General features: G+C 69.2%; 49 protein-coding genes and 9 pseudogenes. 24 read left to right on the forward strand and 34 right to left on the reverse strand.

What is annotated here, in order from left to right:
* From ADL29_RS22095 to ADL29_RS22105, 3 genes are all read left to right on the forward strand, one after another.
* The coding region (locus tag ADL29_RS22095) for an APC family permease (RefSeq protein WP_483855166.1) at nt 1–991 on the forward strand (991 nt) is incomplete at its 5' end.
* Nucleotides 992–1,194: 203 nt separating this feature from the next.
* Complete coding sequence (locus tag ADL29_RS22100) at nt 1,195–1,647, forward strand: hypothetical protein (RefSeq protein WP_342671175.1); 453 nt, start codon at nt 1,195–1,197, stop codon at nt 1,645–1,647.
* A 568-nt stretch (nt 1,648–2,215) separates the two neighbouring features.
* The gene (locus ADL29_RS22105) at nt 2,216–3,784 is read left to right on the forward strand and encodes a Na+/H+ antiporter (RefSeq protein ID WP_053925349.1); all 1,569 of its coding nucleotides are present in this window, start codon (nt 2,216–2,218) and stop codon (nt 3,782–3,784) included.
* A gap of 36 nt (nt 3,785–3,820) precedes the next feature.
* On the opposite strand, the gene ADL29_RS42790 is transcribed toward ADL29_RS22105, so the two are convergent.
* Nucleotides 3,821–3,940, reverse strand: coding sequence for a K(+)-transporting ATPase subunit F (locus ADL29_RS42790; RefSeq protein ID WP_211274365.1), 120 nt, complete (start codon nt 3,938–3,940; stop codon nt 3,821–3,823).
* Nucleotides 3,941–4,461: 521 nt separating this feature from the next.
* Here ADL29_RS42790 and ADL29_RS22115 point away from each other — a divergent pair.
* Entirely contained in the window at nt 4,462–5,301 is an 840-nt protein-coding gene (locus ADL29_RS22115; protein ID WP_053925351.1) for an NAD(P)H-binding protein, read from the forward strand.
* Nucleotides 5,302–5,324: 23 nt separating this feature from the next.
* Here ADL29_RS22115 and ADL29_RS41330 read toward each other — a convergent pair.
* From ADL29_RS41330 to ADL29_RS22140, 6 genes and pseudogenes are all read right to left on the reverse strand, one after another.
* A pseudogene (locus ADL29_RS41330) lies at nt 5,325–5,878 on the reverse strand (transposase).
* A gap of 291 nt (nt 5,879–6,169) precedes the next feature.
* On the reverse strand, nt 6,170–8,089 hold the full coding sequence (locus ADL29_RS22120) for an NAD-binding protein (RefSeq protein ID WP_245689578.1): 1,920 nt from the start codon (nt 8,087–8,089) through the stop codon (nt 6,170–6,172).
* 495 nt (nt 8,090–8,584) lie between these two features.
* The gene (locus ADL29_RS22125) at nt 8,585–9,949 is read right to left on the reverse strand and encodes a hypothetical protein (protein WP_157878545.1); all 1,365 of its coding nucleotides are present in this window, start codon (nt 9,947–9,949) and stop codon (nt 8,585–8,587) included.
* A complete protein-coding gene (locus ADL29_RS22130; protein ID WP_053925353.1) occupies nt 9,946–11,034 on the reverse strand; it encodes a WXG100 family type VII secretion target in 1,089 nt (362 codons plus the stop codon). The genes ADL29_RS22125 and ADL29_RS22130 overlap by 4 nt, the downstream gene beginning before the upstream one ends.
* On the reverse strand, nt 11,031–11,360 hold the full coding sequence (locus tag ADL29_RS22135) for a hypothetical protein (RefSeq protein ID WP_053925354.1): 330 nt from the start codon (nt 11,358–11,360) through the stop codon (nt 11,031–11,033). The genes ADL29_RS22130 and ADL29_RS22135 overlap by 4 nt, the downstream gene beginning before the upstream one ends.
* 667 nt (nt 11,361–12,027) lie before the next feature.
* Complete coding sequence (locus ADL29_RS22140; RefSeq protein ID WP_245689580.1) at nt 12,028–12,711, reverse strand: SMI1/KNR4 family protein; 684 nt, start codon at nt 12,709–12,711, stop codon at nt 12,028–12,030.
* A gap of 44 nt (nt 12,712–12,755) precedes the next feature.
* Here ADL29_RS22140 and ADL29_RS22145 point away from each other — a divergent pair, with 44 nt between their 5' ends.
* The gene (locus ADL29_RS22145; RefSeq protein ID WP_053925355.1) at nt 12,756–13,085 is read left to right on the forward strand and encodes a hypothetical protein; all 330 of its coding nucleotides are present in this window, start codon (nt 12,756–12,758) and stop codon (nt 13,083–13,085) included.
* A 56-nt stretch (nt 13,086–13,141) separates the two neighbouring features.
* Here the strand turns inward: ADL29_RS22145 and ADL29_RS22150 are convergent, their stop codons facing one another.
* Complete coding sequence (locus ADL29_RS22150) at nt 13,142–13,522, reverse strand: winged helix-turn-helix transcriptional regulator (RefSeq protein WP_053925356.1); 381 nt, start codon at nt 13,520–13,522, stop codon at nt 13,142–13,144.
* 141 nt (nt 13,523–13,663) lie between these two features.
* Here ADL29_RS22150 and ADL29_RS22155 point away from each other — a divergent pair, with 141 nt between their 5' ends.
* Nucleotides 13,664–14,071 carry a RidA family protein gene (locus ADL29_RS22155; protein ID WP_053925357.1) on the forward strand — a complete coding sequence of 136 codons (408 nt, stop codon included), beginning with the start codon at nt 13,664–13,666 and terminating at the stop codon, nt 14,069–14,071.
* Nucleotides 14,072–14,344: 273 nt separating this feature from the next.
* Here the strand turns inward: ADL29_RS22155 and ADL29_RS22160 are convergent, their stop codons facing one another.
* Nucleotides 14,345–14,845, reverse strand: coding sequence for a hypothetical protein (locus tag ADL29_RS22160; protein ID WP_053925358.1), 501 nt, complete (start codon nt 14,843–14,845; stop codon nt 14,345–14,347).
* Nucleotides 14,846–15,441: 596 nt separating this feature from the next.
* Here ADL29_RS22160 and ADL29_RS22165 point away from each other — a divergent pair.
* The 5 genes from ADL29_RS22165 to ADL29_RS22185 all read left to right on the forward strand — a co-directional run bounded on the left by ADL29_RS22165 (nt 15,442) and on the right by ADL29_RS22185 (nt 23,379).
* The gene (locus tag ADL29_RS22165; RefSeq protein WP_053925359.1) at nt 15,442–16,173 is read left to right on the forward strand and encodes an SDR family oxidoreductase; all 732 of its coding nucleotides are present in this window, start codon (nt 15,442–15,444) and stop codon (nt 16,171–16,173) included.
* A gap of 278 nt (nt 16,174–16,451) precedes the next feature.
* Entirely contained in the window at nt 16,452–19,193 is a 2,742-nt protein-coding gene (gene lanKC / locus ADL29_RS22170; RefSeq protein ID WP_053925360.1) for a class III lanthionine synthetase LanKC, read from the forward strand.
* Nucleotides 19,194–19,255: 62 nt separating this feature from the next.
* Nucleotides 19,256–19,384 (forward strand): SapB/AmfS family lanthipeptide, encoded by a 129-nt coding sequence (locus tag ADL29_RS22175; RefSeq protein WP_053925361.1) that lies wholly within the window; start codon nt 19,256–19,258, stop codon nt 19,382–19,384.
* A 201-nt stretch (nt 19,385–19,585) separates the two neighbouring features.
* Complete coding sequence (locus ADL29_RS22180; RefSeq protein ID WP_078971191.1) at nt 19,586–21,394, forward strand: ABC transporter ATP-binding protein; 1,809 nt, start codon at nt 19,586–19,588, stop codon at nt 21,392–21,394.
* Nucleotides 21,391–23,379, forward strand: coding sequence for an ATP-binding cassette domain-containing protein (locus ADL29_RS22185; protein ID WP_053925362.1), 1,989 nt, complete (start codon nt 21,391–21,393; stop codon nt 23,377–23,379). The genes ADL29_RS22180 and ADL29_RS22185 overlap by 4 nt, the downstream gene beginning before the upstream one ends.
* A gap of 4 nt (nt 23,380–23,383) precedes the next feature.
* On the opposite strand, the gene ADL29_RS22190 is transcribed toward ADL29_RS22185, so the two are convergent.
* A complete protein-coding gene (locus ADL29_RS22190) occupies nt 23,384–23,971 on the reverse strand; it encodes a response regulator transcription factor (RefSeq protein ID WP_053925363.1) in 588 nt (195 codons plus the stop codon).
* A gap of 478 nt (nt 23,972–24,449) precedes the next feature.
* Nucleotides 24,450–24,563: pseudogene (locus ADL29_RS45410) on the reverse strand (IS630 family transposase); the annotation flags it as partial.
* Nucleotides 24,564–24,822: 259 nt separating this feature from the next.
* Here ADL29_RS45410 and ADL29_RS22195 point away from each other — a divergent pair.
* Nucleotides 24,823–26,088 carry a cation:proton antiporter gene (locus ADL29_RS22195; protein WP_053925364.1) on the forward strand — a complete coding sequence of 422 codons (1,266 nt, stop codon included), beginning with the start codon at nt 24,823–24,825 and terminating at the stop codon, nt 26,086–26,088.
* 258 nt (nt 26,089–26,346) lie between these two features.
* On the opposite strand, the gene ADL29_RS22200 is transcribed toward ADL29_RS22195, so the two are convergent.
* Nucleotides 26,347–26,916 carry an Imm21 family immunity protein gene (locus ADL29_RS22200; protein ID WP_053925365.1) on the reverse strand — a complete coding sequence of 190 codons (570 nt, stop codon included), beginning with the start codon at nt 26,914–26,916 and terminating at the stop codon, nt 26,347–26,349.
* Nucleotides 26,917–27,114: 198 nt separating this feature from the next.
* Here ADL29_RS22200 and ADL29_RS46645 point away from each other — a divergent pair.
* Nucleotides 27,115–27,198, forward strand: a pseudogene (locus tag ADL29_RS46645) (ATPase); the annotation flags it as partial.
* An 82-nt stretch (nt 27,199–27,280) separates the two neighbouring features.
* Here the strand turns inward: ADL29_RS46645 and ADL29_RS22205 are convergent.
* Nucleotides 27,281–27,577 carry an ArsR/SmtB family transcription factor gene (locus ADL29_RS22205; protein WP_053925366.1) on the reverse strand — a complete coding sequence of 99 codons (297 nt, stop codon included), beginning with the start codon at nt 27,575–27,577 and terminating at the stop codon, nt 27,281–27,283.
* An 83-nt stretch (nt 27,578–27,660) separates the two neighbouring features.
* Here ADL29_RS22205 and ADL29_RS22210 point away from each other — a divergent pair, with 83 nt between their 5' ends.
* Nucleotides 27,661–28,038, forward strand: coding sequence for a VOC family protein (locus ADL29_RS22210; RefSeq protein WP_245689582.1), 378 nt, complete (start codon nt 27,661–27,663; stop codon nt 28,036–28,038).
* 242 nt (nt 28,039–28,280) lie between these two features.
* Here the strand turns inward: ADL29_RS22210 and ADL29_RS22215 are convergent, their stop codons facing one another.
* The 5 genes and pseudogenes from ADL29_RS22215 to ADL29_RS22230 all read right to left on the reverse strand — a co-directional run bounded on the left by ADL29_RS22215 (nt 28,281) and on the right by ADL29_RS22230 (nt 34,629).
* The gene (locus ADL29_RS22215) at nt 28,281–29,255 is read right to left on the reverse strand and encodes an antibiotic biosynthesis monooxygenase (protein ID WP_053925367.1); all 975 of its coding nucleotides are present in this window, start codon (nt 29,253–29,255) and stop codon (nt 28,281–28,283) included.
* 6 nt (nt 29,256–29,261) lie between these two features.
* Nucleotides 29,262–31,979 (reverse strand): molybdopterin-dependent oxidoreductase, encoded by a 2,718-nt coding sequence (locus ADL29_RS22220; RefSeq protein WP_053925368.1) that lies wholly within the window; start codon nt 31,977–31,979, stop codon nt 29,262–29,264.
* On the reverse strand, nt 31,976–32,803 hold the full coding sequence (locus ADL29_RS22225; RefSeq protein ID WP_053925369.1) for an FAD binding domain-containing protein: 828 nt from the start codon (nt 32,801–32,803) through the stop codon (nt 31,976–31,978). The genes ADL29_RS22220 and ADL29_RS22225 overlap by 4 nt, the downstream gene beginning before the upstream one ends.
* A 297-nt stretch (nt 32,804–33,100) precedes the next feature.
* Nucleotides 33,101–33,360: pseudogene (locus ADL29_RS43590) on the reverse strand (IS1380 family transposase); the annotation flags it as partial.
* Nucleotides 33,361–33,636: 276 nt separating this feature from the next.
* Nucleotides 33,637–34,629 (reverse strand): Acg family FMN-binding oxidoreductase, encoded by a 993-nt coding sequence (locus ADL29_RS22230; RefSeq protein WP_053925370.1) that lies wholly within the window; start codon nt 34,627–34,629, stop codon nt 33,637–33,639.
* Nucleotides 34,630–34,876: 247 nt separating this feature from the next.
* On the opposite strand from ADL29_RS22230, the gene ADL29_RS22235 reads away from it, so the two are divergent.
* Complete coding sequence (locus ADL29_RS22235) at nt 34,877–35,539, forward strand: CBS domain-containing protein (RefSeq protein ID WP_053925371.1); 663 nt, start codon at nt 34,877–34,879, stop codon at nt 35,537–35,539.
* 340 nt (nt 35,540–35,879) lie between these two features.
* Here the strand turns inward: ADL29_RS22235 and ADL29_RS22240 are convergent, their stop codons facing one another.
* The 5 genes from ADL29_RS22240 to ADL29_RS46650 form a co-directional block, all read right to left on the reverse strand.
* Complete coding sequence (locus ADL29_RS22240) at nt 35,880–36,755, reverse strand: universal stress protein (RefSeq protein WP_211274366.1); 876 nt, start codon at nt 36,753–36,755, stop codon at nt 35,880–35,882.
* A gap of 179 nt (nt 36,756–36,934) precedes the next feature.
* Nucleotides 36,935–37,396 (reverse strand): Crp/Fnr family transcriptional regulator, encoded by a 462-nt coding sequence (locus ADL29_RS22245; protein WP_053925373.1) that lies wholly within the window; start codon nt 37,394–37,396, stop codon nt 36,935–36,937.
* A 146-nt stretch (nt 37,397–37,542) separates the two neighbouring features.
* Entirely contained in the window at nt 37,543–37,659 is a 117-nt protein-coding gene (locus ADL29_RS46830) for a P-type ATPase actuator domain-containing protein (protein ID WP_470621711.1), read from the reverse strand.
* Nucleotides 37,626–38,015, reverse strand: coding sequence for a cation-transporting P-type ATPase (locus tag ADL29_RS41335; protein WP_342671176.1), 390 nt, complete (start codon nt 38,013–38,015; stop codon nt 37,626–37,628). The genes ADL29_RS46830 and ADL29_RS41335 overlap by 34 nt, the downstream gene beginning before the upstream one ends.
* Before the next feature lie 93 nt (nt 38,016–38,108).
* Nucleotides 38,109–38,357, reverse strand: coding sequence for a universal stress protein (locus ADL29_RS46650; protein ID WP_053925375.1), 249 nt, complete (start codon nt 38,355–38,357; stop codon nt 38,109–38,111).
* Between ADL29_RS46650 and ADL29_RS45420 the strand changes: the two are divergent.
* A pseudogene (locus tag ADL29_RS45420) lies at nt 38,280–38,516 on the forward strand (DUF1918 domain-containing protein); the annotation flags it as partial. The gene ADL29_RS46650 and the pseudogene ADL29_RS45420 overlap by 78 nt on opposite strands.
* A 529-nt stretch (nt 38,517–39,045) precedes the next feature.
* A complete protein-coding gene (locus ADL29_RS22260; protein ID WP_053925376.1) occupies nt 39,046–39,900 on the forward strand; it encodes a universal stress protein in 855 nt (284 codons plus the stop codon).
* A gap of 122 nt (nt 39,901–40,022) precedes the next feature.
* Here ADL29_RS22260 and ADL29_RS22265 read toward each other — a convergent pair whose 3' ends face one another.
* A complete protein-coding gene (locus tag ADL29_RS22265) occupies nt 40,023–40,904 on the reverse strand; it encodes a universal stress protein (protein WP_053925377.1) in 882 nt (293 codons plus the stop codon).
* Nucleotides 40,905–41,209: 305 nt separating this feature from the next.
* Here ADL29_RS22265 and ADL29_RS22270 point away from each other — a divergent pair, with 305 nt between their 5' ends.
* Nucleotides 41,210–42,925 carry a sensor histidine kinase gene (locus ADL29_RS22270; RefSeq protein ID WP_053925423.1) on the forward strand — a complete coding sequence of 572 codons (1,716 nt, stop codon included), beginning with the start codon at nt 41,210–41,212 and terminating at the stop codon, nt 42,923–42,925.
* 21 nt (nt 42,926–42,946) lie between these two features.
* On the opposite strand, the gene ADL29_RS22275 is transcribed toward ADL29_RS22270, so the two are convergent.
* The 6 genes from ADL29_RS22275 to ADL29_RS22300 form a co-directional block, all read right to left on the reverse strand.
* Entirely contained in the window at nt 42,947–43,654 is a 708-nt protein-coding gene (locus tag ADL29_RS22275; RefSeq protein WP_053925378.1) for a response regulator, read from the reverse strand.
* 177 nt (nt 43,655–43,831) lie between these two features.
* The gene (locus ADL29_RS22280; protein WP_342671177.1) at nt 43,832–44,422 is read right to left on the reverse strand and encodes a CBS domain-containing protein; all 591 of its coding nucleotides are present in this window, start codon (nt 44,420–44,422) and stop codon (nt 43,832–43,834) included.
* Nucleotides 44,423–44,480: 58 nt separating this feature from the next.
* On the reverse strand, nt 44,481–45,197 hold the full coding sequence (locus ADL29_RS22285; protein WP_053925380.1) for a GNAT family N-acetyltransferase: 717 nt from the start codon (nt 45,195–45,197) through the stop codon (nt 44,481–44,483).
* Between the two features lie 178 nt (nt 45,198–45,375).
* Entirely contained in the window at nt 45,376–46,059 is a 684-nt protein-coding gene (locus ADL29_RS22290; protein ID WP_053925381.1) for a CBS domain-containing protein, read from the reverse strand.
* A gap of 301 nt (nt 46,060–46,360) precedes the next feature.
* On the reverse strand, nt 46,361–47,044 hold the full coding sequence (locus tag ADL29_RS22295; RefSeq protein WP_053925382.1) for a CBS domain-containing protein: 684 nt from the start codon (nt 47,042–47,044) through the stop codon (nt 46,361–46,363).
* Nucleotides 47,045–47,440: 396 nt separating this feature from the next.
* Nucleotides 47,441–48,289, reverse strand: coding sequence for a patatin-like phospholipase family protein (locus tag ADL29_RS22300; protein WP_211274367.1), 849 nt, complete (start codon nt 48,287–48,289; stop codon nt 47,441–47,443).
* 85 nt (nt 48,290–48,374) lie between these two features.
* Between ADL29_RS22300 and ADL29_RS22305 the strand changes: the two genes are divergently transcribed.
* Complete coding sequence (locus tag ADL29_RS22305) at nt 48,375–48,935, forward strand: TetR family transcriptional regulator (RefSeq protein WP_053925384.1); 561 nt, start codon at nt 48,375–48,377, stop codon at nt 48,933–48,935.
* Nucleotides 48,936–49,088: 153 nt separating this feature from the next.
* Here the strand turns inward: ADL29_RS22305 and ADL29_RS41345 are convergent.
* Nucleotides 49,089–49,262: pseudogene (locus ADL29_RS41345) on the reverse strand (IS5/IS1182 family transposase); the annotation flags it as partial.
* Between ADL29_RS41345 and ADL29_RS45425 the strand changes: the two are divergent.
* Nucleotides 49,247–49,486 (forward strand): annotated as a pseudogene (locus ADL29_RS45425) (IS5/IS1182 family transposase); the annotation flags it as partial. The pseudogenes ADL29_RS41345 and ADL29_RS45425 overlap by 16 nt on opposite strands.
* A 73-nt stretch (nt 49,487–49,559) precedes the next feature.
* Nucleotides 49,560–50,858, forward strand: a complete 1,299-nt coding sequence (locus ADL29_RS22310) for an erythromycin esterase family protein (protein ID WP_063788511.1) — start codon at nt 49,560–49,562, stop codon at nt 50,856–50,858.
* Here ADL29_RS22310 and ADL29_RS45430 read toward each other — a convergent pair.
* Nucleotides 50,836–51,172: pseudogene (locus tag ADL29_RS45430) on the reverse strand (hypothetical protein); the annotation flags it as partial. The gene ADL29_RS22310 and the pseudogene ADL29_RS45430 overlap by 23 nt on opposite strands.
* 307 nt (nt 51,173–51,479) lie before the next feature.
* Here ADL29_RS45430 and ADL29_RS22315 point away from each other — a divergent pair.
* A complete protein-coding gene (locus ADL29_RS22315) occupies nt 51,480–52,154 on the forward strand; it encodes a class I SAM-dependent methyltransferase (protein ID WP_053925386.1) in 675 nt (224 codons plus the stop codon).
* Here the strand turns inward: ADL29_RS22315 and ADL29_RS41355 are convergent.
* Both ADL29_RS41355 and ADL29_RS22320 read right to left on the reverse strand, forming a co-directional pair.
* A pseudogene (locus ADL29_RS41355) lies at nt 52,122–52,310 on the reverse strand (hypothetical protein); the annotation flags it as partial. The gene ADL29_RS22315 and the pseudogene ADL29_RS41355 overlap by 33 nt on opposite strands.
* A 360-nt stretch (nt 52,311–52,670) precedes the next feature.
* Complete coding sequence (locus ADL29_RS22320; protein WP_157878548.1) at nt 52,671–55,823, reverse strand: hypothetical protein; 3,153 nt, start codon at nt 55,821–55,823, stop codon at nt 52,671–52,673.
* A gap of 163 nt (nt 55,824–55,986) precedes the next feature.
* Here ADL29_RS22320 and ADL29_RS46080 point away from each other — a divergent pair, with 163 nt between their 5' ends.
* Entirely contained in the window at nt 55,987–56,109 is a 123-nt protein-coding gene (locus ADL29_RS46080; RefSeq protein ID WP_281181920.1) for a hypothetical protein, read from the forward strand.
* A 163-nt stretch (nt 56,110–56,272) separates the two neighbouring features.
* A complete protein-coding gene (locus ADL29_RS22325; protein ID WP_053925388.1) occupies nt 56,273–56,569 on the forward strand; it encodes a hypothetical protein in 297 nt (98 codons plus the stop codon).
* Nucleotides 56,570–56,660: the final 91 nt, after the last annotated feature.

Consider the following 56,660-nt stretch of genomic DNA (forward strand, 5'->3'; position numbering starts at 1 on the left):
CGCGCTGGCCTACCTGTCCCATGAGTACCTCGGCAACGCCTTCGGCACCGTCTACGACATCTCCACCATCGCCATCCTCTGGTTCGCCGGCGCCTCCGCCATGGCCGGCCTGCTGAACCTGATGCCGCAGTACCTGCCGCGCTACGGCATGGCCCCCCACTGGGCACGCGCGGTCCGCCCCATGGTGCTGGTCTTCACCCTCGTCGCCTTCCTCGTCACCTGGATCTTCGACGCCGATGTCGACGCCCAGGGCGGTGCCTACGCCACCGGTGTGCTCGTCCTGATGAGCTCGGCCGCGATCGCCGTGACCATCGCCGCCCGCCGCGCCCGCCAGCGCGGCTGGACCCTCGGCTTCGCCATCATCTCCCTGATCTTCCTCTACGTCACCGTCGCCAACGCCATCGAACGTCCCGACGGTGTGAAGATCGGTGCCTGCTTCATCGCCGGCATCATCCTCGTCTCGTTCCTCTCCCGCCTCGCCCGCGCCTTCGAGCTGCGGGTGACCAGCGTCGTGCTCGACGACATGGCCGAGCGCTTCATCCGCGACATCTCCCACCGCAAGATCCGCTTCATCGCGAACGAGCCCGACCAGCGGGACGTGGCCGAATACCGCGACAAGATTCAGCAGATCCGTACCGACAACGACGTCCCCGCCGCCGACGACGTCATCTTCGTCGAGGTCACCGTCGGCGACCCCTCCGAGTTCGAGAGCGAGCTGCGGGTCCGCGGCGAGGTCCTGCACGGCCGCTACCGCGTCCTGTGCCTGGAGAGCTCCACCATCTCCAACGCCCTCGCCGCCTTCCTGCTGCACGTACGCGATACGACGGGACAGCGGCCGCACATCTACTTCGAATGGACCGAAGGCAACCCCTTCGCCCAGTTCCTCCGCTTCTTCCTCTTCGGCCAGGGTGAAGTCGCCCCCGTCACCCGCGAGGTCCTCCGCGAGGCCGAACCCGATCCCACCCGCCGCCCCCGCGTCCACGTCGGCTGACGGCGCACACAGCGCCGTCACGTCAAGAAAGCGTTAAAGATGGCGGGCCCTGTGTCAGGGAAATGACAGGAGAGGCGGCGCCCTCGCGCCTCCTGCCTAGTGTCGGCGGCATGGGACGGCGAACCGCTCCCGCCGCGGCATCGCACGCCGGACGGCCGGACACAGCCGTCGACCGCCACTGGCGCGCGGATGTGCGACGCGCCGTGCACTACACCCTGGCGTTCGTCGGCCTGCTCATGATGCTCGACTGGGGCGAGGGCAGCCTCACGCTGCCCCGCGCCGCGCTCTGGGCCGTTCTCGGCGTCGGCGTCCTCGCTGTCTTCCTGCCGTCACGCGTGACCGCGGGCGACGGGTGGCTGGCGGTACGCGGCCTCGTGCGCGAACGCCGGGTGCGTATCGACGCGCTGGTCTCCGTGCGGCGGTCCGGCGGAATCGCCGCGCACCTCGTGCTGCGGGATACGCACGGGCGCTGGCTGGAACTGGATCCTCGTGTCCTGGAAGCCAATCCGCTGATCTGGCACCTGCTCGATGCCGGCGCCCGTCGCTCGCTGGCGAGCGGAACGTTGCGCCACGGCACGCAGGTGCTACAGGAGTTGACGGACCGGATCGACGGGCAGGAAGCGCGGGCGGTGCTCACAGCTTCCGGTCTGTTGTGAGCGCTAGGGTGCGCGCACGAGGCGGGCAGGCAGGTGCGGCACACGGGGGACAGGGACATGTGGCGGCACACCAGAACCACGGCTGCCGGGGAAGTGTCGCCGAGCTGCATGCGCTCTGCGATCGGCGCACTCCTCGCACTCGGCGTCACCGCCCTGGCGGGCCTGCCGCTGCGCATGCCGCTGAACGACTTGAGCTACACGACCACAGATCCCTCGCCTTCCCCACACAGGCACTCATCCTCGAAAACCTGCAGCAGATCGACGGTAGCCGTGCCTGGCCCGCATGCCGCGGCACGCACCAGCATCCGATGAGCCTTGCATCGGATGGCGAAGGGGGCTGGCCGTACTGGCGCTGCCCCCCGACCCGTCCTGCCGACGGCCGGTCGGGCAGCATCCCGGGCCGGGGTGACAGACACGTGCGGGGAGCCGGCGCCCAGGTCGGAGTCCGTCACAAGGCGTTAAGACTGTGGCAGTAACCCGACAACACCCCGTAGATTTCCTTGCGGAGTGCCGGGAAGTCTGGTCGGCGGCGGTTCAGGTATAGCCGAAGCCATCGAGAGACGAGTACGTGACCGACCTTACTGCCCTCCTTCTTCTCGTCGTGTTCGCCACTTTGGTGGCCACGGGCGCCCGTCACTGGCGCATTCCCGCCCCCTCGCTCCTGGTCGTCGGCGGCCTGCTCATCGGGCTGCTGCCGTGGGCTCCGGATGTCCAGGTGACGCCCGAAATCATCAGCGTGGTCGTGCTGCCGCCGCTGCTGTACGCATCCGCCGAGGAGATCCCGTGGCGCGAACTGCGCGTGGTGTGGCGGCCCGTGACCGTCCTCGCCTTCGGCCTCGTACTGGCCACCGCAGCAGCCGTCGGCGCCGTGGCCTCCGCAGTCACCCCCCTCAACACCACCATGGCCTTCGTCCTGGGCGCGGTGCTGGCCAGCACCGATCCGGTGGCAGTCACCGCCTTGGGACGCAAGATCGCGCTGCCGCCACGCATCCAGGTGCTCGTGCAGTCCGAAAGCCTCTTCAACGACGCCACCAGCCTTGTACTCTTCAAGGTCGCGGCGGGCACCGCGGTAGCGGCGCATGCGGTGACGTTGCCCGCGGCCGGCGGTCAGTTCCTGGTGCTGGGCGGCGGCGGAGCGCTGATCGGCGGCGGCGTCGCGGGTGCGGTGGCGCTGATCCGGCGGCGGACCGAGGACCCGATACTGGAGACGGTGATCGCCCTGGTCACGCCGTACGCCGCCTACATACTGGCCGAGGACCTGCACACCTCCGGCGTCACCGCGGTCGTGGTCGCGGGCGTGGTGCTCGGCAGCACCGGCCACAAGCTCACCAACGCCACCAACCGGCTCCAGGTGCACGCCGTCTACGGCACCGTGGTCTTCCTGCTGGAGAGCGTCGTCTTCGCCCTCATAGGACTCGAACTACCGGCACTTGTACGGCAGTTGGCCTCCGACGAGCACGGCTGGCCGCTCGGTGTGCTCGCGGTGGCCGCCACCGTGATCTCCGTACGGCTCCTCGGAGTCGTCCCCCTCTCCGCCGTCATGCAGCGCCGTCGCGGCAACGGCGCGGTCACCTGGCGCATCCCCGCGGTGGTCTCCTGGGCCGGCACCCGGGGCGTGATGCCACTGGCCGCCGCCCTGTCCATCCCCCTGACGGCCGACGACGGCAGCCCACTGCCGCACCGCCCGCTGATCCTGGTCCTCACCACCGGCGTCGTCGTCTTCACCCTCGTCCTGCAGGGCTTCACCCTCGCCCCGGTGGTCCGCTGGTCCAAGATCGCACTGGAACCGGAGCACACCGCCCGCGAAGAGGCCCGCGCCCGCGCCGGCCTCGCCAAGGCCGGGCTGGACCGCCTGGACGAGCTGGAGGCCGCCGAGGCCGCACCTGTCACCCTCATCGATCAGCTGCGCCGCGGGCTGCTGGCCCGCCTTGACCAGGCCGACGCCGACCAGGACGACGACACGGCGCCCTCCTCCTCGTCCTCCGCCCCCGGCTACCGGGAACTCCGCCGCACCGTGATAGCCGCCGAAACCGCCACACTCCAATGCCTGTACGCGGACAACCACATCAGCGACCTCACCCGGCGCCGACTGCAACGCAAACTGGATCTCGAAGACGCCGGACTCGGCGACGAGTGACTCAAGCGAGTACGGCACCGATCCCAGAAGACAACCTCAAAACCGGTCCGGGAACTTGACGCCGACCACCAGAAGCCCAACAAGTGACACCGCCACCAGCAGCCCCACGATCCGCTCCACGCTCACGACACCACCGCCGACATCATCGCCCCGCACATCACGGACCTCCTCAGTGCTCCGCACAGCCCGACCGACCGACTCCACCGTGTAGGCCGAGGCGATGCCACACGAACACCGACGCCGGTTCCCTGACGGAATTCGTACGGCGTCTGTGCTCGGCTGAAGGACACCTGTGGCGGCCGCGTGGCCCTGGGGCCCGGACCCGATCAGGACCCTTCTCTTCTTCCTGCTCGCACCCACGCTCCTGCTCGCCGGAGCACTCGGAGCCATGGGATGGTCCTGGTGGCAGCGGCTGCTTGCGGGAATGAGCGGACTCGCTCTGATCGCCTATGTAGTACTGGTCTTTCTCGGACTCCGGCGACTCCGCGGTAAGGGGAATGCCCGCTCGTTGTCGCCGGAGATTGACGACAAGTAAGAAGTCGCGCAGATAGGGGGGCGGGTGGGGCCAGCCGACCGTGCTCACGGATTCGCAGATCTCAGACGCACCCGGGCCCCGGATGTCACTTTGGCATCCCGGCGTTGACCTCAACCAAGGTTCAGTTCCTAGCGTTCTGATCATGACTCAGCGCCACGTACTGCTGTTCCCGGACGCCCTCGCAAGCGAGCTGGCACAGCACATCCTCAGCTCCCTTCCCTACTCCGTCGAGCCGGTCACCGGCGAGGTGACCGACCCGGACAGGCTGGCAGCCCGCCTGAACGAGCTCGGCGGCGTGCGGGCCGCATTCCTGACCTGGCCCTACGACCGTGCGGCCGGTCGCTTCACCGCTCCCCAGAACGCGCCGGCCGTCGTGGAGGCCCTGGCCGAGCACTCCGGGCGGATTGTGCTCAGCTCGTCGCACGGCCTGCGTGAGGGCGCCCCCGCCACCACCCACAACGCCTCCCACGCGGACTTCCACCGCGCACTGGAGGATCGGGTGCGCGGCTCGGGGGTGCCCTGGACAATCCTGCGCCCGTGCATGCCAGCTCATATGACGTTGCGCTGGGCCGAGGCGATTCGCTCCGAAGGCGTCGTACGCGGCCCATATGCCAAGGCTGCCCGGCCACTGATCGACGACCGCGACGTCGCCGAGGCCGTCGTCCATACACTCCTGGACGACGGCCATGACGGGGCCTCGTACTTCCTGACGGGCTCCGAGCCTCTGACGCACGAGCAGCGAGCGGAGACGATCGGCGCGGTGATCGGCCGCCCGGTGCGCTACGAGGAGACCCCGCTGGAGGAGGCCCGGCGGATGATGCTCCGCACATGGCCGCACGAGCTGGCTGACGCTGTGCTCGCCACCATGGCCTTGCAGGTCACCGAGCCCGAGCTTCCCTCGCCGGACCTCGAACACATCACGGGATACCCACCCCGTCCGTTCCGCGCCTGGGTGGCGGACCACGCCGACGCGTTCCGCTAAGAAGTCGCTCAGCTAGGTGTCGGTCATGGCCGACGGCAGGGGCGTGTGTCCCAGCGGTGGGTGGTCCAGGCTCGGCGGATGAGATTGCGGACGGTGATGATCGTGTCGGTGAGGTCGAAGTAGGCTTCGATGACGTTGATCCGGCGTTCGTAGCAGCGTACGAGTCGGTGAAAGGCGTTCTGCCAGGCGTGGGTGCGCTCGATGTGCCACCGCTGGGTGGCCTGGACTGGCGCCTTGGTCCCCTTGCGGGCGATCCGACCATCTGGTCGAGGACGAGACCGACGATGCGGTCGTAGGCGTCGAGCGCGATCTGCTTCAGCCCGGCGAACAGCCCCAGCAGTATCCACTCGTCGCGGCGGTTGCGGATGGTGGTGGCCGAGCAAGCGGAGTCCGCGATCGCCTCGTAGGAGCAGCCGAAGCGAAGGACTTGCAGCAGCTTGTCGAAGACGGTCCGGTCGCTGATCCGGCGTCGGTGACAACCCAACGGATGGGCCGGATCGAACTCGGATCGCTGCGGCAGCGGGGCGGCGAATTGCTCCCATAGGGGTTCGGTCAGCCATGACGGCAGCGCAGGCACAGGTCTACCCGATGATCACAGAGCGTGGCAACTCCATGATCACAGAATCCGTACCTGTCCCATCTGCTGGCTGGCCCCACCCGCCCCCCTGTCTGCTCGACCTCTAAGTTCCCTTGCGGATGACCAGGAGGTGCTGACCAGTGGCCCGCTACGGAATTCGACTCGGTTTTACGCACCCCAGGGAGACCTACGGAAGCTCACCGGAGAGTGCGACCTTCCCGCCGCGGTCACCTCATAACGGTGGCCCGGCTCCCGAGACGGTCGGGCAGGCGACCAAGAAGCCGACGCCGCTCACGTACGCGGGTCTGCCGGATGCGGCTGCACCCCCGTCATCAGGAAGTCCAGACCCCGCCGGGTCGATGCCACCACGACCCGGTCACCGGCGCGCAGGGTCCGGCCGTGCGACGGGCGCCAGTCGAACCCCGGCCGGTCGAGGCGGAGCCCGCCGCCGAGCGTGTCGGACGGGCCCGATGATTGCGGTGTGGTCGCCGGGCCGACGGCCAGGACGCGCCATTCGTTCTCGCGGAAGGCCTGGTGGATGGACCGTCCCTCCAGCTCCGGGTGTCCGGCGACATCGACGGTGGTGAAGAGGAGCGAGCCGCGCTCGACCGGCATGATGCCCAGCACATGACGGCCCATCATGGCGGCGGCGAAGGCGGGTGCGGCCATCGCGGAGACGCTGCGGCTGCGGGTGGTGGCGTCGGGGTAGGAGGCGCGCATCGTGCGGGAGACGGTGGCGGCGAAGTCGTCGTCGTAGAGCCGCATCACCACCCGCACCCGGGGGTTGCTCTCGCGTGCCGCCATCACGATGTCGAGGTTCTCGCCGTCGTCGCGGGTGAGCACCAGCAACGACTTGCTCTGCCGGATGCGCGCCCGGTCGAGGACACCGGGGGCGCCGGCGTCCTCGAGAAGCAGGGGGACGTCGAGTTCCCGGGCGAGGGCGACGCCGCGGGCCTGCGGATCGCGTTCTATGACCACCACGCGGTGCTCGGTGGTGCGCAGTTGGGCGAGCACTCGGGTGCCGATCTTGCCGAGCCCGACGAGCACGATGTGGTCGGCCAGGTCCTCGGCGGGCGGATGCCCTACGGAGGCTTTCCGGAAGGCCTCGGTGGCGTTCATGGTGGCGGCCACGACGAGCGGCAGTACGGCCAGGCCGACGAATCCGGCGATGAGCTGGAGCACCCGGCGGGCCGGGGACTCGTCCGTCGCCGGGTCACCCATGGTGAAGATGTCCAGCAGCGGCAGATACACCGACTTCCACAGCGGCCCGGGCTCGGCCAGCACGGTGGCCACGGCCAGAATCGCCACGATCGCGGCCAGCGCACCGAAGACGGCGATGATCTCGCGGGACAGGAACACCGTCCACGGCAGATGCGCCAGCCGATCGCGCAGCCAGGCACCATAACTGCGCCGGTCGCGCTGCGGCGCCTCGGGAGGATGATGGTGGGTCACCTCCTCCAGCATCAGCCGGCCGTGGGTGAACTGCCGGTGGTAGGCGGTGAACGTGTCGGGCAGCAGCTGAGTGCCCTCCTCCCCCGGCGTCTCAGGACTGTCCTCACTGGCCGGGTCGTCCTGATGAGCGCCGGACAGTACGGCAAGCGTGGCCAGGTCGGCGGAGCGGAGCGGGGTGCGGGCGGGGCGGACCACGCCGCGGAAGACCTGGCCCTCCACCTGGAGCGTGTGCCCCTGACCCACCGCGGCGGCCGAAACCAGCTCGGGCACCGCGGTATCGGTGTCGGACAGCACGGTGGTGGACATGTCCAGCACCGTGTCTTCGGTCCGCCCCAGCGCCAACACCGCACGGTCCAGAAGCCGTTCGAGATGCTTACCGCGCTCCCGGTTGTACATCCGGATGACCAGGCGGATCGTCGGGTTGAGGGTACGGGCCAGCAGCGCGGCGGTGACATTGACCTGGTCGTCGCGGTAGGTGAGCGCGAGTGCGGCCGCCTGCTCCACGCCCGCGGCGCGCAGCGTCTGCTCGTCCGGACGGGCGGCCACGAGCAGCTCCACCGGCGACTGCGGATCGCGGTGCAGCGCGGCGATCTCCGGCGCATGTCCCTCGCGCCGCGAGGGCAGCACGACGGTGACCGCCTCACCGCACACCGCGTCCAGCGTCACCGCGAGCCGGTGCGCGAGCCCGTCGTCACCGCAGATCACCATGTGCTGGGAGCGCTGCCCAAACGGCATATGCAGGTGGAGAGTTGACGTCACGTCGTCAAGATTGCCGGGGCGGGGCGCGCGGTTCCGGTGCGCACAACAGTTCGGCGTCAAAGTTGCGTAAGGAGGGGCCCGCGGGTCTCTCAAACGGTCAGCGGCCGGCATCCGACGGACCATGGGGCGGAGCGACGCCCTCACCGGGGCCCTGACTTCGTGCGTCTCGGCAAGCCAACTGCCTCTTCGACCCGGCCGCTGGAACACGACACCCTTCGGCTGGAGACCAGCGTGCCAGGGGTGTTCGCGGCCGGCGACGTACGGGCCCGGCCGATCAAGCGGGTGGCTCGGGGCCTGGGCGAGCGCAATGACGGTGGCGCTCGTCCACCGCTGCCGGGCGGCAGGCCGAGGCGGCCGGCCGGAGCGGGACCGGTGAACAACGAGCAGGCCGCCACCACGCGATCTCGTTCCCTCACCCGAATATGTCCTTCACTCGAATACGTCCTTCCCCTTTGTCACCATGGTTGCCGCGGGCCGGGGGCTCTTTACGCCGTCTCAGCCGGCCTCGTCTGCCAACCGCCGCAGGCAGACCGCGCGTCGGCGCTGGATCAGCAGGAGACCCGCCACCGGTCCTCCCACGGCGGCGGCACAGCACATGCCGAACAGGGGCCCGCCGTCGTAGCCGACCCCCGCGACGATCAGGCATACGGCGAGGAAGCCGAGCCCGAAGCCGTACATCCCCGGTCCGTGCACGGCCGGCTGCCACAGCGCATACGGCCCCACTGCTCGCAACGGGCGGGCATCCGGGAGTGGCAGGTCCACCGGCTCGCCCTGACGCGCGTCCGCAGCACTTCCCGGGGGAGTCACTCCGTAGACATACCGGTCGTCGTCGAGGACGAGCAGGGAATCGACGCACCAGTCCGGCGGATCCTCCGCCTTCGGTGCCCAGTAGAGCCACCCTGCCCGCCCTTCGAGGGCTGCGGCGAGGGCTTGCGGGTCGAGGCACCGGTCGATGTACAGGTCACGGCGGCCTTCGGGGGACGAGAGGCGCAGGGCGGGGGACAGCTCGGTCCGGGGGCCTTGTGAGGGCTTCTTGGGATCGGGTGCCGTGCGGCATTGTCCAGCGGTTGCACCCGCGATATGGACGCGCAGCCTGCGCCCTGGTGCGTCGCCGAGCACAGACTCGGGAGTCATCGGTTCCGACTTGCCCTTTGCGCTGATGAGGAAGACGGCGAGGGGGACGACGCTGAAAAGTGCCAGACCCCCCATCTCGCCCGGTGAAGTCGGGCCTCCCAGGAGGGAGGCGAGCTGCAGACGGTTGGTCAGGATGATTCCCAGGGACGGGGCATCCGGGGCGTAGAGTCCGCCCGTCAGCCGGTGACCGCTGGTCAGCCGGTCGGATGTGGTCACCGTCCCTTTCAGGCGCAGTGCCTTGCCGTCCTTGCCGTCTCCCGGGGCCTCGACGGTGACAAGGGATCTGTACGTCGTGCCGGTCTTGGACTGATTCCGGTACGAGTGATGGATCTTCATGATCGTGACGGGGGCGAAGCGGTAGTGGTGGCGGGTGATGGCGGCCAGTTGGGGGGTGTTGTCCGATGCCGAGAAAATCAGCAGCGCAAAAGGGATGAACAGGGTGAAGCCCGCGAGGGCCGCGTACAGGTTGCGCATCGATGGCCACCATCGTCGGCCCGCCTTCAGCCCGAGCGCCGGGGGTACGTCCCTTCCCAGCCGGGACCGCCACCGCCCGGTCGCCCGCAGCCACCACGCCAGGAACGCCACTGCGGAGAACCCCAGACAGGCCAGCAGATCCCAGCGCGGATACGGCGCGACTTTCCGTACCAGCAAACAGATCAGGAACGCCGCGGCACCGGCCCATGCCAGGACCGGCGCCACAGCTGTTCCAAGGTCCCGCTCTCTCACCCGAAAACGTCCTTTACTGACCCCTTCTTCGGGCCCTGTGGCGCGTCGGCAGCCTTGCTCTCCGTCTCGTCCTCCCCAGGGGGAAACATGGCCTGGTGCAGTTCGTAGCCGACAGCTCCGGCGCCGCCATAGGCGCCTCCCTGGGCAATACCCTCAATCGCGAAGTGCGGGCCCTCCCGGCCGGGTGGCAGCTGTGTGTTCGCACCGTGTACGGCGGCACCTCCCGCGGCGCCGCCGGCCCCGTTGACCATTCCGTCCCAGACCATGTCGCCCGGTGAGACGTCGTTCAACGGATCGTTGTCGTAGTTCTTCGCCACGTCGACGGCGAACCCGCCGGTCACGCTTCCCACGGCGCCGCCCACGACATCACCGCCCAGTGTGCCCGCTGTGCCGCCTATTTTGCGGGCGGCGGCGAGCCCAGGGCCGGTACCGGCCAGGGCCGAGAGCCCGCCTTGCCACGTCGCGTCCCACAGGTTGGTTTCCTGTCCGGTGGCGACGTTGGTGATGACGGTACCGCCGGTATTGCTGGCCCAGTTCACCAGGACGTTCTTCAAAAAGCGGTGCTTCGCCAGCTGCTGGATCCCCTTGAAAAGTCTGCCGGCCTTCGCCAGAAGAGTGCCCAGAGTTTTCGCGAGCTTGGCGGCCTTCGTGGCGAGCTGGGCGGCTCGGGCGGCCCCCGCGGCCGCCGAGAATCCCATAGTCAGAAATGACATGCCGACCGAGACGCCGATGGAGATACCGATCTCCAGGTAGATCTTGTGGATCTCGTCGTTGATCTCCTCGATGGCGTCCGCCGCGTCGTCGAGACCCTTTGCCGCCTGCGGCAATTGCGGCAGGGTTTTCTCCATCCCCGCGTTGAGGTTTTTCCAGTGTTCCGCGAAGGAGTCGGCCGCCGGGCCCCGCCAGCCGGAATCCAGGGTCCGCTGTACATCGCGGTCCAGCGCCTGGAACATGGACTGGAGGTTGTCGTGGAGGTCCCGCCAGCCCTTGGCGGCCGAGCGGAGGGTGTCCGGATCGCCGCCGGGATTGATGATCTCCAGGCCGGCCTCGAAGACCTGCTCCGCTACGGACTCGTCACCGCTCATGCGTGACGCCCCTGGTCAAAACCGGTCGACAGGGACTCGTCCGTCACCGTGGCGTTCTGCTGGACCTGGCGCAGTCCCTGGCTGAGCTGATCGAGGTGCTTCCGCAGTTCGTTCAGCGTGTCCACCATGTCGGTGGACATCTCGATGTATGCGGAGGTGACCTCCTCGGATTCGGTGAGGACGCCGAATCCGTCATGAATGACCTCGGCATCGGTCTTCCCCTGGAATTCCTTGATATAGCTCTCCAGGTCCGACCCATGGCTCTCGAAACTCTTCGACAGCCTGGAGAGAGCCGCCGCATCCACTAACGACTCGTTTTTTGACATGAGTCACCCCTTATCACTCCCGAAATGACCGACGGCATGGCGCGGGCGTGGCGCCGACATGGTGGTGAGGAACCGTCGTGCTGATCGAGCTTAAGGAGTGATGATCACCGCAAGTCTGGCCGGAAGTTTTCTTGTCGCGTTCTTGTTGGGCTCTTTATGCAGGGGGTTGAGGGGCGCGGCAGGGCTGGTGGCTTCGCCGTCCCGCTTGTCGCGTACTTGCGCGCTCGGGCATCCATCGGCCGGACTCCCCTGCATTTACGGGCGGCCGCGTGGCAGGAATCTGATGGCTCAACCCGGCGGATCCCTGAGCGACGACGCCGCCATGGTCGCCCTTGAGCGCCTTCCGGCCGCGGGGACATGAGGAGATGCGGAATGTCCGCTCCCGAAGCGGAATGCCCCGGACAGGTTCCGGTGGCGTCGCAGGCAGGTCACCGGCTGAGATCCACTGTTCGGGGGGCCGGGGCACATGTCACCGAGGAGAGCCTGATGTCCCGCACCCGCTTCGCCGTGCCGGCCGGCGCCGGGTGTGTGGGGCGACGCTGAAAATGCCGACGGGACCGGCCCTGAAGGTGCCGATCACCGAGAACAAGATCGCCCCACGGGGGTGGTCCCAGCGGGGCGTTTGTCGGCGAGGTGTCGCGGTCGTCGGCAAGGTGCCGAGGTGCAATCAGCCGAACTTCATGCCGAAGTACGGGTCGGGTTCGCCTGTGTAGGGGTCGACGCCGGACTCCCATCGTCGTCGTTCCTCGCGCCAGTGGACAAAGTGCGGAGAGGGCTCTCCCCAGAGGGAGGCGTCGCTGAGCGGGCACTCGTCGAAGCCCTTGGTGAACAGGCGTCGAAGGAACTCCGTCATTCCGCAGTCGTAGATTTTCCAGTGGGGCCGGCCGTGCCGTTCCCACACGACAACGGGCCACTTGTTGGGGTCGTGGTCAACGGTCAGCCAGCCGAGGATGTCGGCTCCGCAGCTGACGCCCCAAGCGACGACGGAATCAGGTCCGGCATCGACCTCGTCCGGTCCTCCTTCGGACTCCCACATGTGCCGCATGTTGGCTGTCTCGGCCGCCATGCCCCCAAGGTCAGGACTGTCGGCCGGCTGCGTGCTCGCTTCGGGCGGCACAACGCTCAACGCGCCGTCGATGCCGCCGGCTCCGTAGGTGCTCATGAAGGCGATGTAGTCGGAGGGGAAGCCGACTCCCCAAGCCCGCTGAATCGCATCCCAGTCCACCTGCTCATCGGCCCCGTCATGGGGCGGCATCACCACCGTGAGTGCGGCGAGCATCGTTCCTTGAGACGGCATGTCCCCTCCAGTGTTGTGCATCGGCGGGTGCACGGTATCCGGCGCCACCGACATCGAGTTTCGAGGGTGTGGAATGTCAGTCGAGGACTTCGGCGACGGTGGACTGGGCGGCTTTCTCGCCGACGAGGGACTTGCCGGCAGCGAAGGTGGGCGACGAGGGGTTGCAGGCAGAGGTTGTTGACCGCGCAGGGGAAGCCGCGCGATGTGGTGTGGAGGAGGGCGACAGCGTCGTCGGTGAAGAGCTGGTTGCTGCGGCCGCCGAGGCCGAGGTGGTGCTTGATGTGGCTCGCGGTCCCGGTGAACGTCATGCCCGCCCCGCGGCCCGGCCCGCCGGGCATGGTGCGGCGCAGGGCGGTCCGCTGCGCGGCTACGTCTGCCTCGGCGCCGCTACCGCTGCGGCCCTCATCATCGGGCTCCGCTGGGGCTGAGCACGCCAGTTGGCCACTCCCGCCCAGGGTTGGCGGGTAGCGATGCAATCGCCCTGTCAGGCGTCAAACCGGTGGCGGGAGGTCTCGATGTGGCCGAGGTACCGGTGGGTCCAGTCGCACAGTCCGTCGATCGTCACCCGCAGGGCCTGGCCCGGCTCGGTGAGGGCATAGTCGACCCGTGGCGGCACGACGGGGTGCACCGTCCGCTCGACAAGACCGTTGCGCTCCAGCATGCGCAGATTCTGGGTGAGCATCTTGTGGCTGATGCCCTCGATCTCGTTCCGCAGCTCGCTGAAGCGCAAGGTGCGCTCCCCCAGGGCCTCGATGATCAGGAGCGCCCACTTGTTGGCGACGTCCGAGAAGATCTCCCGCGCCAGAGAGTCCGCACGCCTCAGGTCCGCGTCCTCGGGCGAGCCGCTGAACTGCTTGGTTCCCACCAGGTTCCCCAGTCACTGAAAAGTGCGTTCTTCCATGCCAGCGGCCACTCTCCTACGGTTTCCAAGTAACCACAAGAGACCAAGAGGCGTCTTGGTCCGGTGGCAGCGAGCCCACGGGCTCCCGACAAGGAGGCAGGCAACATGGCCATCACCCTGGTGAACCCCACAGGATTGCCCGAGATCGACGTCTACCGGCAGGTGTCGATCGCATCCGGGTCGAAACTGGTCTTCGTCGCCGGGCAGGTCGCCTGGGATGCCGGCGGGGTCACGGTCGGCGAAGGCGACCTCGCCACGCAGGTCGAGCAGTGCTACCTCAACATCGCCACCGCCCTGGCCGAGGCCGGGGGTTCCTTCGACGACGTGGCGAAGCTGACCGTCCACGTCGTCGACTGGACCCCCGACAAGATGCCTCCGCTCTTGGAGGGGATATCCCGGGCGGCCGCGAAGCTGGGGGTCACCCCGGTCCCGCCAGCCACGCTGCTGGGCGTAGCGGCACTGGACGTACCCGACCATCTGGTCGAGATCGAAGCCATCGCAGTCCTCGACTGAACAGATGCTCTTCGCCCATCGAGCACCGAAGTGGCCAGAGCGCGCCCAGTCGCATCCACACGTGATCGACCGAACAAGTCCTCACGCAGTCAGGTGGATCGGTCCTGATGGCACGGGGCGGCAGTTGAACATCCTGCGCGGCGTGGGGCATCGTCGTGCATCGTGGTGGGCGAGCCCTGGGATCGTCTGGAGCGGCTACTGAACGAGCCGTACCAACCGGTGCGGCGCTTGTCACGTCACGGCGGCTCGCTGCGTCTGCGGTGAAGCAGACAATCAGCCTTCACCCCGACGCTTGCGGTGGGGCCGGCGTGGGCGGACGAGGCTGTCGAGGCCGCCCACGGCCACACGGATGTGAGCCGGTCCCTGCCGGTTCCCACCCGCGCACCACCAGGAGGGCTGCCCGTCCGCCTCACGCGGATGCATGCCGAGGCCGTGCTCGCCACACAGAGGCCACGCCTGCCAGACACACTCGGTGACAGTCTCCTGCGCGGCGTCGGCGACGGCCATCAGGGCGAGGACAGGGTCGTCCGCCGAATCCGGCTCCAAGACATTGCCGTGCCACTCACCGTTGGCCAGGGCCATGTAGACGTTCTCGGGCTCGCCCTCGTTGCACGGGGGAAGTCCCATCAGTTGCAGAAGCCCCTGATCCGGCAAGGTCACCGCAAGATCCCGGTTGACAAGGGCGAGAGCCTCGTCCCACAGCGGATACTCGCCCAGCAGAACCCGACGGGGCTCGGGGAGATCGAAGAAAGCGCTCTTGGGGCCCTCCTGCACGGCGGGCGAACGGAACAGCCGTGCGCCTCGTCGTTGGACGTCATCTCAATGGGCGAGGTGTTTGGGGAGAAGCGGTGCTGCGCCGACGGCGAAGAGCGCGAATGCCGTCAGTCGTTTGCAGGCCGGTCCGAGCAAGGGAGTTGGTGTGCTGGAGGCCCGTGGGCCGCGTAGCAACCGGCGGCGGTGTCGGCCGGAGAACGCCAGCCACCACGAACGCCGAATGCACCTCCTGGCGTCAGTGGGCTCCGTAGGCTCGGGCAAGTCCGCCCACAGCGGCGGCCATGACCTGGTCGAGACGACGGCCTCGAGGCCGTCCGTCGTCCCCGACGGTGGTCGCGGTGGACTCGACTGCCCGCACCGCCTCCGGAGGGACGTTCTCGGGCGGGCCCGCCTAGTTGGTGTACAGCCGGTCATGGAAGGGGGCGCAGCAACCACCAGCGTTCCCAGGGATGACCCTTGCGTCGATTGCCATCAGCGATGCCGTAAGCACGCAGCGCCACCGGCAATACCCGTGAGCGCACGGGCCGGCGTGCGCCGTGCACTGTATCGCCGCAATCTGGACGCATGACCTATCGATGCGCGACGAAGGGTGACCCATGAAGTTCGCAGTCATCGGCGGTACCGGTCGGATCGGGTCGCAGGTCGTGAAAAAGCTGAACGCCGCCGGGCACGAGGCCGTGCCGCACTCGCCGTCCACGGGTGTCGACGTGATCACCGGCCAGGGCCTGGAGGAGGCGGTGGCCGGAGCCGACACTGTCGTCAATCTGACGAATTCCCCGACCTTCGACGATGCCTCTCCCGCCTTCTTCCAGACCTCGATGGACAACCTCCTGGCCGCCGGCCACAAGGCCGGGGTGGGGCACTTCGTCATCCTCTCGATCGTCGGCACTGACCAGGTGCCCGACCTCGCCTACTACCGCGCCAAAGCCTTGCAGGAAGACATCCTCAAGGCCGGACCGATCCCCTATTCGATCGTCCGCGCCACCCAGTTCATGGAGTTCATCGACGCCATCATGTCCATGTCCACCGAGGGCGACACCGTCCGCCTGCCCACCACCCCAATCCAGCCGATCGCCGCCCAGGACGTCTCCGACACCGTCGCCGAAGTCGCCGCCGGTACGCCTCTGGACGGAACCCTCAACGTCGGCGGGCCCGACGTCCATCCCCTCGACGAACTCGGCCGGATCACCCTGAACGCCCGACCCGACGGCCGCACGGTCGTGACCGATGACACCGCCGGCATGTTCGCCGCCGTCGACGGCGATGTGCTCACCACCAAGGGCGACGCACGCATCGCCCCCACCCACTACACCGACTGGCTCACCTGACCCGGCCGGCCCACGCCGGCCCGGGGATTCACGGAACTGCGGACAGAGCCGTTCCGAGGTGGCGGGCCGCGGGGGCGCGGGGGTCTCCTTCACCCCCTGTCCGGTGTGGGGGGGCGGTGTGAAGAGCGCGGCACAAGGAGCACGAGACGGCCGTTGGTGGCTCAGCTGTAGACCTTCACACAAGACATGCATTTCTCACGATCTCTTCGTGACACTCATGACTGGTTCACGCTTCCGCGACGTGACAACGTCGTGACGTCACCGGCCGAGGGAGTGGGATGAACAAGGGATACGCGGTCTTCTGTGACGCTGACCGGCAGTTCTACGACGCTCCGCACCGGTTGCCCACGGACACCCAAGGCCGCGGCGCCCAGTATCGGGTACTGAGCCGGGAGTTGCCGGCCGGGTGGCAGCGTCACCGCTCGGGTGACTGGCTGGCGTTCCGGCCGCTCGACCGTGAACTGCCCCGTCAGGGCTGGAAGATCCACGTGTCGGCCGGTCTCGACAACGCCGAGCGGGTGCTCACGACGGTCTGGGAGTACTGCGTACCGCGCTCGGTGGCCTTCAAGTGCATGCCGAGCCGGTACCTGCTGCACATGCGCAACGCCAAGTACACCGACCGGGGCGCGAGCGGAAAGTTCATCACGGTCTATCCGGCCGATGAGGAGCAGTGCCGCGTCATCGCCGAGGAGTTGGATGTTCTGTTGGCCGGTGAGCCCGGTCCGTACATCCTCAGTGATCTGCGGTGGGGCGCCGGGCCGGTGTATGTGCGCTACGGCAGTTTCACCGAGCGGCACTGCTACGACGAGAAGGGCGAGCTGTGCCCCGCTGTCGAGGACGACCGGAACCAGCTGGTTCCCGATCGCCGGGATCCCGCGTTCCGGGTTCCGGAGTGGGTCTCGCTCCCGGAGTTCCTCAAGCCGCATCTGGAGGCGCGCTCCGCCACCACGGTCGCCGACCTCCCGTACGCCATCGAGCGGGCGTTGCACTTCTCCAACGGCGGCGGCGTCTACGTCGGTCGGGACCTGCGGACGCAGCGGCAGGTGGTGCTGAAGGAGGCACGTCCCTACGCGGGCCTGTCCGCGGACGAGGCGGACGCGGTGACCCGACTGGCGCGCGAACGGGACGCCCTGCGGCGGTTGTCCGGGCTGGGGTGTGCTCCCGAGGTGGTGGACTGGTTCACGCTCGGCGAGCACACCTTCCTGGTGCTGGAGTACGTCGAGGGGCGTCCGCTCAACAGCTTCTTCGCCCATCGGCATCCCCTGATCGAGTCCGATCCGAGTCCCCAGCGGCTGGCCGAATACACCCAGTGGGCATTACGCGTCCACCGACTGGTGGAGGAGGCCGTCGAGGCGATCCACGCCCGGGGCGTGGTCTTCAACGACCTCCATCTGTTCAACATCATGCTCTCCGAGGACGAATCCTCGGTGGTGCTGCTGGACTTCGAGGCCGCCTCTGTCGATGATCCGGGCAGCCGGCAGGTGATCGCCAACCCAGGATTCGTGGCGCCCGCCGACCGCCGTGGCCCCGACGTCGACCGCTATGCGTTGGCCTGTCTGCGGCTGGCCCTGTTCCTTCCGCTGACCAGCTTGTTCGCTGTGGACCGGGCCAAGGCCCGGCATCTCGCACAGATCGCCGCCGAGCAGTTTCCGGTTCCCGTCGAGTTCCTCGATGCGGCGGTCGACGAGATTCTGCGGGGGTATCGCAGCCCCGGCGGCGCGGCCGGGCCGGAGGCCCCTGCCCGATCCGTGACGCCATCCGTGACGCCATCCGTGACGCGATCCGCAGTGCGGCCCCTGGCGGGATCCGTAGGGGGATCCGTGCCGGAGGCGCTGCAACGGTCCTCCGCCGACGAGCACGGGGGCGGGGACGGGCACGGGGGCGCATACCTGCCGGTTTCGCTTGCCGACTGGCCGCGTAGCCGGGACTCCGCGGTCCGCGCCGTGCTTGCCTCCGCAACCCCGGAGCGTGAGGACCGCTACTTTCCCGGCGATATCAGCCAGTTCGCCATCACGGGCGGCGGCAGCTGTTTCGCGTACGGTGCGGCCGGCGTGCTGTACGCCCTCGACGCGACCGGCGCCGAGCGATGTCCGCAGGCGGAGGAGTGGTTGCTGCAGCGGACGAAGGCCCCCGCGTCGGGCAGTCCCGTGGGCTTCTATGACGGCCTCTCCGGCGTCGCGTGGGTCCTCGACCGGCTCGGGCACCGCGCACGGGCCCTGGACCTGGTCGACCTGGTGACGGCGCAGAGCTGGCAGGACATCGGACCCGATCTGCACGGCGGACTGGCGGGTGTGGGACTGGCGCTGGACGAGCTGGCCGAATCCACCGGTGCCTCCGGATTACGGGAACAGGCGCTGCGCTGCGCCGAGTTGGTCGCCCATCGGCTGGGTCGGGCGGTGGCCGGGGAGGGGTCTGCCGGGTCGCCGGCCCGTCGGGCCGGGCTGCTGCACGGCGACAGCGGGGCCGCACTGCTCTTCCTCCGGTTGTACGAACGCACCCTGGACGACGCGCTGTTGGACCTGGCCGGCGAGGCCCTGCGCCATGACCTGGCGCGCTGCGTACGGAGCGCGGGCGGAACCCTCCAGGTCGACGAAGGCTGGCGGACCATGCCCTACCTCGGCGCCGGCAGCGTGGGCATCGGGATGGTGCTGGACGACTACCTCGCCCATCGGCACGATGACGGGTTCGCGGCGGCACGGGGCGAGATCGTGCAGGCGGCGCAGGCCAAGTTCTATGCCCAGCCGGGCCTGTTCCGCGGTGCCGCCGGCATGGTGCTGTATCTGAGCCGGACCACCGCCCCGGGACCGGGTACCTGCGCCGCGGACCTGCGCCGCCAGATCGACTCCCTCTCCTGGGGCGCCGTCCCCTACCAAGGGCATCTGGCCTTCGCCGGGGAGCAGATGATGCGCCTCTCGATGGACCTGAGCACCGGCACGGCCGGATGCCTGCTCGCCCTGGGCAGCGCGCTGCACGAGACACCCGTGCACCTGCCCTTCCTCCCGCCGCTCCGGCGGCCCTGAAGCCGGCCCCAGCAGGGGCCGATCAAGAAAGTCACCCCGTCCCCATAACGAAAGGAACGATCATGACGCTTCTCGACCTGCAGACGATGGAGACGCCCAAGGCCGAGGCCACCGATGAGCTGTGCCACGGCAGCCGCGCGAGCCTGCTGCTGTGCGGCGACAGCAGCCTGAGCGTCACCACCTGTAACTGACTGCCGATCGTCGCGGGGCACCAGATCCCCTGGTGACGAGGTAAGGCGGGTTCCGGGCACCAGTTGCCCGGAACCCGCCCACCCGTATGGAGCCCGTCCTGCAGGTGTCCGCCCACATGGTGCCCACCACCCGCACGGCCACGTCCCCTGCATACGCCGTGCATACGCCCTGCATACGTCCGAAGGAGTTCCGGTCCTCACATGCTCCCTCGCACATCCCCCACGCCCAGGCCCTCCTCGCCGGCGCGGCGACCGGCCGCCGGTCAGCGGCAGGGCTGCGATGCCGGGCAGCGGCCGCACTCCGGTGCAGGGGCCGTCCTGGCCGGTGCGCTCCGGCACAGCCGGGTACGCACCGTGGCCGTGTGCCTCTTCGGTACCGCCTCCGCCGCCACGGCCGTCGCGCTGCCTGCCGTACTCGGCCACACCCTCGACCTCGTGCTCGGCTCCGTGCCCGGAGTGGGCACCGCTCTCGCGCTGAGTGCCGTCCTGCTGGTGGCGGAGGTGGTGTTGGACGCCCTGGTGGCGCTCACCGGCGGCGCCACCACCGCCCGCAGCACCGCCTGGTTGCGCCGGCGCGGTATCGACCATTTGCTGTCGCTCCCCCCGCATCGCGCCACGGATCGCTTCACGACCGGCGATCTGGTGAACCGCCTGACGGGCAATGCCGCCGAGGCCGGATCCGCGCCCACCACCGCCGCCGGCGGCCTGGCCGCGCTGCTCACGCCGGCCGGGGCCCTGGTCGCCCTGGCAGTCACCGACATCTGGCTGGCGGCCGTCTTCCTGGCCGGACTTCCCCTCCTGACCCTTGTGCTGCGGACCTTTGCCCGGGGTTCCTCCGACAGCGTCCGGCGCTATCAGCGCGTACAGGGGGAGATCGCCTCCCGGCTCGTGGAAGCCCTGGGCGGGGCCCGGACGATTGCCGCCGCGGGAACCACAGGCCGGGAGCGCGCCCGCATCCTCGCCCCACTGCCCGAACTCGGCGCGCAAGGCCGCCTCATGTGGCAGGTCTATGGTCGGGCGGTGGTCGGCAGCAGCATTCTGGTGCCGATGCTGACCACCGCCGTTCTCGCGGTGGGCGGTCTCCGGCTCGCCCACGGCGCCCTGACCGTCGGTGGTCTGCTGGCGGCCTCCCGGTACGCGTCTCTCACCGCGGGCCTTGGCGGGGTGATCGGCCAGCTCAACGCCTTGGTGCGAAGCCGGTCCGCAGCCCGGCGCATCGACGATCTGCTCGCCCTGCCCCCGGCGGGGCACGGCTCCCGGCTGCTGCCCGCCGACGGCCGCGGGCGGCTCGAACTGCGGGGGGTCACCGTCGCCCGCGACGGCGTGCCCGTGCTGCGCAATGTGGACCTGCTCGTGCCCGGGGGAACCACCATGGCGGTGGTCGGGCACTCCGGGTCCGGCAAGTCCCTGCTGGCCGCTGTCGCGGGGCGGCTCACCGATCCCGACGCCGGGGCGGTGCTGCTGGACGGGGTGCCGCTCGATCAGGCCGATCCGGTGCAGCTGCGCCGGGAGGTCGGCTATGCCTTCGAACGGCCGGCGCTCTTCGGCGACACCGTCGGCGCGGCCATTGCGTTCGGGCCGGAAGCAGCTCCGGCACACGGCGTCGAGGCCGCGGCCCGGGCGGCCGGCGCCGACCCGTTCGTACGGCTGCTGCCGCGCGGCTACGCGACACCGCTGGCCGACTCGCCGCTCTCCGGGGGCGAGCTCCAGCGCCTGGGTGTGGCACGGGCCTTTGCCCACGCCGGCCGCCTGCTGATCCTCGACGACGCCACCGCCAGCCTGGACACCGTCACCGAACACCACGTCAGCCGGGCGCTCCTGGAGGACGTACGGCCGGGCACCCGACTGCTGATCACCCACCGGCTCTCCTCCGCCGCCCGCGCCGATCTCGTCGCCTGGCTGGAGCATGGCCGGATACGGGCGGTCGCGCCGCACGATCAGCTGTGGCAGGACGCCGACTACCGTGCGGTCTTCTCCCCCACCGCCCCGGCCCCGGGGGCCGCCTCATGACCGCGGCGACGATCCGGCTGCTGCCGCGAGCGCTCCGCTTCCTGCGGGCCCGCACGCAGGTGCTGCTGCTCTTGGGCGGCTGGTCCCTGCTGGAGTCCGCGCACACCTTCGTCAGCGGCTACGGCGTGGCCAAGGCCCTGGACGACGGCTTTCTGGCCGGCCACACCGGCACCGGACTGGGCTGGCTGGCAGTTGCCGCGGCGGCCATCGTCATCAGCGGGGCGGCCGGCCGAGGTGTCTTCCGCGGGCTCGCTGACCTGGTCGAACCGCTGCGTGACGTCCTGGTGCGTACCGTGGTGACACGGGCGCTGGGCCAGGCGGTCGCCGATCCGGCCCGCGCCGTGGACACGGCGGTGGTCTCGCGGCTGACCAACCAGACGGAACTCGCGCGGGACAGCTTCGCCGGACTCGTCCTGGTGGCCCGTTCCTTCGTCTTCACCGCGGCAGGGGCGCTGCTCGGACTGGTCTCCCTGGCTCCCCAGCTGCTGCTGATCGTGCTGCCGCCGCTCATCGCCGGACTGCTGCTGTTCCTGGCCACCCTGGCCCCCATGGCACGTCATCAGCGCGCCTTCCTGCGCGCCGACGAGACGCTGTCGGCCCACTTCGGTGCCGTTGCAGCCGGGCTGCGCGACATCGCCGCCTGCGGGGCACGCCCCACCGTCGCGGCACGCGCATACGGCCTCATCGAGGCCGAGGCACGGGCGGCCCGGCGCCTCGCGGGCTGGGCCGCCGCCCGCTGTCTCGCACTCGGTGTGGCCGGTCAACTGCCGGTCCTTCTGCTGCTCCTCAGCGCGCCCTGGCTGCTGCGGCAACACCTCACCGCGGGAACCGTGCTCGGTGCCCTGACGTACCTGACGCAGGCACTGCTGCCGGCCCTGCACACCCTGATGAACGCGCTCGGCTCCGCCGGTACCCGGCTCCTGGTCGTACTGGATCGGCTCACCGGGGGACGGAGGCGAGCACCGCTGGATGGAGGGTCGGTTGAAGATGCCCACGCCCACGATGCATCTCGCTCCGTCCCCGCCCCCGTCCCCGTCGCTGTCCCCGTCGCTGTCCCTGTGTCTGTCTCCGTCCCTGCCCTCATCTCCCGAAGCGTCAACTCCAGTGCTGGCACGGCCGACTCAGTGTCCGGCCAGGCCGACTCCGCGTCCGGCAGCGACGCCTCGCTGTCCCAGGCTGACACCGCCACCCATCCGACTGGCCCCCGGGTCGAACTACGGTCGATAACCTTCGCCTACGGCCCGGGCGCACAACCGGTCCTGCACGACCTCGATCTCGTCGTCGAACCGGGCGAGCACCTCGCCGTCGTCGGTCCGAGCGGCATCGGCAAGTCCACACTGGCCGGCCTCCTCGCCGGACTCCTGGCCCCCACCGCCGGAGCGGTACGAGTGAACGGCCGGCCGCCGACCGTGCACGCTTCCGACCCCCATACCGGTCCCGGCCTCGTCCCCGATCCGGATCCCGATCCCGATCCCGATCCGTCCCGGCTGAGGGTCCTGATCCCCCAGCAGGCATACGTCTTCTCCGGATCGGTGCGTGACAACCTGCTCTATCTCTGCCCTGACGGCGCGTGCGATGCCGCCGTGGCAGCGGCATCGCACGCCGTGGGCCTGAGCTCGTTGGTGTCCCGGCTGGGTGGTCTGGATGCACGGATCGACCCGGCGGCGCTGTCCCAGGGCGAACGCCAGCTGATCGCACTTGGCCGGGCCCACCTCTCGCCGGCACCGCTGCTCCTCCTCGACGAGGCCACCTGCCACCTCGACCCCGCGGCCGAGCAGCGCGCCGAGCAGGCCTTCGCCGACCGGCCCGGCACACTCATCGTCATCGCCCACCGGATCACTTCGGCCCAACGCGCCGATCGTGTCCTGGTAATGGATGGCATCCGAGCCACGGTCGGCAGCCACACCGAACTGCTGGGGCGCTCGGCCCTCTACCGCGAGCTCGCCGGCAACTGGCAACCGGAATCCGGCGAACGGAGCCGGTGACGGCCTACACCCAGCCGGCCCCCTGCGATATGCGAATCGCATCGACCCGGTTTCGGGCGCCGGTCTTGCGGTTGATGGCAGCCATGTAATTACGTACCGTTCCGCTGCTGAGATGCAGTTCGCGTGCGATCTCCGGAACTGACGCGCCGCCCGCGGCGAGCGACAGCACACTCAACTCCCTCGCGGTCAGCGGCATATCGGCGGCCTGGAGAAAGTCCAGCGTCAGCGTGTGGTCGACGTAACGCTGTCCCTCCGCGACCAGGTTTATGGCATGCCGTAACCGGGCCGGCGGCGCGTCCTTGTCCACAAACCCACGCGCCTTCGCGGCGACGGCACGCCGGAGGGTGCCGGGACGGCAAGCACTTGCGAGCACGAGCAACTCACAGCCCGGCCCCCCGGGATGGTCCATAGCCTGCACCGATCCGGCGTAGTCGCCATCCACCACACACACCTGGGGCCGGAAGGAAGCCGCCTTGCCGGGGGCGCTCGTCCAGCAGGCCGCGATCGCGTCGATGTCCTCCTCGCCTCGTAGCAAAGCAGCGAGCCCTGATCGCACCAGCCGTGTCTCATGAACCACCAAGACCCGGATCACACTCGCCCCTTCGTTCGGCCATGCAGTTTGCACTGCTGAATTGTCACGGCCCCGGATTTCCGCCAGAAAGAGCTTCGAAGGAATTGACCAGAAAACGCACACCTCTGCCGTGCTGACACTCCGTTCATTACCAGCGGGAATAGCAAGAGTCCACAACTCCTCACACCTTCCATCGATGACGGCCACGCCCTCCACCACAGCCGACGGTCCCCTACGCACGGAACTCGCCGGAACACGCCGCCGGCCACACCCAACGCCCCGCCTCATGTCCGAAAGCAGAATCAGAGGAACTTCACACATCGCCCATGCCGAGGCCGAAGGCGGCACGTCCCAGGAGACAGTCACTTCCCGCCACACTGGACCCGGCCGCACGCCGTGTTCACCTCGACCTCGGATGCAGATGTGACGGTTGCGCCGCATGTGACGCGGCTGAATCGACCTGCACGTTGCGCACGGCTTACGGGACAACCGACCCCCACCGGATGGTGTCGTCGGCGTCCGTGAAGGCGGTGTTGGCCTGGCAGCTGCGTCGCAGCAGGGGCCGGATGCCCTCGACGGGGTTGAGGTCCGGGTCACAGGGCGGCAGGTGGCACGCTGGGACTGCGCGTAGGCCGCGAGGCGGGAGTAGCGGCGGGCACGCTGCGGATCGCACTACCTCCATCTGGGGTCGATGTGGACGGGCCTAACGAAGAGCCCGGACCGAGCCCCGTGGGCATGGGCGTCGTTCATTCCGCCTTCCGTGTGGAGGGTGCGGGCGTGCCCTTGCGCCGGGGCGCCATAGCGCCGAAGTAGCGAAGAGCGAGGTGGCGGATGTGGACAGGTGGGCATGGCCAAATGCTGGGAGCTGCTGAATGGATGGAACCTTTTCGTTGGTCCTGCTCCTGCTGTTCCTGTGGGCCCTGTGCTCGCAGAGGATGGAGCGTGTCGAACTCACCGCTCCGGCAGCGTTCGTGCTGCTGGGCCTCTTGCTGGGCAAAGGGATGGGCCCACTGGACCTGGCTCCCTCGCTCGGCTGGGTCAAGGTGCTCGCGGAAGTCACGCTGGTCTGGGTTCTCTTTATTGATGCCGCACGGCTGTCCTTCCGGTCCCTACGGACCGAACTCGGCCTGTATGGGCGGCTTCTTGGGGTCGGACTGCCGATGTGCATCGGGTTCGGCACACTGTTGGCGTCCGGGCTGCTTCCCGGAGTGTCGGGGTGGGCGGCTCTGTATGTAGGGGCTGCGCTCGCTCCGACGGATGCCGCGCTCGGTGCCACGATGATGGTCAATCCGGTCGTGCCCGCGCGGATCCGCCGACTGATCAATGTGGAGAGCGGCCTCAACGACGGCTTCGCCACCCCCTTCGTGGTGCTTGCCCTTGCCGGTGTCACCGCGGCCGAGAGCACCTCAGGCTCGCACCACTCCGGCCATGCCGTCATGGAACTCCTCATCGGCCTGGCCTACGGCACCGTGCTCGGGCTGGCGGCCGGATGGCTGCTCCGCTCCGCTCTGCGCAGGGGCTGGGCGACCGAGGACTTCGCCGGGGCGGGTGTCCTGGCGCTGTCTCTCCTCGCGTATACCTCCGCCATCGCTATCGGCGGCAACGGCTTCGTCGCCGCCTTCGTCGCGGGGCTGGCCTTCGGATCGGCGCACGGCGCCCCCCAGCGCGTGCTGCGGTACGTCGATCAGACCGCATCCCTGCTCTCCGTACTGGTGTGGCTCCTCTTCGGCGCTGTCCTCGTCCCGGCCGCCTTCGACTTCCTCACCTGGCAAGCAGCGGTCTACGCGGCACTGAGCCTGACGGCGGTGCGCATGGTGCCGGTGGCCCTGTCCCTGATCGGGAGCGGTCTGGACACAAGAACAGTCCTGTTCGTGGGCTGGTTCGGCCCGCGCGGGCTGGCATCGATCATCTTCGGGCTGCTGGCGCTCGAGGAACTCGCCCCGTCCGCCGCCCGCACGGTCATTCCAGTAGTGGCCTGCACCGTCCTGCTCAGCGTCCTCGCACATGGCCTCACCTCCGACCCTCTTGCCCGGCGCTACGGAAGAGCCGCGGGTGCGGGTCCGGTCGGCCCAGCCGTGCACGACCTGCCCGTACGAGGGATGGCGGGGGGCATCGCCGGGCGCCGTGCTCGGCGGTGAGGCGGTCGACGTACAGCAGTCGCAGGTGGCTGGAACAAGTATCCGTACACGGCTTCGCTACGGTTCCCCTCCGTCGTCGCCCTGCAGCCGGACATCGGCGCAATGGTCGCCGCTCACCCGACTGTTCACCTGCACGCTGCTACCGAGATCAGCATCCGACCAGGTCGGTACGCCCATAAACACCCGGCTGTTGGCAGTGCCCTCGTTCTGCCCGGGTGACGCGCTCGGCTCCGGCTCATGCGGTCATGTCTTCGTAGGTCAGCGCTCGCTGTCTCCCCGAGCGTGGAATGCGGCGGGCTGTCCATCCCGACCGGCCGAGGGTGGCAGCCGGTCGCAGAGGAGGCGCACGAGGATGAGGTACTCACTGGGGACTTCGATGTATCCCGCCTCGATCAGGTACTCGCCCAGGGGGAGGTCGATGCGCAGGTGTTCCTCCGTGGCGATCTCGGTGGACTCGTAGACAGAGTCAAAGAGGACGACCGGCTCATTGATGGTCCAGGTGGGGCCCGATTCCCATTCCACGTGGGGCAGAAGGTCGGCGACGAGGGCGGGGAGGTCCGCGTCGTCTTTATCGCCGGCGACCTCTCTGACCAGGACGTTGTGCTGGGGAAGGAACGTGGTGCGGGCCGGCATGTCGCCCAGGACGAGCGCCTGCGCGCCTCCGACATCGATGAGTCCCACGTAGCCGTCGACCTCGCAGGCGCGTCCGTAGTCGCCTTCGTCGTCGGGGTAGGTGCGCGGGGCGCCGCCCCAGTGGTGGCAGACAGACTGGGGAATGAGGATCAGAGGGCCGCCGGCCGAGGTCACCCAGGTGATTTCGCTGTTCATAGTGCTTCCTTGCCGTTCCAAGCCCCGGCATCACGCCAAGCGCCACTGTCGAGCCCTGCGATCCAGCCTCCGACTGCTGCACCTGGTCGCCCGTCCGTATGCCGCAGGCTGAGGAGCGAGGTCGGCGTAGCGACTTTGGGCCGGGAGCTGCTTCGGCGGTGCCGAGGTCGGCCGCACCTATCCACACCGGCGGTAAAGGGCACCATCATCGAGACCGGCACCGACTCCTACCGGCTCGCCGGCACCCGAGCCCGCGCCGAAGCGCACACTGCTACCGGATGACACGAACGGCGCCTGCCGGACCGCCGTCCACCAGGGAGGACGGCGGGCGATCCCGTATCGACCGGCCCGGCAGCTGCGGTACTCATCGCCTGCCTTCGGCCAACACGGCAGCGAGGAGGCCCGGGAAGCGGGCGTCGAGATCGGCGCGACGCAGGGCCATCACACGAGCCTTTCCGATCCGACGGGTCTGGGTGATTCCGGCTTCGCGCAGGATCCGCCAGTGATTGGACAGCGTCGATCTGGGCACGTCCACGCCGTCCGGGCTGCATGCGCTCTCACCGTCCTCGGCCATCCGGCGGACCAGTGCCAGCCGAACCGGATCGCCCAGGGCATGGAGCACCACAGCCAGGTCCTGGTCCTCGTGGCCACGCTGTTCCACTGGCCCTCCTCGTCGTCGCCCGTGTGACACCCGTAGTATGCAGTTCACTTCAACGTTTCGGGAAAACCGAAATGATCTAGGAGATGACCATGACGGTGCTCGCCACCCTTGCCCGCGTCTACGTCGACGACCTGGACGTGGCATTGCCGACCTTCGTCGAGCTGACCGGGGAGCAGCCACGACTGCGGTTCACCTACCGCGGCCTGAACCTCGCGAGCATCGGCGGCTATCTGCTTCTGGCAGGTTCAGAGGAAGCCCTCGCCCCTTACCGCGGCACCCACGCCACCGCGATCGTCGAGTCCATCGATCAGGTCCTGCGCCTCACCGAGCAACACGGCGGAGAAATCCTCGACGGTCCCAACGAGGTGCCCACCGGCCGAAACCTGACCGTGAGGCACCCCGGAGGCGCGACCATCGAGTACGTGCAGTTCCACGCAACCGCACGGTCAGCCTTCGCATGAGCCAAGCAGCGCCCTTGCCCCACAACCACGAGTAAGAGTGCGTACGCCCCAGAACGTACCCGCTGTGTGGTGCTGCGACGACATGCTGGCGACGACTCCGGCAAGGAACGTCAAGAACGGCAGCCGTGCCGGGCGGCGTACGTGAACTTCTGGCGGTCAGACCCTGTGTACGTCCTATCGGGTTGCTACGGCGCGAACGCGCACACGGCTCCCCGGACGACGACGGTCCGAGCCGTCACCAGTCAAGGCAGCGTCCAGAACCGGACCGTGACGAGGTAGAAGACGACGGCCCAGAAGGCCATCACCGCCGCGACGACACCGAGGCCACAAAGGTTGTTCCTTGCCGCCGGTTCGTCCGGCGCCGGCCGCAGCCACCGCCCGAGCAGCGGGTTCACGTAGTACGGCATGGTCAGGAAGCTCATGAGGAAACTCGACAGCAGGTTGCCCACAAGCAGGCCGATCCACAGCGGCATGTGCAGCGGGGACAGCGCGAGTGTCAAGAGCACGACCGTCGGGTACAGGCCGACCCAGATCGCCAGGGAGGTGCGGGTCTCGGAGGGCGGCGGCGGTGCCTCCTTGCCGTTGCCCTCGAAGGCGAACCAGCTGCCGAACGAGTTGTCGATCGTCCGCAGTGTGAAGTCGCTGAACTTCTCGCCCTCGGCCAGGATCTTCTGCCGTTCGGGCGATGTCAGCCAGGCATCGAGATGCTCGGCGCTGTCGTAGCGGTACAGCGTGGTCCATTCCTCCTGAAGCCCCTCGATGGGACGGAAGAGCTCGGTCCCGCGAAAGCCCTCGAACCTGCTCTCCTCCTGGACCATGTGGTGCTGCCAGGCGAGGAAATCGTCGACCTGGTTCGGGTGGACGCGGTGGGTGACCACCACGGTGACCAGCGGATCCAGTGACTGGGTGCCGCTGCTGACCACCTGCTGGGTCGCCGGACCCTCGAAGTACTTGGCGCCGACGTCGAGATACGTCTGCCTGGTCGCGCTGTTGATCCACGCCTGCAGGTGCGCCACCGAGTCGAACCGGTACACAACGACCCAGTCGGGTTGCAGCGGTGTCGGCGGGGAGATCTCGGCGCCGAGGAAACCGGGGTAGTAGGCGGCCGCGCCGTTGAGGTCCTCCTGCCACGCCTCGAACTCCCGCTCCTTCCCCGGCAGGACCTTCTGACCGATGATCGCCGTCGCCGCGGCGGCTACGTTCTTTGCGGTGTTCATAGTGGCTCAACCTGTCGACACCGACTGCTCCGAGGGGAGCCGGCCGTAGATGCGTTCTGGAGTCAGCGGCAACGCACGGTAGCGGACGCCTGCGGCGTCCTGCACCGCGTTCGCGAGCGCGGGGGCCACCGGGTTGATACAGCATTCCGCCATCCCCTTCGCCCGCATGGGCCCCACCGAATCCGCCGAGCCCACCAGGAGCACCTCGGTGCGGGGGATGTCGGCGTAGGTGGGGATGCGGTAGTTGCGGAAGTTCGGGTTGACCATGACGCCGTGGTCGTCGACGTGATGGTTCTCGGTCAGCGCGAAGCCGATTCCCTGGGCGACGCCGCCCTCTATCTGTCCCCGGACCTGCGCCGGGTTGATGATCACCCCGGCGTCCGCCGCCTGCACGCTGTACAGGATCCGTACCTCACCCGTCACGCGGTGCACGGCGACCCGGAACCCCTGTGTATTGGACGTGATGCTCCGGGGCGAGCCATATGCCTTGCGTGCGGCGGTGAAGCGGATCCCACGCCTCCGGGCGAGCGCGACGAGTTCGGCCAGCGACACCCGGCGGTCCCCGCAGACGACACCGTCGTCGTCCATCGTGCACATCACGACATGGATGCCCGTGTGCGCCGCGGCGAAGTGCAGGATGCGGTCGCGCACGGCATTGGCCGCCCGCAGGACCGCGTTGCCCGCCACGAAGAGACCCGCACTCGCGAAGGCACCGGTGTCGAATCCCGTGCGGTCGGTGTCGGACTGCACCAGACGGATCCGCGACGGCGTCGTGCCCAGCTGGTTGGCTGCGATCTGGACATGGGCCGTGGAGGTCCCCTCCCCGAACTCGGGGGTTCCGACGGCCAGTTCGTAGATGAGGTCGTCGCCGAGGGTGACCCAGGCCTCGGAGAGGTGTTCCGTCGGGGGCGCGGTCTCGTGCAGGGAACTCGCCACACCGGCTCCGACGAGCCAGTCAGGGCCGGGGGGCGACTGGTCGGCCGTACGGGCCAGGGCGTCGCCCACCAGGTCGATGCACTTGGCCAGTCCGTCCTCGGTGAAGATCACGTCGTCGGGGCCGTCGTGCGTGGCGACCAGAGGCTCACCCGGCCGCACGATGTTGCGTCGGCGAAGTTCCAGCGGGTCGAGGTGCAGGGCGCGGGCCAGTTCGTCCATCGCCGATTCCGCGGCGAACGCCGGCTGCGTCATCCCGTAGCCGCGCAGCGCCCCGCTCGGCACGGTGTTGGTGTAGACGGAGTAGGCGTCGTATTTCTTGTTGGGGCAGCGGTAGATCATGACGGCGGCTCCGCCCGCGTACAGCGTTTCGCCGCCGTGGTTGCCGTAGGCGCCCGTGTTCGACACATTGCGTACCTGGAACGCGGTGAGCGTTCCGTCGGCCTTCGCGCCGAGCTTGACCGTCAGGGTCATCGGATGCCGTGGCGAGGCCGTGGTGAACTCCTCCTCACGGGTGTACTCGAGGCAGGTGGGGCGACCGGTGTCCAGGGTGGCGAGCGCGACCAGGTCCTCCGCGATCACCTCCTGCTTGCCGCCGAATCCGCCGCCCACGCGTTTGCAGAACACCCTCAGCTGGTCGGGGCGCAGCGCGAACAGGTACTCCAGTTTGACCTTCGCGATCGACGGTGACTGCGAACTGGTGCGGACGTTCAGCCGGCCATCCTCCATCCAGGCGATCGAGCCGTGGGTCTCCAGATGCGCGTGCTGCACCCGCGGCGAGAAGTACGTGCCTTCGTGGATCACGTCGGCCGCGGCGAATCCCGCGTCGACGTCGCCCATGTGCGAGTGGAGGTCGATGAGGATGTTGTGGACGGGGTCGCGGACGAACGGATCGTCGGAGCCGTGAAGTTGGGGTGCGCCGTCGGCCATCGCCGCCTCCGGATCGAACACCGCCGGCAGCACCTCGTACTCGACCACGAGAAGCCGGCAGCCCTCCTCGGCCGCCCCGACCGTGTCGGCCAGGACCGCGGCGACGCGCTGGCCGGCGAAGCGGACCGTGTCGTCGAGGATGTAGGTGTCCTGCGGGTCGACCAGGTGGTCGGTGTGGATCGCCGTGGTGAAGCGTCTGCGGGGTACGTCTTCCCAGGTGTAGACCCGGTGCACGCCGGGCACCGCGAGGGCGGCGCTCTTGTCGATCGAGAGGATCCGGGCGTGCGCATGGGGTGAGTGCAGCACCTTGAGGTGCTGCATGCCGTCGATATGCGTGTCCATGGTGAACTCGGCGTGACCCGTCACCACGTCGTGGCCCGCGGGTGCGCCCACGCTCGTCCCGACGGCCCTGCCCGGTGCTGCCGTCTCCACCGCGCTGACGCCCTTCACGGCGTCCTCGATCGCCCGGTATCCGGTGCAGCGGCAGAGGTTACCCTTCAGCGCCCGTGGCAGGTCCGCCTTCTGCTCCTCGGTGAAGGTCGCCGACGTCATGATCATCCCTGCGGTGCAGAATCCGCACTGGAACCCCGGGGCGTCCTCGAACTGCCGCTGCACGGGATGCGGGGCGCCGGGCCGTCCGAGGCCCTCGATCGTGGTCACCTCCCTGCCGTCCGCGCGGAACGCGGGGGTGATGCAGCTGTGTACCGGCGTGCCGTCCAGCCACACCGTGCAGGCGCCGCAGTCGCCCGCGTCGCAGCCCTTCTTGACGCCGAAGTGGCCGAGTTCGCGCAGGAACGTGCGCAGACACTGACCGGGGGCCGGTTCCCGGTCGAATTCCCTGCCGTTCACGAGGTAGCTCACGACGGGTCCCCAGCCGTGAGTTCGCGGCAGATCTCTTCGGCGAAGTGCCGTGTCAGATGCCGACGGTGGTCGGGGGTGCCGTTGGGATCGGCGAACCATACGTCGGCCGGGATGGCGTCGATGCTCTGCCGCAGGGTTCGGGCATCGGGCAGGGAGTCGAAGGCGATGCGGACCGGCCGGGTGGTGCCGGCGGTGAGGGTGAGCAACAGGTCACTCGCTCCCCGCCGTTGGGTGCCGACGAGGAACACCGTCGAACGGCCGAGCCGGGTCAGCGTGAAGCGACGGTCCGCGGTGCGTTTGCGCAGCGCGTGCTCCGGAATGGTGATGCGCCGAAGGATCTCCCCGGGGGCGAGGACGTTGCGGTGGTCGCCCGTGACGAAATCGAGGGCGTCGACGAAGCGTACGGAGCCATCGGGCGCCCACAGTTCGTACTGCGCCTCCAACGCAACCGTCAACGTGACCATCGGGCCGGCGGGCAAGGACATGCAGATGTTTCCGCCGACGGTCGCCGCGTTCCAGACCTTGAACGAGGACAGGAATGCCTCACAGCTTTTCCGGAAGAGCGTCCCGGCGGTCCAGCCCTCCGGCCACGGGAAGGCGTACAGGTCGCGAATGGTGCAGGTGGCGCTGATCTCCAGGCCCTCACCCGTCGGAACAAGAGGCTCCCAGTGCAACGCCGTCAGGTCGATCAGCCGTCGCAGGTCCGGCTGCTCCGTGGAATAGAGCCAGGTTCCGCCCGCGAGCCAGGCATCACCCTCGTGCCAGTCCATGCCTGGCCGCTCGGACGGTCGCCGGATGACTTCGGTGATGGTGTTGAGGTCCATGAAACCGACCTACGGGAGAACGCACCTACGGAAGACGACTGCCCCGTGGCACTGTTGGTTTGGGATTCCCGCCGATTGAGCACATGCCGACCGCCGTGCCGCACCGTTCGGCGCGGCTGAGCCGCGAGGGACCGACGGGTACAGACGGGTACAGAAACTTTTGTTCCAGCCTATCGCAGCGTGCGGAGGAGGATCCGACCGAGCGCGACGGAAAGTAGTCAAGGCACCCCGGACCGTCATGCCGGCGTCCACCGGGCGGCCCAGACCCGGGTCGACGCTGCTGCCACTCCTTCCGGTGCGGGCGGCGCGGATGCGGTCCTCGGCTCTGGTGCGTCGGCGGTGGCGGAGTTCAAGGTCGGCGGGCTGCCGCCTTGGGTGTTGGTGGCGAAGCAGGTGATGCGATGGCCGTCAACGTCGGTGATCCACAACTGAGCGCCAGGGGGCGGTAGTTTCTTGCGCAGGATGACAGGCATGTCCTTGGGCCGGCCAGACAGGTCGAGCATGCCGGTAATCTCGCAGGCCCAGGCGCCGTCGCGGACTTGGCCGTCGGCGTCGTGGACCGCGCGGCGGCGGTGGCCGGTGCCTGGCGGGTGTGAGCGCTCGTCGATCGAGCATGAGGGCGCATGTGGCCGCCGCGCACCATCTGATTCACCGTCACCATGCTCTCCCCTCGTTCCGTCAACGGGAAGCAGGAGTCGCGTGGCGCAAGTCCCAGATGCAGCTGGCCCGAGGTTGGGTTCATCGCCACGGGGTCGCCGCACTTGGACGCGGACGGAACCGACGCGCGGAAACGCGCACATACGGCGATGAGTGCCGGCCCCGCCGGCCAGGCATCACGGCTTGATCGTCAACACCTGGTTCACCGGACGCCGCGGGGTCCTGGGCCCCTGTGGGCCGTACCCAAGGCGCAGGATCATGTGCACATAGCCGGTGCCGGACTGCGGGTCGCGAAGGAGCCATCGCAGGTCCGGCCATTCGACGGGCTGCGTCGCGAAGGAGCTGGCGAGACCCTCAAGGGTGGCCAGGAGCAGGACGCGCTGCAATGCCTGGCCGGCGCGTAGCCAGTCGGCCGCGGTATCGCCCACGGTGCTGAGCGACGCCAGTTGGGGTTGCTTCTCGAAGTCGGCGTAGGCGCGGTCGGGCACCGTGCCCCGGCCGGCGAAGTCCCTGACGGGAGTCGAGCCGGTGCGCTTCCGGGGTCCGAAGGCGTTCTCTGGGACGCCGTCGTCGACGGCTGGTTCGGCAGCGGTGTGGTGGGTCCATCGGCGCTGTTCGGCGTCGCGGCCGTCGTCCATCCGGTTGTAGCCCTCGGCATGCATGATCAGGTCCAGCACGGTCTCGCGGTGCGCGGTGGTGAGGAAGCTCAGCTGTGCCCCTTCTCGGGCCGCGGCCTCGGTGAGAGTGGCGCGGATGTTTTCCGGGATCTGGCGTTCCGTGAAGGGGGAGCGGCTGGTGTGACGGTTGCGCACAGCGGGATGGAGGCCGGGGAGGGACTCGTCCCTGTGCGCATGAGGGGCGTCCAGCCGCACGGCGGCCAGGAGCGCCGGGGCGTGCGGGTCGGGGAGGAGGGTCGTTGAGGTGCGGTGGCCTGCGTGGGATGCGGCCACTCGCAGGTTCAGCAGCGCGGCTCCGCAGCCCAGGTGCAGGCCTCGCGTCGTGGGGTCGGCGTGTGGCATCGCGCGCTCGAGGTCGGCGGAGAGGGTGAACGTACGGCTGCCGCGGGCGTAGCTGAAATGCCAGGGCTGGGCGTTGTGCATGGACGGCGCGGTGACAGCGTCGGCAACGAGGGTCTTCACCAGCGTGTCGTCGAGGGTCTGGGTGAACACCGGGGCCTCCCGGATGGGGCGGACGGTGGATATCGCGGGCGGTGGGTATCGGTGGGCTTCTTCAGCGTGGTGGGGCCGCTCTGGCCGCGTCAGGGGCCATAGGTCCCTCGCCACAGGCCACTCGGGCCTTTCCGGGCCGGCCGGTCGGCAGATGGGGCCGAGTGACTCATGTCGGGACCGCCGCCGTTCCGACCACGCTGGGGAAGCGGGGGCAATGAGCCGTCTCTCGTGGCGAAAGGAGCCGGAGATGGAGCACCGCACGATAGGTGAGCTCATGACGAGGAAGGTTGTGAGCGTCCAGCTCGATACGCCGTTCAAGGACATCGCGCAGATCCTCGCCGACAACGCGGTGAGCGCGGTGCCGGTGCTCGACAGCCTCGGCAGACCGGCCGGCGTCGTCTCGGAGGCCGACCTGCTGCGGAAGGCGGCTGACCGGTCCGACCTCTCGGGCAGGACACCCTTGCCGCACCTCGAGGCCTGGGAGCAGGCTCGGGCAGAGGGCCGCAGCGCCGGCGAGCTCATGTCCGCTCCGGCGGTGTGTGCCCATCCGGAATGGACCGTGGTGGAGGCGGCGCGTCTGATGGAGATACAGCAGGTCAAGCGTCTGCCTGTGGTCGATGAGACAGACATGCTGTTGGGCATTGTCAGTCGCAGCGATCTGCTGCGGGTCTTCCTGCGCAAGGACGAGGCGATTCGTGAGGAGATATCCAAGGAAGTCATCGGGCGCACTGCGCGTCTTGGTGCGTCGGGCGTGACCGCTGACGTCGTGCAGGGCCAGGTCGCACTGCACGGTTTGGTGGCGGACCCCCTTCTGATTCCCGTGCTCACGCGCATGTGCGCCAGTGTCGACGGTGTCGTCTCGGTCTCCGAGGACCTGAAACCGGCGGTGGCCGGCGGCTCGGCCGGCTGAGTCGGCGGGAGCGGAGCACATCCATGAAGGAGCTCGCACGGTCGGATTGGAGGGCACCCTCCAGTCCCTGTCTGCGGTGCTGGGGCAGCGCGGAGGCGGCGTCGGCGAACTCCCGTGCGGCGCATGGTGTGGTACGCCTCGTCCATAGCGCCGTCCGCTTGGACGGTGATGGCCGGCGCCGTCATCACGTCGCTGACCGGAGCGGTCGCACTCGCCGCCGCCGCGAGCCCGCGTGCCCTCAAGGCACCGTCAAGTCCCGTTCCCTGACGACCCGTTGGATCGTCCGGCCGGACACCACGACGACGCACCCGACGGTGCACTCCCGCAGCCGGACCTGCGTTCACGCCGGCTGCGGCACGACCGCCACGGGGCACTCCGCATGGTGCAGAGCGGTGTGCGCCACACGACCCAGTTGAAGCACCAGGTGACTGTCCCGGCGTTGCGCTCCGAGCACCAGGAGATCGGCGGCGGCGGAGCGTCGCGTCAGTACCTTGTGGGCCGGGCCCTCAGCCGTGACGCGCCGTACCCGCACCGTCGGATACTCGCCGGCCGTCTCCTCCAGCGCCTCGTCCAGCACGGCCGATGCCCACTCCTCGTGGTAGCGCTCCGGAGATCCGGCGACCATCGGGTGGTCGGCGGTGTCGTGCGCGGGGCAGCGCCAGGCGCGGACGGCGTCGAGGGTGGAGCGACGGGCTGCCGCTTCCCGGAAGGCGAACCGGACGGCTTCGGAGCCTTTGGCCGAGTCGCCGACACCAAGGAGGACACGCTCATGTGTCCCGGCGAGCCCCGCCCTGTCTCCGCGTACGACGATCACGGGGCACCGCGCCCGGGCTGCGACGGCCAGTCCGACCGATCCCAGCAACAGGCCGGCGAACGCGCCGCGGCCGCACGAGCCGACGATCACTGCGGACGCGTAGTCGGCTTCGCGCAGCAGCACGGTTTCCGGGTCGTCCCCCAGGATCTGCGTGGAGACGTCGATGTCGGCGTTGCGCTGGTTGGCGCGTTCGACCGCGGCCCCGACGATGTTGTCTGCGCGTACCTCCCTGGCAGGGCGCTTCAGGCTCATCCCGAGCGCCGCGTCCTCATAGCGCTCCCATCGGGAGGCGTGTACCAGACGCAGCGGCAGTGTGTGGAGGCCGGCCTCGTCGACCGCCCAGTCGAGCGCCAGGAAACCGGCATCCGATCCGTCCACACCGACGACCAGGGGGTACACCATCGTCCCCACCGCCTTTCCCGCACCAGCGAAGAAGTGCCCCTCCCCTCACCGTTGCATCGGCAGCCGTCGGGGAGCAGGGCCGGGTGGAGTCGGACGGGTGGGTCGCTCGGCTCTCCGGTAAGCGGCCGTCGCGGCACTCAGCGTCCCGAGCATGTACGGGGTGTGTCGCCCGGCTGCCTTCATGAGGGTGCCCGCATGGTGCTTGCCCCGGGCCCGCCTATATCGGCCAGACGCAGCCGAGTGGCCTGGAGGCGGCGTGCCACCACGTCGAGGACGCGCCGGGTCACTGCCAGTCCCAGGCTCGGGTCCGCCTCGCACAGCGCGCGTACCGCCGTCGCATCGAATTCGTATGCCCGGACCGGGGTGAAGGCCTCCGCACCCATGCGCCAGGCATACGGCGGCACCAGCCATGACCAGCCCACCAGGTCACCATGGCCCAGCATGTCGACAACCACTGACCGCCCGCCCGCTACCTGGACGTCGAGGTTCACCGAACCGGTGCGGATGATCCAGAACCGGTCGGCGAGCCCGTGTTCCTCAAAGAGTCGCGTCCCTGCCGGGAACGACACCTCATGGGCGAGCTGCATCAGGCGTTCGCGCCCGTCGACGGGAAGCGCAGTGAGCAGTGGCGTGGTGGTCATGACGGCTTCTCCCAGATCTCCGCCGGCGACGTGTGGCCGCCGGCTTTGCACATGCCGGTCAGCACCAGAGTGCGCACGCGGCCGGTGTTCGGTGCAGGGGCTGTTCTGCGCGGTGTGGTGGGCCGAAGGGCCCACCACAGGGGAGTTCATCGGCATTCATCGGCCAGCAGCCGCACTGCCGCCACCACACTCGCGTCGGCGGGGACGATGTCACCCTCGGCGAGGAGAATCAGATCGCCGGGTACGGCGTCCGATGCCGCCACCGAGCGGTCCCGCCGCCGCGCAGGACTCTGGCCGCGGGGGCGCTCATCGCGGAGAGTGCCGCCACCGCATGCTCCGCTTTGACCTCCTGGATGTATCCGGCCGTGGTGTTGACCGTGATGACCAGAAGAGTGACGGCCGCGTCGGCCAGGTCCCCGGTGGCAAGGGTCAGTGCGGCCGCGGTCAGGAGCACCAAGATCAGCGGATCACGGATCTGCCGCCGGACCCGACGCCACCACGGTGTCGGCGGGCGTGCTGCGATCACATTCGGACCGTGCACGGCAAGGCGTCGCGCCGCTTCGTGATCGGAGAGCCCCGAGGTGGCATCCGGTTCTGCTCTCTGCTGCTCGGCAGGCACGGTCGGCCTCCGGGGGTGCGCGGCGGGGCGGCGACCAGGTTGTGGCCCAGGGGTCCGTCAGCGGCCGGGCTCGCCAAAAATCAACCCCTGCTCTCAGTGGTCGCGTCCCCGCACGACGACAACCGGGCGGGGCGCGTGCTGGGTGCAGTGCCGGCCGACCGATCCCAGGAGGGCCCCGCTGAACCCACCGTGTCCCCGGCTGCCGACGACGAGCAGGCCGGCGTCACGGGCCGCGTCCAGCAGCACCGCGGACCATGAAGGCACATCGGAGATCTGCTCGTGGTCGAGAGTCCGACCACGGGTGCCACTCGGCGGGACGGGGAAATCATCGGACTGCACCACGAGGACGGCTCTCCGCCCTATGACGTGCGCTGGTCGGACACCCACCACATATCAGTCGTCTTTCCTGGGCCCGACGCGCACATCCGGCATCTTGAGCACCCCACCGGGACGGCGACGCCCGGCCCCGCCCGGACGAAGGCCGGCAGGAGGAGAGCCGGCACCGCCTGACTTCTGCTCCTCGCCGGAAGGCTGACTGGGACGTCCTGCAGGCCGTCGGGTTCGGCCGGTGTGCTGTACGTCGGGACGAACGAGCGGCCCGCGCGGGTCACTTCGACGACACGGATCTCGCCGTCGACGTCGCATTCCGACAACCGCCTCCGTGGAGATACGGCGGAAGCGGAGAGCGTACGAGGAGCGATTCCCCAGGGCGAGTTGCAAGGCGCCGATATCCCGGGGGCGTTCCACTGCGCGCGGCAGTTCGTGCGGCCGCAATATGCGCGTCGCCGCGCCACCTCCTGGGCAGTGTGGCCTCCTGGCGGGGTGACCAGCGCCATGCGGAGACCGAAGGGCCCGAACCGGGCCGGGACCTTGGCCTCGGTCACGGCGAGCACACCCGGGTGAGCGGCACGTCAGCGCACCACGTGTCCCCCGGTAGGGCCCGCTCGGCCCATGGGTTTGCTCCTGGGCTGCCACGATGCTGGGAACGAGGAAGTTTGCACGCGTCGCCCCCCCCGCGAGGAGGTACGTCATGGCTGGCTCTGTTGTCGTAGGACTGGACGGAACCGGGAACAGCGTGCCGGCAGTGCGCTGGGGTGCCGCAGAGGCAGAAGCCCGAGGGATCCCGCTTCACCTTCTGCATTCATGGGTTTCCCAGCCGCTGAACGTCCCCATTGCTCAGGAGGCCGCCGACAGGAAACGGTGTGGGTCCGAGGTGCTCGGGAAAGCCGAAGCGATGGCGCTTGAGCTGTATCCGGGAATCTCCGTGACCACCGAGCAGGTCTCGGAGCAGGCGGTGGACGCACTGGTGGCCCGAAGCGGGCAGGCCGGGCTCATGATTCTCGGATCGCGCGGGCATGGCTCAATCGCCGGTTTCCTGCTCGGCTCGGTCAGTCTGAACGTCCTGGGGCACGCGAAGTGCCCGGTGGTCACTGTGCGCGAGGAGGAGACCGCCGCCTACAAACGGCCCGAGATCGTGGTCGGCGTCCAGGATCCGGGCACACACGGTGAGGCGGTGCTGGGCTTCGCGTTCGCGGCCGCCGATGCCCACCATGTGCGCGTGCGCGCCGTACGGGCCTGGGAACCGCCTGCGACCGTGGGATTCGTGCCCACCGCCCCCACGTCGAACGGACAAGAGTCCGCAGTCGGAGAAGAGAAGGTACTTGCCGACGCCCTGGCGCCCTGGCGGGCGAAGTTCCCCGGTGTGGATGTCGTCGAGCAGGTGGAGCGGGGCAGAATTGCACCCGTGCTGCTGAGGGCCTGCTCGCAGGCAGGCCTGCTGGTCGTCGGGCGTCGTATGCATCGCGTGCCGATGCTTCTCGGGCCGGTCGTCTTCGCCGTTCTCCACCATGCCGGCTGCCCGGTCGCGGTGGTGCCGCGGAGCTGAGTTCCCCTCAAGTTGCTCGTCTACGCCGTCGAGGCCGCCGACACGAGCCCGGGCACCGGGCTGTCCCAGCGACTGATCCGGGTCGCCTGTATGTCCGGGCTTGCCGCTCCCCGGCCATGCCCTCAGTCGTGCGGGACCACGGCCACAGGGCAGGTCACGTGGTGGATCGCGGCGTGCGCAACAGGGCCGACGCGCGGCGCGAGGAACGGGCGGTGCCGCCTGCGGCCGACTGCCAGAAGTGCCGCCCCGGAGACTGTCTGCACCATGGCCCGGGTCGGGCTTTCCGGCAACACGGTCAGCTGTACCGGCACGTCAGGGAATCGTTCCCGCCACGGAAGTACGGCCTCCCGCAGCTCGCCTTCCGCCTCCTTGGTGACTTCTTCTGCGACTTCCGGCTCGATCCCCCAAGGCACGTAGGCGTGGACAGGGAGCCCACGCCCGTGCACGGCCTGCAGCGGAATTCCACGGCTCGCCGCGGCGTCGAAGGCGAAGGCAAGCAGGGGTTCGCAGGGCCCGTTCAGGCTCACGCCGACGACGACCCGCGGCTCCGGAACCTGTGGCGCAGACCGCGGTGGTTCCGCACGACTCTCCCCTCGGACGAGGACGACCGGCCCTTCTGCCCGGCCCACGACGTCCAGACTGACATCTCCGAGTGCATAGCTTTCCCACGGCGCGAGAGCTCGTGACCCGAGCACGACCATCCGTGACTCGTCCGCCGCGCGCAGCAGTGCCGACTCGGCCTCGGATCCCACCAGGTCTTCCATGATCTGCAGATGCGGATGGCGTTCACGTACCTCGAGGGCGGCCTGGTTCACGATCTGCCGTGCGCGGGCGTTCTGGTCGCGCTCGGGGGGTGTGTCCGGCGCCTCGGCAGCCAGCAGGATCCAGGCATGGAGAAGTCGCAGCACTGCATTCCGCCGGTCCGCCTCGTCGGCTGCCCATTGTGCAGCCGCCAGACTCTCCGTTGAGCCGTCGAGACCCACCGTGATCAATTCCGGCTCCATGACTTTCCTTCTTTCGGGGAACGGAGAAAGGCGGAGGGTGTTCCGCCGACGGTGGAATGCGGTGGAATTCAGAATTCTGCTTGCTTTTCGGACGCTCTGCACGCTCGACACGATGGGTGGACGTCACCCGATATCGAGCCTGCTGGACGCTCCCTCCTCCGATCAATGAGCCGGTGGGCGCGGCCACGGGGCCGAACGGCCCACTGTTCGCCCGTTCCCTCGCCTCACTTCGAAGTGCTCGTCGTCCCGCGGTAGCTACCGTGGAAGGTGTGGCCGCGCCCCGGGCGGCCACCGCGGAGGGTGTCGTGGCTGACGAGAGAGCTGGCCGAGACGACGTCACACGCTCGCAGCGGAGCGCGCTGCCGGATGACCTGCAGGAGGGCCTCCAGGCGGTGGAACAGGGCACTGGCAGACCGGCCCGTCTCCTGCTCGAAGCCGTGCTGGACGTGGGACGGGGGCTGGAGCTGTCGCAGGTGCTGCGCAGCATCGTCGAGGCCGCTGTCGTCCTGGTGGACGCCGAGTACGGGGCGCTCGGGGTGATCGGGGAGGACTTCCAACTCACCCAATTCCTGACCGCCGGGATCTCCGAGGAGGAGGCCGAGGCCATCGGTCACCTCCCGGCCGGGCACGGGATTCTGGGTGAGCTGATCCGCCATCCGGTACCGCTACGCCTGACCGAAATGAGTGAGCACCCTGCGTCATACGGATTGCCGCCGCATCACCCGCCGATGCACTCGTTCCTCGGTGTGCCGATCCGGATCAGCGACGAGGTCTTCGGCAATCTCTACCTCACTGAGAAACGGGGCGGCAGGGAATTCGATGCCGAGGACGAGACCGTACTGTCGACGCTGGCGGTGGCCGCCGGTGTGGCCATCGAGCATGCCCGTCTGTACGAAGAAGCTCGCTACCGGCAACAGTGGTTGGAGGCCAACGGTGAAATCGTCGCCGGTCTGCTGCCCGGTGCGGGCGAGACCGACGTCCTCACCATGATTGTCGGCCATGCTGTGCGTATTCTCTCCGCCGATCTCGGCGTGCTGGCGCTGCCCATCGACGGCGACAGCTTGAGTATGGCGCTCGCCGTGGGCGTGGATGCCGAGGCGCACCACGGCCTGGTCCTGCCCCGCCAGGGATCGTTCGTCGGGGCGGCTCTCGACATGCGGGGTCCCTTGATCAGCCTTGATGTCGAGCACGACCCCAGAATCACCGTCGGCCCGCCCCGCTGGGCAGGACTGGGGCCCGCGGTCGCCGTACCGATGATTACCGGCGAGCGGGTGCGCGGTGTGCTGTTGCTGGCCCGGCTCCACGGCCGCGCTCCGTTCACCGAGCCGGAGACCGCGCCGCTGCTGACGTTCGCAGGTCAAGGGGCCCTCGCCATGGAGATGGCCGACCAACGCCAAGACGCCGAACAGCTGGCTCTGCTCAAGGACCATGAGCGCATCGCGCGTGACCTGCACGATCTGGCCATTCAACGGCTCTTCGCCACCGGCATGACGCTGCAGAGCGCACTGCGTTTTGTCGATCATCCCCAGGCCAGTGAACGCCTGCTCCGGGCGGTGGACGATCTGGATGAGACGATCAAAATCATCCGGTCCACCATCTTCGGCCTCCGCGCCCACGGCTCCGGCCGGGCCGCGCAGGGCCTGCGGTCCCGCACGGTCACTGCGGTGGAACAGGCGGCCCGCACGCTGGGGTTCACACCGTCCCTGCGCATGGAGGGCCTCCTCGACACGGATGTGCCGGCGGAGATCGCCGACCATGTGCTGGCCGTGCTCGGCGAGGCGCTGTCCAATACCGCGCGGCATGCTCACGCCAGTGCGGCAGATGTGTCCTTGACCGTCCGCGACCGGGCGGTGACGGTGACGGTCGAGGACAACGGCGAGGGCGTCCCGCGAGACGGTCGGCGCAGCGGTTTGAACAACCTGGCCAAACGTGCGGAGAGCATGGGGGGCGAGATGGCTGTCGACGCGCCCTCGGCAGGTGGCACCCGCCTGGTGTGGCGTGTACCCCTGCCCGCGGAGTGACGCGCGCACGCGCCGCACGCCTCAGCCGTGGTGCCGGCCGGCCGCCCCGTCCGGCGCCGAGGTTGCCCGGCTGGCGAGGACGGCCGCCTGGATACGCCGCTCCACGCCGAGTTTGGCCAGCAGGCGAGAGATGTGGTTCTTGATCGTCTTCTCGGAGAGGTAGAGCCGCTTGCCGATCTGGCGGTTGGTCAGCCCTTCGCCGATCAGGCCGAGAATCTCCCGTTCCCGCGGGGAGAGGCTCGACAGCGCGTCCGCCTCCGTCTCCTCGCCGGAGTCCTCACCCCGCAGCGTGTGCATCAGCCGCGCCGTCGTCGCCGGATCCAGCATCGAGCGTCCGGAGGCGACCGTCCGTACCGCGGCGACAAGATCGGCCCCCTTGATCTCCTTGAGCACATAGCCGGCCGCACCCGCCATGATCGCATCGAGCAGCGCATCGTCGTCGTCGAACGAGGTGAGCATCAGACAGGCCAGGCCCGGCATGCGCGAGCGCAGCTCCCGGCACACGGAGACCCCGTCGCCGTCCGGCAGCCGCACATCCAGCACCGCGACATCCGGCCGCAGCGCCGGACCACGGGCGAGCGCATGATTCGCCGTACCGGCATCGCCCACCACCTCGATATCGGGCTCGGCATCGAGGAGGTCCTGCACACCGCGCCGGACCACCTCGTGATCGTCGAGCAGGAACACGCGGATCGGCCGCTGCGGTGAGAACGCGCCTGGGTCGGTCATGGTGCCCTCCGGGCTGAGATACGACGTCGGCCCCGCCTACCCCCATCGTGGATCGTGACGGACGCGGGCGCGAGGGCCGAACGACCCGCGCCTGCCGGACCAGCGCCGGTCGGCCTGTCTCCTGGTGGGCCCGTTCGGCCCCTCACCCGTGCTCATCGGCGGCGTGTGGGCCGCGGGCTATGCAGGCTGTCGGTACGGGGCTTCGTACCGGTGCGTCAGGTGATTGACCACGGCGGTGACGCCGTCTACCTGCCGCGTCATCCGTACCGCGATGGCAACCGCACCGCTGCTGTCGAGGTGTCCGCTGAGGGTCACGACACCGTCATGGACCGCGACGTCCACGCTCTGCGGACTCAGCCACAGGGCACGCACCACGATCTCGTCGATCACTTCGTCGCGGATGTCCACGTCGGGCCGGGCGAAGATCCGTAGCACGTCGCGCCGGGTGACCATGCCGACGAGGCGGGCCTCCTCATCCACCACAGGGAGCCGCTCGACGCCGCTGGTGCTCATGAGGCGGGCCGCACGCACCACAGAGTCGTCCGCCCGGACCGTAAGCGCCGGAGCGGACATCACCGCACCGGCGGTGGGTGTGCCGTCTGCGGCTGTCGCTCGCCGTGCGCGCTTGAGGTCCGTCGCGGAGACGACGCCGATCACCCTGTCCTCGGCATCCACCACGGGCAGGCCGTTGATGTCGTACTCCGCCAGCCACCGCGCCACCTCGTCGGCCGGTGTCCCGCTCAGCGCGCTGACGACCTCATCGGTCATCACGCTCCCGACCCATCGGCGTTTCATCTCGTTCCCGCTCTCAGCTCGTGTCCCCGCCTCATGGGAGACGGCGCAGGTAGGGGGCACGGCCGCGGCGCGGCAGCAGGCGTACCCGGGCATCGACGACGGTGATTCCGTCCGGTCCGGCGATGGCCGGATTGCACTCGGCCTCGGCCGGCTCGGTCCGGCCGTCACCTTCCCGCCACTGCAGAAGGCCGTTGCTGCTGACGTCCCGTTTGTCGCCGAGCGAGACGAAGCGGGACATGCCGATGCCCGGACGGGAGAGGCCGTCGAGGAACGCGATACCCACCCCGCCGGACTGCACGACCACCCCCGCCGTGCTGAGGTGGTTGTCGGCGAGTACGTCGGCGGTGAAGGCCGTGATCCCCTTCTCGCGGGCGGTGTGGACGAGGCGTTCCAGCAGCAGGGTGCCCACGCCTCGGTGGTGGAAGTCGTCGGCGACCGCCAGGGCGGTCTCGGCGGAGCAGGGGTCGTCGAGGGTCTCGTACTCGGCGACGCCCACCAGCCGGTCACCTTGCACGGCGACCAGGGTGCGGTGTCCGGGGGCAGGAGGGCCGCAGAGCCGGTCGGCGGCCTGCCCGCCGGATCGGCGGCCTGCCGCGAAGAATCTGCTGCGCAGGTTGTCGAGGGACATCTCGTCGTAGAGACGGAGCACCCGTCCGCGGTCTTCCGGGCACGCGGGGCGCGACCGGACCGTACTTCCGTCGGCGAGCAGCGCGCAGACCTCGCGCGTACGGGGTGCGGTGTGTGCCATCGCGGCGCCCTTCCTCAAGGACCGGACTCTCACGATGTGCTGTCGTGCCCTTGCCCCACCAGGGCCGTCCGGTGCTGCGGTCGGGGCCGACCGGCCCCGCCACGCAGGCCCCAGCGTGCCGCCGGCCCGGCTGCTGGGACATCGGCGCACTCATCCCTCCGATCCCCGGTGGTGGCGCTCAGAGTTCCGGCCCTGTCGCCTGCGGCCCGGCAGGGGTCGGGACAGTCCCGGTGACGTCGACGGTGACGTCCACGACACCCTCGACCGCCCGCACCAGGCGCGCCGCGACAGCCACGAGCGGCCGGTCGCGGATCGGGCCGCTGAGGGTGACCACCCCATCGGTGACGCCGACCGCCACCTCATCCGAGGATGCGGGGAAGAGCCGGCCGATCTCCGCGCGCACCTCCGCCGCCAGGTCCTCGTCGGAGCGCAGGAACACCTTCAGCAGGTCGGAGCGGCTGACGATGCCCTGCAGCATCCCCGCACTGTCGACCACGGGAAGCCGTTTCACGGACTTGAAGGCCATCGTCCGCGCCGCCTGGGCGAGGGTGTCGCCGGCGTGCGCTGTCAGGGCGGGCGCGCTCATCAGCTCCCCCGCGGTCAGGGCACCGGCCTTGCGGACATCGTCCAGCCGGTGCAGCTGCTCCATGCGGCTGGGATCCGACTCCCGGAACTCTTCCTTCGGCAGCAGATCGGCCTCGGACACCACTCCGATCACCCGGCCCTCCCCGGCGAGCACAGGCAAGGCGCTGACCTTCCACTGCTCCATGGTCTCGACGATCTCCTTGAAGCGGGCTTCCTGGCCGATCGCGACCACGGTCCGAGTCATCACATCGCTGACGGTGTAGGGAGTGTGATGCATGACGCCTCCTCGGCAGGACTGCTCTCGCACGGCCGTGGTGACATCTCCAGCCTGCGGTCACCGGTCCGCAACAGGCAGGGGCCGTCCGGCCCCACCCCGCGCCGATCGGCCGGTTCCTGGGCACGCCACGCGGTCGTCCCCCTCATCCGTGCGCCTGGCACGGGAATGGCGGCCCTCTTCGCATGTACCGCACGCAAGGCCGGAGGCAGCGTCTGTGACTCCAAACGGCCGCGGCCCCTGGGCGCTGCGGCCACGTCCGGATCCGGGCGGTGCGACGGATCAACCCTTGCGTGCCGGCAGCTCAGATATTGCGGCCCACCGACCGCTCAGGCCGTGCGGTCGCCGGGCCGGTCACATCGAACTCCACGTCCACCACGCCCTCGACCGCCCGCACCAGACGTGCGATCACGGGCACGAGGGAGGTGTCCCGGACCCGGCCTCTGAGGGTGACAACCCCGTCGGCGACCGTGACCTGCAGATCCCTGGCCGGTGCCGCGAACAGCGTGCCGACGACGTTCCGGCGGACTTCCTCCGCGAGGTCCTCGTCCGAGCGCAGGAAGACCTTCAGCAGATCGGCGCGGCTGACGATGCCCACCAGCGCCCCGTGCCCGTCCACCACCGGCAGTCGTTTGACGGACTCTCGTGCCATTACCCGCGCCGCCTGCGAGAGCGTGGCATCGGCGCGCACGGTGTGGGCAGGGCTGGTCATCAGCTCCCCCGCCGTGACCGCCTCCGCCCTGTGCACGTCGTCGACCCGCCGCAGCTGCTCCAGACGGTCGGGGTCCGACTCCCGGAATTCCTCCTTCGGCAGCAGATCCGCCTCGGAGACCACGCCGACCACCCGCCCCTCCCCCGCCAGGACCGGCAGCGCGCTGACCTTCCAGCGCTCCATGGTCTCCACGACCTCCTTGAACCGCGCCCCCCGGTCGACCGCAGCCACGGTCTCGGTCATCACATCCCTGACGATGTGCGGAGTGTTCAGCATGGTGCCTCCTCGGTGCACGGACCGGCGTCACGTGGCCGTTGTGACGCCTCCAGCGTGAGATGCGCCGGGCGCAACCGGACAGGGGCCGTCCGGCCCCTTCCCCCTGCCGGTCGGCCGGGTGACCGGCTCCGGTGCCCTGGAGGAGCCAGGCGAACATGCCCACTTCCGTAACCCGGCAGGACGGGCACTGACCCTGCGCGTCACCGGGAAGCGACCCGATCCGCCACGCGTACGGTGTCGTCCGCCCGCATGACGGAACCATCACTCCCTCCTCATCCTCCGCACTGGGCTCACTCAGAGGTGGCGCCCGCGCCTGTGCTGCGGAGGAGTCGGCCTACGCGGCGACCCTCCGGTGGGTTGTTGCCAGCGCCCACACATCACCGACCTGATCAGCGGTCAGCCCGCGTCGGCTTCTGCCCTCCACATGGAGCGGAGTTGCGCGTCGACGGCGCCCGCCTGGCGAAGACCCGCTTGGTAGGCCGGTTCCCAGGCTGCCAGGTCGCCCATGTCCGAGCCGAAAGCGCGCACCGAGGCCGGATCGGGGCCGATGGTCACCACGGTGCCTGCCCCCACGGCCGCCAGCTGCTGGTTGAGTGGCTCCCGGGGAAACAGGTGGGCCATCGGCTCGACCACGACCAGCGTGCGGGCTCCAACGGCGAGATCGGCGTTGGGGCCCGCACGCAGCGCACCGTCCATGTACCGCCGGCCGTCGATGGCAACGGGCGGCGCGGCCCCGGGGAAGGCGCTGCTCGCTGCCACCGCGTGCACCAACGGCACGCCGCTGTCGCGGTCCCACACCACGGGCTCACCGGTGGTTGCGTCCACGGCGGTGATCAGCAGTCGCCGCTCCGGCCACGCGTCCGCACCGATCAAGGCGGCGCGCCCCGCGATCAGCGCCTCCTCGGCCTGGAGGTCGGTGCTGTCGAGCGCGAGCCGGCCGACGCGACGCCTGGCCTCGCCGGGTCCCAGGCTGCGGTCGCCGAGTACGGCGAACACCTCGCCCGTCCGCCGGGGGTCCACCTCGAGCCGGTGAGCCGGCTGGCGGGCCGTCGTCGCGAGCCGCCCCGGGTCCTGGCCGGTGGCGAGTAGCGCTGCGACGATGGCGCCGGCCGACGTCCCGACGATCAGGTCGGCTTCGCCCAGGTCCACGCCATCGCGCCGCAATCCGTGGGCCAGCCCTGCCATCCAGGCGGTGCCGACGTGACTCCCAGGGCCCAGGACGAGTGCTCGGTCGAAGGTGTGCAAGGTGATCTCCCCTCGTTATTGAAACAGTCGTACCATATACTCGCTGATGCTGTTTCAACTCCGAGTCGCTGACAGGAGATCCACCGTGGGGCGACCCGCTGATCCCGCCCGTCGCGAGCGCACGCTGGCGCAGGCGACCGACTATGTGCTGGCGCACGGCTTGGCCGGGCTGAGCCTGCGGCCATTGGCCGCAGCCCTCGACACCAGCCCACGGATGCTGCTCTACGACTTCGGCAGCAAACAGGAGTTGGTCGCTGCGGTCCTCGCCGAGGCCCGTCGCCGAGGTGCGGTGCGCCTGGCCGAGCACCTTCCGCCAAAGACCGGCTCTGTGCAAGAGCGGCTGCAGAGCATCTGGGCGTGGATCAGCGCAGACGAACGTGCGCCGTTCGTCCGGCTGTTCTTCGAGGTGCATGCCGACGGACTGGTTCACCCCGAGACCTATCCCGACCGGGGCGAGGCGATCACGGACTGGTTCGACACGCTCGGCGCCACCTTCCGCGACGTCTCCACCGGTCCCGACGACACCGTCACGCCCACGTTGGTCATGGCCGTTGTCCGGGGTCTGCTGTTCGATCTCACAGCTACCGGCGACCGCCACCGCACCGATCGTGCGCTGGACCGCTTCGCAGAACTCCTGAACCGCTGACCGGTCCTGGCAAGGTTTTGCCAGGGTGGCACCACGCCGGGAAAGGACAGAAGCCGGCCCAATGCCAGGGCCGGGAACACCGCCGAGCCGGAGCGATGCCGCGATCGCATCGGACGGGCCGATGGTCGGTTTCGCCCCAGAGTTGGCGTCTGGTCACGGGCGGCGCTTCGGGCGTTCGTCCCATCGGTGGGTCGTCCATGCCCGACGGATCAGGCTCCGTACCGCGATGACGGTGTCGGTGAGGCCGAAGAAGGCATCGATGACGGAGTCGCGGCGCTCGTAGCAGCGCGCAAGGCGGTGGAAAGCGTTCTGGCTCGGGGATGACCTGCTGGCGCAGGTTGCGGGACTGGACAACGCCGGGGTGTGGCAGCGGTGGCACGAATTGCTGCCGGCTGAGTTGCGGGCGGCCGATCGCCTGGATTTGTCGCGGGCGTGATCGACAGCTCCCGTGCCCGGGCGCTCAAGGGCGGCCCAAATCCGGACGGACTCCGGTCGACCGGGAACGTCCGGGCTCCAGGTACCACGTGGTCTGCAATGCCACCGGCACCCCCGCGGTCGGCGCTGCTGTTCTGGCTGCCGCTTCACCAACTCGAGGCATGGTTGCCGACTGCTACGCTCGCGATCATGCGAACCAGTCATCCGCTCACGCTCGTTGAATGGACGACCCGTAACTCCATCCGTCTCGCTGCCCCCGGTCTCGATGCCCCGGACGACGAACTGGCCGTTCTGAGCCGCCTCGTTGGCGACGCGCGAGTGGTTGCTCTGGGTGAGAACTCCCACCAGGTACGTGAGTTCGGGCTGCTGCGCGAACGGATGCTGCGCTTCCTGGTAAGCGAGTGCGGATTCACGGTCTATGCCGTGGAGTTCGGGGCCGCATCCGGTCGGACCGTCGATGCTTGGGTGCAGGGTGGCGACGGCGACCTCGACGCGTTGTTCATGCCTCGCGCAGACGGCTATCCGGGCCAGTCCGCGGAAGGCCGCGATGCCTTGCGGTGGCTGCGTTCCCACAACGCCACGGCACCGCACCCGGTCCGCTTCGCCGGACTCGACGTCCCGGCGGCCGGCGGTTCGCTGGAGCCCGCGCTGGAGCCGGTCGCCGCCTATCTAGCCGAAGTCGATCCTGGCGCAGTGCGCTATGCCCGTACCGCTCTGGACCTGGCAGAGCCGCTTGCGGGAGGCTCGGGCCTCGTCTCGGCCCACACCCGTCTCACCCTCGGCCCCGGGCCTCAGGACCGGCTCTCGGCAACGCTGGGCCGGCTGCTCAACCGCGTCACGGCCATGCGCGAGATCTACGTCCAACGCAGCGGACGCCAAGCCTACGAACGCGCTCTTTCGGACGTCTGGGCAGCCTGGCGTACTGACCAGATGCAGCGCGCGATGTCCGAACTGCTCAGTGGCGCGCCGGATGCCGCCGATCTGGCCGCCCGCGACCGCTATCTTGCCGACAGTCTGCTGGAACTGCTCGATCGGTCCGGACCCGGCACCCGGATCGTGGTAGCCGCGCACAACGCTCACATTCAGCGCACCGCAAGCCCCGAGGGGAGTCCGCTTCCCTGTATCCCGATGGGGCACGCCGTCGCCCAGGAACTCGGAACCGATTATGTGTCCGTGGCTCTGACCAGCGGCGGCGGCCGGACTGTCCGGAACATGCCCGATCCGGCACACCCCGCTGGGATGTGCCAGTCCGCAGTCGACGCCCCGGAGGCTGCGCCCGACAGCGTAGAGGCACTGTTCTCGGGAGTGCCGGAGGCACCAGCACTGGTGGACGTCAGCGCACTGCGCGCGCACGCACGGCTCCACGGCCTGCCGGAACCCGCCTGCATCCGCATGGACGACGGCTTCCTGCCCGTCCCCGCTCTGGACGCCTACGACGCAGTGGTCAGCGTGCCGCGCACCACGCTCACAGCGGACGTCGGCGATTAGCCTCATCTTCCGCGCCTGATCGATGGGAATGCGGTTCCTTGGTGAGCCGGCGGTAGCAGACGAGGGTGCAGGCGTTGCTGGTGAAGGCGAGGAAGTGCTCGGCTTTGCGTGCGTAGGTTCGTAGCGTTGGTGAGGGCGACGGCAGCCGGCGAGCCAGGCATGGTGCGTTCGATGGTCCAGCGGTGTCGGCCCAGTCGTTGGGAGGTCTCGATGCCCCTGCGGGCGATGCGGTGGGTGATGCCGCGTTTGCGTGACCATCGCCGCAGGTGGTCGTAGCCGTAGCCCTTGCCGCGGTGAAGCTTGCCCGGCCTGCGTCACCGGGCCGAGATGGTTGATGATGCGGTCGGCCGCGGACTCCGAGATGCCGAACAGAGAGCGAGCTGGCGCAGCGTCAAGGTGTGGTGACGACTGTGCCAACGCGAGATCACCCCAACTGCCGCCCGGGGTACGGTCGGCACGTGATCTACCTGATAGGCGGCCCGCCCCGGGTGGGCAAGAGCACCTCGCGTGGATGCACGTGAATTGGTGAGGTCGGGGCCGTCATCTCTGAAGGGCCGCTCCGGCTGCCTCCGCCGCACGGAAGGGTGATGTTGAGAGCCGGCGGGCCAGTAGCCTTCGGCCATGAGTGATCAATTGGCGCCCACCGGGGGCGGCATCAGCCCGGCCAGGGGAACCGCTGGGTATGCCGAGACAGCGGACGCGCTGGCCGTCCAGTACGAGGAAGTCACCTTCGACGAAGTCCACCGCGACGTGCTGCGGCTGATTCCTGCCGAACCCGTCCGCATCCTGGATGTGGGCGCAGGGACCGGGCGCGATGCCGCCGCGTTGGCGGCCCGTGGACACAGCGTCGTCGCTGTCGAGCCGACTGCGGAGCTGCGGACGCATGGACGGCGAATCCATGCAGACAGCGGGATTGATTGGGTCGACGATGTCCTTCCGGACCTGACGTTGAGCCGTCACACGGGGCGGTTCGACGCGGTCTTCGCCACTGCGGTGTGGATGCATCTGGACGCCGAGGAACGCCGGCACGCGATGGCCAGGATCGCCGTGCTGCTGGTGCCTGGCGGCCGGTTCTTCGTCAATCTGCGCCACGGTCCTGTGCCCGATGGCCGCCACATGTTCGACGTGTCCGCCGCTGAGACAGTCGAGCTGGGTGGTGCATACGGCCTGCAGACGGTCCACCGCAGCGAGCGTCCCGATCTTCACGGCCGTGACAACGTCTGGTGGAGCTGTCTGGTGCTTCAGGCGAATGACGCCGACGACTCAGCCATCACCCAACTGAACGCGAACTCCTGAAATCGGTCTTCTGCCTGGACAGTCGTCGAAGGTCATGCCGGTATTGGTGAGGCAGCCGTCGATCAGGTGAGGGCGGTACCGGATCACCTTGAGCCTTTGCTTCACTGCTCGGGTGATCTGGCTGAGCTCGGCGGCGGCCTGGTTGCCGATGCCGCGATCGCCCTTCTCCGGGAACACGTCTCGGATGCCGCGCCGCCGGGCCGAACGACCAGTCCACAGTGCCTGTTAGGCGTACAACTCCCATCGCCACGTGCGATACCTGCGGCGTCGGCAGACCATGCACGCCTTTCCCGAGGGCGGGCGGAGACCGGGGGGGGCAACCGCCGGAGCCAAGGGAGCGCGGGCGGCCGGTCCGCAGGCTTCGACCGCACGATGTACAAGCGCCGCAACGAAGTTGAGCGCACGATCAGCTTCAGCCCGTCGAAGCAGTGGCCCGCGGCGTGGGCTATGGGAACACAGCGAGCGAGAGGCCCCAAGTGTCTGCGGCAGCCGCACGGGCCGCGCTGCTCGCCCGGATCACTTCAGGTTCTCCCACGTCCATGCGGGAGCGGCACCCCCTTCGGGCTCCCGTCCGTATCGAAAGCGTTCCCGGTGATCGCTCATCTCGATGAACTCGTGGAAGTGCCCTGCGGCGGGAAGCAGCGCGATCAGTGCGGCGGCTTCATCGACCGCCCCGGCCTCCCGCAGCCAAGCCAGTGTTTTGGTCACCACTGTCGGGTTGCGGAGGCCGGCGTGGGTGGCGAGGCGCGCAATCAGGGTGGAGGTATGGTCCACCGCTCCGGCTTCCCGCAGCTCATTCAGCGCCCCGGCCCTCCCCGGATGGTCGAGGGCGGCGTAAGTGGCGAAGTCACGGACCAGCAGAGCGGCGAGATCCTCGTCGGCGCCGGCCGCACGCAGGGTGTCCAGCAACAGGGCCACCGGGCCTTGCTTGTCGGCAACGTGGGCGGCGGCCCGCGCTGCCAGAGCGGCGGCCTGCTCCACGTCCCCGGCCGCACGCAGACTGCCCACCAACTTGGCCACGTCGCCCGGGTCGTCGAGTACGACGTGAGCGGCGAGATCACGGGCCAGCAGAGCGGCGACATGCTCGTCCGCCCCGGCCCCACGCAGGGTGTAAAGCAGCGAGGCCACCTTGCCGGGGTGGTCGAGGTCGACCTGGGCGGCGAGGTCACGGGCCAGGAGAGTGGCGACATGGTCGTCGGCCCCGGCCGCACGCAAGCTGCCCAGCAACAAGTCCACGGCGCGCGGGTCGTCGAGGGCGACGTGGGCGGCGGCCCGCGCGGTCAGGGCCTCGGCCTGCTCCACGGCCCCGACCGCCCGCAGGATATGCAGCAACAAGGCGACCCAGCCCGCGTCGTCGAGGGGAACTTGGGCGGCGGCCCGCGAAGCCAGGGCGGCGGCCTGCTCGTCGGCCCCCGCCGCCCGCAGACTGCCCACCAACAAGCCCACCGCGCGCAGGTCGTGCAGGGCCACGTGGGCGGCGGGGTCACGGGCCAGGAGGGCGGAGGCATGCTCGTCTGCCCGGACTGCCTGGAGACTGTCCAGCACCACTGCCACCTCGTCCGGATCGTCGACGGCCACGTGAGCGGCGGCCCGCCCCGCGAGAACCGCGACCTGGTCCACTGCTCCGGCAGCCTGCAGGCTCAGCAGCAGCCTCTCCACCGCGCGCAGGTCGTGGAGAGCGACGTGAGGGGCGGCTCGTGCGGCCAGGGCGGCGGCCTGTTCCACGGCCTCGCTGAGCCTGAGGAAGCCCAGCAACAATCGAACCGAGCCCGGGTCGCCGACGGCGACATGAGCGGCGGGATCACGGGCCAGCAGGGTGGCGACATGCTCGCCGGCCCCCGTTTCCCGCAGCCCGTACAGCAACTCGGCCAGCGCGGCGGGATCATCGAGAGGGACGTGAGCGGCGGCTCGTGCGGCCAGGGCGGCGGCCTGCGCCACTGCCCCGGTTTCCTGCAGCCCGCTCAGCAGATAGGCCAGCGCGCGCGGGTCGTCGAGGGAAACGTGGGCGACGGCCCATTGGGCGGGGCGGTGGTCGGTGGGGAACAGGCCGTGGAGGTGGCGGACGACGGCGTTGGCGGCGCTGGGATTGCCCCGGGTGGTCGCGAGTTTGTGGAGCTGGGCCGCATCCCAGTACAGACCGCGGTCCCATGCGGCATTGCCGAGTGCGGTCAGGTCAGCCGTGTCGGCGTGCCTGGCGGCGGCGGTCCAGAAGTCGATGGGAGGGATCTTGTCGACGCGGTGGCGGCGACCGTACTGGTGGAGGTAATCGGCCAGCTCGTACTGCGGCTCCTGCGCGTGCCCGCCGGACTGCCCGTCGGGCTGCCCGCCGGCCGGGTCGCTCACGGCAGCCGGGTAGCGGGAGCGCTGATTGCGGAGGGGGCTGGTGTTGATGGCGGTGAGGATGCCGGGAATGCCGTCGCACTCCTGGGTGACGTGGTCGAGGGCCCGGGACAGCCAGTCCTTGGGGAGTCGTTTCCCCTCGGTACTGGTGAGGTAGCCGGGGGCGGCATCGGCCAGCCACGCCAGCGGAAGGTGCGGGCCGGCGCCGAGGCGACGGGCGTCCATGGCGGCGTACATCAGGGCTCGGGTGGCCCCCCGGGCCGCGTTGTAGCGGTCCATCAGCACGGGCACCCCGGCCAGATACTGCGTGACGTGACGGTCCTGTGAGCGCTCGGCCGCCTCGGCGAGCCGCGGATCTTCACCGGCTACGGCCATCAGGGCGGCAAGGTCGGTGTCCGTGAACTCGTCCGGCACGTCGATCCGGCGCTCGCGCAGCAGCTCCCGGGCGTGGGCGTGCCGGTCCACGTCGGTTCGCGTGGTCAGCGACTCCCAGTGCTCCGGCCACAAAGTCGCCAGCACCAGTACCGGCCCACGCGCCGGGTCACGCAGCAGGTCCCGCAGCCCCGCAGCGACCTGCTCCCCCACCAGGTCCGGCGCCAGGTAGTGCTGAGCCTCGTTCAGCCACACCACGGTCTTGGGAGCGATGTCGGGCAGCCCGACCAGCACCGCATCAGGGCGGGTGGGTGCGAGGGGATGCCACAGCCGCCAGCTGTCCGGCAGTTTCCTGACCGCTTCCCACAACGCGCGGGTCTTGCCCGTCGAAGAACCGCCGACCAGGACGGTGATACTGCTCCGCCCGGCCGCCGCGGCAGCAACCACCGCGTCCAGCCGCGCGTCGAACTCTCGGGGCACGTATGGCGGCAGGGCCCCCAGCCGATCACGAGCCTCGACAGCATCGAGGGCCGGATCGAGGGCCGGGTGGACCTCCAGGTCGGACAACGCGAGCCAGTCGTCGAACTCGCCGAGCGGCCGCCCCACACCCTTGGCCATCTTGGCAACAACCCATAGGTCACACACCCGCGCGACCAGACCCTGCGCATCCCAGCGGGCGTGACGAGCCAACACCACCGCGACGGAACGCACATCGGCCTGGCTGCCCGGCACCGGCCCGCTGATACAGCGACGCACACTGTCCCCGCTCGGCGCCCCTGGCAGGCTCAGGTCCTCGGCGATGTCCGCGGCGATCGCATCCGCGCTCGGCGTGTCCGCCGCCAGGTACACCTCGTACAGCAGATCCTTCAACTCCCGCAGAGCGCGGGGCCATACCACTCGCGCCCGCTCCATGGCCCGCGGCCTCTTGGCCGGGCCGCCCCCCTTGCCGCGACTCATCGCACCATCATGCCCCCGCCCTGCGTCCCGTATGGGCTGAACAGCCCTGATTACGGTGCCCACTTGCTACTCGCCGCAACTGGGAGTCGATCTTCGCGCGGACTCCAACCTGGACAGCAAGCCGGCCGGCTACCACCCACTGACCACGACCTGTGGAGGTCCCATGCCTCGCAAGCGTCCAACCCGCCGCGAACGCCTGACCCTGGCCCGCGCGATCCTGACCAGTGTCATCGCCGGCACCGCCCGAGCCGCCGCCACCTGGCTCCTCAACTGGCTCGCCTCGTAGCCCCACACCTGGGACCGGCAGGGCAGGGATGTCCCCTGCAGCACACAGGACCTCCCTGCCCGCGGCCGGTCGGGGGGGTGTGTCCGTCCGGGCCGTTCCCGGCACGGAGTGCGCCGGTGCATAGGCTTACATCACGGGATGTCGATCTGGACAGGGAGTGGCGATGCTGAGAGCGGTGTTCGTGCGGACCTTGAAGCCGGGCGTGACCTATGAGCAGTTCAAGGACGCATGGTGGCCCGAGGGCAACGACAAGTACCCGGTACCGGTAAACATCGCGCGCAATACGGCTGATGACCGGCAGGTGGTCACGATTCTCCATCTGGACATGTCCCTGGCCGAGTTCGAGGAACGGCGTGCTTCGCTGACTCGCCCCGACGCGCTCGAGCGGCTTGCCGAGCTCGTGGAGAGTACCGATCTGGTGGGGGTCTTCGAGGACGTCTGCGAGGAGGCGGCTGCGTGACGTCGCTTGCTGCCCAGGCGGGACAGCGAGGCGTCATGTCTGTCCGGTGCCCCTGACCGCCGCCACCCGCAAGCGGTTGAAGAAGACTGCC

Origin of the sequence: Streptomyces chattanoogensis (assembly GCF_001294335.1) — a bacterium.
GTDB lineage: Bacteria > Actinomycetota > Actinomycetes > Streptomycetales > Streptomycetaceae > Streptomyces > Streptomyces chattanoogensis.

Bases quoted from the DNA above. Each gene is read 5' to 3' on its own strand.
- ADL29_RS22275 (WP_053925378.1), bottom strand. From the start codon at position 43,654: ATGACCGACCCAGGCGCGTTCTCACCGCAGCGGCCGATCCGCGTGTTC.
- ADL29_RS22240 (WP_211274366.1), bottom strand. From the start codon at position 36,755: ATGGTGTACCCCCTGGTCGTCGGTGTGGACGGATCGGATGCCGGTTTC.
- ADL29_RS22185 (WP_053925362.1), top strand. From the start codon at position 21,391: ATGACCGCGGCGACGATCCGGCTGCTGCCGCGAGCGCTCCGCTTCCTG.
- ADL29_RS22265 (WP_053925377.1), bottom strand. From the start codon at position 40,904: ATGGAGCCGGAATTGATCACGGTGGGTCTCGACGGCTCAACGGAGAGT.
- ADL29_RS22200 (WP_053925365.1), bottom strand. From the start codon at position 26,916: ATGAACAGCGAAATCACCTGGGTGACCTCGGCCGGCGGCCCTCTGATC.
- ADL29_RS22215 (WP_053925367.1), bottom strand. From the start codon at position 29,255: ATGAACACCGCAAAGAACGTAGCCGCCGCGGCGACGGCGATCATCGGT.
- ADL29_RS22280 (WP_342671177.1), bottom strand. From the start codon at position 44,422: ATGACCGATGAGGTCGTCAGCGCGCTGAGCGGGACACCGGCCGACGAG.
- ADL29_RS22315 (WP_053925386.1), top strand. From the start codon at position 51,480: ATGAGTGATCAATTGGCGCCCACCGGGGGCGGCATCAGCCCGGCCAGG.
- ADL29_RS22210 (WP_245689582.1), top strand. From the start codon at position 27,661: ATGACCATGACGGTGCTCGCCACCCTTGCCCGCGTCTACGTCGACGAC.
- ADL29_RS22260 (WP_053925376.1), top strand. From the start codon at position 39,046: ATGGCTGGCTCTGTTGTCGTAGGACTGGACGGAACCGGGAACAGCGTG.
- ADL29_RS22295 (WP_053925382.1), bottom strand. From the start codon at position 47,044: ATGCTGAACACTCCGCACATCGTCAGGGATGTGATGACCGAGACCGTG.
- ADL29_RS22135 (WP_053925354.1), bottom strand. From the start codon at position 11,360: ATGTCAAAAAACGAGTCGTTAGTGGATGCGGCGGCTCTCTCCAGGCTG.
- ADL29_RS22320 (WP_157878548.1), bottom strand. From the start codon at position 55,823: ATGAGTCGCGGCAAGGGGGGCGGCCCGGCCAAGAGGCCGCGGGCCATG.
- ADL29_RS46080 (WP_281181920.1), top strand. From the start codon at position 55,987: ATGCCTCGCAAGCGTCCAACCCGCCGCGAACGCCTGACCCTGGCCCGC.
- ADL29_RS22140 (WP_245689580.1), bottom strand. From the start codon at position 12,711: ATGTCGGTGGCGCCGGATACCGTGCACCCGCCGATGCACAACACTGGA.
- ADL29_RS22310 (WP_063788511.1), top strand. From the start codon at position 49,560: ATGCGAACCAGTCATCCGCTCACGCTCGTTGAATGGACGACCCGTAAC.
- ADL29_RS22130 (WP_053925353.1), bottom strand. From the start codon at position 11,034: ATGAGCGGTGACGAGTCCGTAGCGGAGCAGGTCTTCGAGGCCGGCCTG.
- lanKC (WP_053925360.1), top strand. From the start codon at position 16,452: ATGAACAAGGGATACGCGGTCTTCTGTGACGCTGACCGGCAGTTCTAC.
- ADL29_RS22245 (WP_053925373.1), bottom strand. From the start codon at position 37,396: ATGACCACCACGCCACTGCTCACTGCGCTTCCCGTCGACGGGCGCGAA.
- ADL29_RS22290 (WP_053925381.1), bottom strand. From the start codon at position 46,059: ATGCATCACACTCCCTACACCGTCAGCGATGTGATGACTCGGACCGTG.
- ADL29_RS22155 (WP_053925357.1), top strand. From the start codon at position 13,664: ATGGCCATCACCCTGGTGAACCCCACAGGATTGCCCGAGATCGACGTC.
- ADL29_RS22235 (WP_053925371.1), top strand. From the start codon at position 34,877: ATGGAGCACCGCACGATAGGTGAGCTCATGACGAGGAAGGTTGTGAGC.
- ADL29_RS22285 (WP_053925380.1), bottom strand. From the start codon at position 45,197: ATGGCACACACCGCACCCCGTACGCGCGAGGTCTGCGCGCTGCTCGCC.
- ADL29_RS22175 (WP_053925361.1), top strand. From the start codon at position 19,256: ATGACGCTTCTCGACCTGCAGACGATGGAGACGCCCAAGGCCGAGGCC.
- ADL29_RS22165 (WP_053925359.1), top strand. From the start codon at position 15,442: ATGAAGTTCGCAGTCATCGGCGGTACCGGTCGGATCGGGTCGCAGGTC.
- ADL29_RS22325 (WP_053925388.1), top strand. From the start codon at position 56,273: ATGCTGAGAGCGGTGTTCGTGCGGACCTTGAAGCCGGGCGTGACCTAT.
- ADL29_RS22180 (WP_078971191.1), top strand. From the start codon at position 19,586: ATGCTCCCTCGCACATCCCCCACGCCCAGGCCCTCCTCGCCGGCGCGG.
- ADL29_RS22195 (WP_053925364.1), top strand. From the start codon at position 24,823: ATGGATGGAACCTTTTCGTTGGTCCTGCTCCTGCTGTTCCTGTGGGCC.
- ADL29_RS22225 (WP_053925369.1), bottom strand. From the start codon at position 32,803: ATGGACCTCAACACCATCACCGAAGTCATCCGGCGACCGTCCGAGCGG.
- ADL29_RS22115 (WP_053925351.1), top strand. From the start codon at position 4,462: ATGACTCAGCGCCACGTACTGCTGTTCCCGGACGCCCTCGCAAGCGAG.